The organism is Maridesulfovibrio bastinii DSM 16055, from assembly GCF_000429985.1.
Lineage (GTDB): Bacteria > Desulfobacterota > Desulfovibrionia > Desulfovibrionales > Desulfovibrionaceae > Maridesulfovibrio > Maridesulfovibrio bastinii.
The window spans coordinates 115,344-173,014 of sequence record NZ_AUCX01000009.1 but is presented as its reverse complement, the minus strand read 5'-3'; the positions used below and the strand labels follow the sequence as shown (position 1 = coordinate 173,014).

At 44.1% G+C, this 57,671-nt stretch carries 55 protein-coding genes, 1 tRNA gene and 1 pseudogene (2 of these 57 cut by a window edge); 16 read left to right on the top strand and 41 right to left on the bottom strand.

All coding sequences use genetic code 11. The annotated features are described in order from the left end of the window. On the top strand, positions 1-4,382 hold the 3' portion of the coding sequence (locus G496_RS0105265) for an AAA family ATPase (RefSeq protein WP_027178363.1). It extends 2,029 nt beyond the left edge of the window; 4,382 of the gene's 6,411 nt are visible here — the last part of the coding sequence; the start codon falls outside the window, past its left edge; its stop codon occupies positions 4,380-4,382. Positions 4,383-4,385: 3 nt separating this feature from the next. Here G496_RS0105265 and G496_RS0105260 read toward each other — a convergent pair whose 3' ends face one another. Then, on the bottom strand, positions 4,386-4,853 hold the full coding sequence (locus G496_RS0105260) for an ATP-binding protein (protein WP_169725734.1): 468 nt from the start codon (positions 4,851-4,853) through the stop codon (positions 4,386-4,388). Positions 4,854-4,858: 5 nt separating this feature from the next. Next, entirely contained in the window at positions 4,859-5,839 is a 981-nt protein-coding gene (locus G496_RS0105255; RefSeq protein WP_245577866.1) for an SAM-dependent methyltransferase, read from the bottom strand. 350 nt (positions 5,840-6,189) lie between these two features. Between G496_RS0105255 and G496_RS0105250 the strand changes: the two genes are divergently transcribed. The 3 genes from G496_RS0105250 to G496_RS0105240 all read left to right on the top strand — a co-directional run bounded on the left by G496_RS0105250 (position 6,190) and on the right by G496_RS0105240 (position 9,806). After that, positions 6,190-7,779 carry a peptide chain release factor 3 gene (locus tag G496_RS0105250; protein WP_027178360.1) on the top strand — a complete coding sequence of 530 codons (1,590 nt, stop codon included), beginning with the start codon at positions 6,190-6,192 and terminating at the stop codon, positions 7,777-7,779. Between the two features lie 280 nt (positions 7,780-8,059). Further along, positions 8,060-8,596 carry a 3'-5' exonuclease gene (locus G496_RS0105245; RefSeq protein WP_342665374.1) on the top strand — a complete coding sequence of 179 codons (537 nt, stop codon included), beginning with the start codon at positions 8,060-8,062 and terminating at the stop codon, positions 8,594-8,596. Positions 8,597-8,633: 37 nt separating this feature from the next. Then, entirely contained in the window at positions 8,634-9,806 is a 1,173-nt protein-coding gene (locus tag G496_RS0105240) for a hypothetical protein (RefSeq protein WP_027178358.1), read from the top strand. Here G496_RS0105240 and G496_RS0105235 read toward each other — a convergent pair. The 5 genes from G496_RS0105235 to G496_RS0105215 all read right to left on the bottom strand — a co-directional run bounded on the left by G496_RS0105235 (position 9,803) and on the right by G496_RS0105215 (position 14,879). After that, on the bottom strand, positions 9,803-10,774 hold the full coding sequence (locus G496_RS0105235; protein ID WP_027178357.1) for a membrane protein: 972 nt from the start codon (positions 10,772-10,774) through the stop codon (positions 9,803-9,805). The genes G496_RS0105240 and G496_RS0105235 overlap by 4 nt on opposite strands. Continuing rightward, the gene (locus tag G496_RS0105230) at positions 10,775-10,990 is read right to left on the bottom strand and encodes a hypothetical protein (protein WP_027178356.1); all 216 of its coding nucleotides are present in this window, start codon (positions 10,988-10,990) and stop codon (positions 10,775-10,777) included. Positions 10,991-11,069: 79 nt separating this feature from the next. After that, a complete protein-coding gene (gene panB / locus G496_RS0105225) occupies positions 11,070-11,912 on the bottom strand; it encodes a 3-methyl-2-oxobutanoate hydroxymethyltransferase (RefSeq protein ID WP_027178355.1) in 843 nt (280 codons plus the stop codon). Between the two features lie 253 nt (positions 11,913-12,165). Further along, positions 12,166-12,852 (bottom strand): LexA family transcriptional regulator, encoded by a 687-nt coding sequence (locus G496_RS0105220; RefSeq protein WP_027178354.1) that lies wholly within the window; start codon positions 12,850-12,852, stop codon positions 12,166-12,168. 626 nt (positions 12,853-13,478) lie between these two features. Beyond that, a complete protein-coding gene (locus G496_RS0105215) occupies positions 13,479-14,879 on the bottom strand; it encodes a sensor histidine kinase (protein WP_027178353.1) in 1,401 nt (466 codons plus the stop codon). A 157-nt stretch (positions 14,880-15,036) separates the two neighbouring features. On the opposite strand from G496_RS0105215, the gene serB reads away from it, so the two are divergent. Continuing rightward, positions 15,037-16,248 carry a phosphoserine phosphatase SerB gene (serB, locus tag G496_RS0105210; protein ID WP_027178352.1) on the top strand — a complete coding sequence of 404 codons (1,212 nt, stop codon included), beginning with the start codon at positions 15,037-15,039 and terminating at the stop codon, positions 16,246-16,248. Positions 16,249-16,317: 69 nt separating this feature from the next. Here serB and fliN (G496_RS18895) read toward each other — a convergent pair. From fliN (G496_RS18895) to G496_RS0105160, 10 genes and pseudogenes are all read right to left on the bottom strand, one after another. Then, positions 16,318-16,563 (bottom strand): annotated as a pseudogene (gene fliN, locus G496_RS18895) (flagellar motor switch protein FliN); the annotation flags it as partial. 105 nt (positions 16,564-16,668) lie between these two features. Next, positions 16,669-17,313, bottom strand: a complete 645-nt coding sequence (locus G496_RS0105200; protein ID WP_027178351.1) for an AAA family ATPase — start codon at positions 17,311-17,313, stop codon at positions 16,669-16,671. Positions 17,314-17,315: 2 nt separating this feature from the next. Further along, entirely contained in the window at positions 17,316-17,618 is a 303-nt protein-coding gene (locus G496_RS0105195) for a hypothetical protein (protein ID WP_027178350.1), read from the bottom strand. Then, positions 17,608-18,561 (bottom strand): metallophosphoesterase, encoded by a 954-nt coding sequence (locus G496_RS0105190; protein ID WP_027178349.1) that lies wholly within the window; start codon positions 18,559-18,561, stop codon positions 17,608-17,610. Before G496_RS0105190 ends, G496_RS0105195 begins: the two co-directional genes overlap by 11 nt. Then, entirely contained in the window at positions 18,561-19,895 is a 1,335-nt protein-coding gene (locus G496_RS0105185; protein ID WP_027178348.1) for an AAA family ATPase, read from the bottom strand. The genes G496_RS0105190 and G496_RS0105185 overlap by 1 nt, the downstream gene beginning before the upstream one ends. A gap of 52 nt (positions 19,896-19,947) precedes the next feature. After that, positions 19,948-20,706: a tRNA1(Val) (adenine(37)-N6)-methyltransferase gene (locus G496_RS0105180; RefSeq protein ID WP_027178347.1), complete on the bottom strand. Its 759-nt coding sequence runs from the start codon at positions 20,704-20,706 to the stop codon at positions 19,948-19,950. Further along, on the bottom strand, positions 20,706-22,235 hold the full coding sequence (gene murJ / locus G496_RS0105175) for a murein biosynthesis integral membrane protein MurJ (RefSeq protein WP_027178346.1): 1,530 nt from the start codon (positions 22,233-22,235) through the stop codon (positions 20,706-20,708). Before murJ ends, G496_RS0105180 begins: the two co-directional genes overlap by 1 nt. Before the next feature lie 153 nt (positions 22,236-22,388). After that, positions 22,389-23,213 (bottom strand): bifunctional DNA-formamidopyrimidine glycosylase/DNA-(apurinic or apyrimidinic site) lyase, encoded by an 825-nt coding sequence (gene mutM / locus G496_RS0105170; protein WP_027178345.1) that lies wholly within the window; start codon positions 23,211-23,213, stop codon positions 22,389-22,391. A gap of 11 nt (positions 23,214-23,224) precedes the next feature. After that, a complete protein-coding gene (locus G496_RS18890) occupies positions 23,225-24,412 on the bottom strand; it encodes a ChaN family lipoprotein (protein WP_051294840.1) in 1,188 nt (395 codons plus the stop codon). 13 nt (positions 24,413-24,425) lie between these two features. Beyond that, positions 24,426-25,691, bottom strand: coding sequence for a phenylacetate--CoA ligase family protein (locus tag G496_RS0105160; RefSeq protein ID WP_027178344.1), 1,266 nt, complete (start codon positions 25,689-25,691; stop codon positions 24,426-24,428). 288 nt (positions 25,692-25,979) lie between these two features. Between G496_RS0105160 and G496_RS0105155 the strand changes: the two genes are divergently transcribed. Then, positions 25,980-26,055, top strand: a tRNA-Lys gene (locus G496_RS0105155). A 130-nt stretch (positions 26,056-26,185) separates the two neighbouring features. Here the strand turns inward: G496_RS0105155 and G496_RS0105150 are convergent. Continuing rightward, complete coding sequence (locus G496_RS0105150; protein WP_027178343.1) at positions 26,186-28,132, bottom strand: methyl-accepting chemotaxis protein; 1,947 nt, start codon at positions 28,130-28,132, stop codon at positions 26,186-26,188. A gap of 203 nt (positions 28,133-28,335) precedes the next feature. Further along, entirely contained in the window at positions 28,336-28,470 is a 135-nt protein-coding gene (locus G496_RS21550) for a hypothetical protein (protein ID WP_281171254.1), read from the bottom strand. 73 nt (positions 28,471-28,543) lie between these two features. Between G496_RS21550 and G496_RS0105140 the strand changes: the two genes are divergently transcribed. Together G496_RS0105140 and G496_RS0105135 are read left to right on the top strand one after the other, a co-directional pair. Beyond that, a complete protein-coding gene (locus tag G496_RS0105140; protein WP_027178342.1) occupies positions 28,544-29,239 on the top strand; it encodes a FadR/GntR family transcriptional regulator in 696 nt (231 codons plus the stop codon). A gap of 70 nt (positions 29,240-29,309) precedes the next feature. Further along, positions 29,310-30,680 (top strand): glycerate kinase type-2 family protein, encoded by a 1,371-nt coding sequence (locus tag G496_RS0105135; RefSeq protein ID WP_027178341.1) that lies wholly within the window; start codon positions 29,310-29,312, stop codon positions 30,678-30,680. 305 nt (positions 30,681-30,985) lie between these two features. Here the strand turns inward: G496_RS0105135 and G496_RS0105130 are convergent, their stop codons facing one another. The 5 genes from G496_RS0105130 to G496_RS0105110 form a co-directional block, all read right to left on the bottom strand. Further along, positions 30,986-32,311 (bottom strand): ATP-dependent 6-phosphofructokinase, encoded by a 1,326-nt coding sequence (locus G496_RS0105130; RefSeq protein ID WP_034632472.1) that lies wholly within the window; start codon positions 32,309-32,311, stop codon positions 30,986-30,988. A 56-nt stretch (positions 32,312-32,367) separates the two neighbouring features. Next, positions 32,368-33,726: a hypothetical protein gene (locus G496_RS0105125; protein ID WP_027178339.1), complete on the bottom strand. Its 1,359-nt coding sequence runs from the start codon at positions 33,724-33,726 to the stop codon at positions 32,368-32,370. Positions 33,727-33,742: 16 nt separating this feature from the next. Further along, a complete protein-coding gene (locus G496_RS0105120; RefSeq protein WP_027178338.1) occupies positions 33,743-34,129 on the bottom strand; it encodes a DnaJ family domain-containing protein in 387 nt (128 codons plus the stop codon). 68 nt (positions 34,130-34,197) lie between these two features. After that, on the bottom strand, positions 34,198-35,214 hold the full coding sequence (gene rfaE1, locus G496_RS0105115; protein WP_027178337.1) for a D-glycero-beta-D-manno-heptose-7-phosphate kinase: 1,017 nt from the start codon (positions 35,212-35,214) through the stop codon (positions 34,198-34,200). Positions 35,215-35,317: 103 nt separating this feature from the next. Beyond that, on the bottom strand, positions 35,318-36,238 hold the full coding sequence (locus G496_RS0105110; protein WP_027178336.1) for a ParB/RepB/Spo0J family partition protein: 921 nt from the start codon (positions 36,236-36,238) through the stop codon (positions 35,318-35,320). 115 nt (positions 36,239-36,353) lie between these two features. Here G496_RS0105110 and G496_RS0105105 point away from each other — a divergent pair, with 115 nt between their 5' ends. Further along, on the top strand, positions 36,354-36,779 hold the full coding sequence (locus G496_RS0105105; protein WP_027178335.1) for a hypothetical protein: 426 nt from the start codon (positions 36,354-36,356) through the stop codon (positions 36,777-36,779). Positions 36,780-36,829: 50 nt separating this feature from the next. On the opposite strand, the gene G496_RS0105100 is transcribed toward G496_RS0105105, so the two are convergent. From G496_RS0105100 to G496_RS0105065, 8 genes are all read right to left on the bottom strand, one after another. After that, a complete protein-coding gene (locus G496_RS0105100) occupies positions 36,830-37,603 on the bottom strand; it encodes a ParA family protein (protein ID WP_027178334.1) in 774 nt (257 codons plus the stop codon). Positions 37,604-37,890: 287 nt separating this feature from the next. After that, on the bottom strand, positions 37,891-38,904 hold the full coding sequence (locus tag G496_RS0105095) for an NAD-dependent epimerase (RefSeq protein ID WP_027178333.1): 1,014 nt from the start codon (positions 38,902-38,904) through the stop codon (positions 37,891-37,893). Next, complete coding sequence (locus G496_RS18885) at positions 38,901-39,689, bottom strand: slipin family protein (protein ID WP_034632430.1); 789 nt, start codon at positions 39,687-39,689, stop codon at positions 38,901-38,903. Before G496_RS18885 ends, G496_RS0105095 begins: the two co-directional genes overlap by 4 nt. Positions 39,690-39,705: 16 nt before the next feature. Continuing rightward, positions 39,706-41,022, bottom strand: a complete 1,317-nt coding sequence (locus G496_RS18880; protein WP_051294839.1) for an NfeD family protein — start codon at positions 41,020-41,022, stop codon at positions 39,706-39,708. Between the two features lie 132 nt (positions 41,023-41,154). After that, positions 41,155-42,072, bottom strand: a complete 918-nt coding sequence (locus tag G496_RS0105080) for a hypothetical protein (RefSeq protein WP_027178332.1) — start codon at positions 42,070-42,072, stop codon at positions 41,155-41,157. Beyond that, the gene (gene coaBC / locus G496_RS0105075) at positions 42,048-43,259 is read right to left on the bottom strand and encodes a bifunctional phosphopantothenoylcysteine decarboxylase/phosphopantothenate--cysteine ligase CoaBC (protein ID WP_027178331.1); all 1,212 of its coding nucleotides are present in this window, start codon (positions 43,257-43,259) and stop codon (positions 42,048-42,050) included. Before coaBC ends, G496_RS0105080 begins: the two co-directional genes overlap by 25 nt. Continuing rightward, on the bottom strand, positions 43,260-43,769 hold the full coding sequence (locus tag G496_RS0105070) for a lipoprotein (RefSeq protein ID WP_027178330.1): 510 nt from the start codon (positions 43,767-43,769) through the stop codon (positions 43,260-43,262). Between the two features lie 174 nt (positions 43,770-43,943). Next, on the bottom strand, positions 43,944-44,621 hold the full coding sequence (locus G496_RS0105065; protein WP_027178329.1) for a MerR family transcriptional regulator: 678 nt from the start codon (positions 44,619-44,621) through the stop codon (positions 43,944-43,946). 145 nt (positions 44,622-44,766) lie between these two features. Here G496_RS0105065 and queA point away from each other — a divergent pair, with 145 nt between their 5' ends. From queA to aroE, 6 genes are all read left to right on the top strand, one after another. After that, complete coding sequence (gene queA, locus G496_RS0105060) at positions 44,767-45,852, top strand: tRNA preQ1(34) S-adenosylmethionine ribosyltransferase-isomerase QueA (protein WP_027178328.1); 1,086 nt, start codon at positions 44,767-44,769, stop codon at positions 45,850-45,852. Between the two features lie 179 nt (positions 45,853-46,031). Then, positions 46,032-46,274 carry a ferredoxin family protein gene (locus G496_RS0105055; protein WP_027178327.1) on the top strand — a complete coding sequence of 81 codons (243 nt, stop codon included), beginning with the start codon at positions 46,032-46,034 and terminating at the stop codon, positions 46,272-46,274. Next, on the top strand, positions 46,267-47,331 hold the full coding sequence (locus G496_RS0105050) for a 3-methyl-2-oxobutanoate dehydrogenase subunit VorB (RefSeq protein ID WP_027178326.1): 1,065 nt from the start codon (positions 46,267-46,269) through the stop codon (positions 47,329-47,331). Before G496_RS0105055 ends, G496_RS0105050 begins: the two co-directional genes overlap by 8 nt. A gap of 1 nt (position 47,332) precedes the next feature. Next, the gene (locus tag G496_RS0105045; protein ID WP_027178325.1) at positions 47,333-48,100 is read left to right on the top strand and encodes a thiamine pyrophosphate-dependent enzyme; all 768 of its coding nucleotides are present in this window, start codon (positions 47,333-47,335) and stop codon (positions 48,098-48,100) included. Position 48,101: 1 nt separating this feature from the next. Next, on the top strand, positions 48,102-48,644 hold the full coding sequence (locus tag G496_RS0105040; protein ID WP_027178324.1) for a 2-oxoacid:ferredoxin oxidoreductase subunit gamma family protein: 543 nt from the start codon (positions 48,102-48,104) through the stop codon (positions 48,642-48,644). A 457-nt stretch (positions 48,645-49,101) separates the two neighbouring features. Beyond that, on the top strand, positions 49,102-49,923 hold the full coding sequence (gene aroE / locus G496_RS0105035; protein ID WP_027178323.1) for a shikimate dehydrogenase: 822 nt from the start codon (positions 49,102-49,104) through the stop codon (positions 49,921-49,923). Between the two features lie 122 nt (positions 49,924-50,045). Here the strand turns inward: aroE and G496_RS18875 are convergent, their stop codons facing one another. Then, positions 50,046-51,710, bottom strand: coding sequence for a LysM peptidoglycan-binding domain-containing protein (locus G496_RS18875; protein WP_084407492.1), 1,665 nt, complete (start codon positions 51,708-51,710; stop codon positions 50,046-50,048). Between the two features lie 285 nt (positions 51,711-51,995). Between G496_RS18875 and rlmB the strand changes: the two genes are divergently transcribed. Then, entirely contained in the window at positions 51,996-52,757 is a 762-nt protein-coding gene (gene rlmB, locus G496_RS0105020) for a 23S rRNA (guanosine(2251)-2'-O)-methyltransferase RlmB (RefSeq protein WP_027178322.1), read from the top strand. A gap of 90 nt (positions 52,758-52,847) precedes the next feature. Here rlmB and fliQ read toward each other — a convergent pair whose 3' ends face one another. From fliQ to G496_RS0104980, 8 genes are all read right to left on the bottom strand, one after another. Then, positions 52,848-53,117: a flagellar biosynthesis protein FliQ gene (gene fliQ / locus G496_RS0105015; protein WP_027178321.1), complete on the bottom strand. Its 270-nt coding sequence runs from the start codon at positions 53,115-53,117 to the stop codon at positions 52,848-52,850. Positions 53,118-53,204: 87 nt separating this feature from the next. Then, positions 53,205-53,990, bottom strand: coding sequence for a flagellar type III secretion system pore protein FliP (fliP, locus tag G496_RS0105010; RefSeq protein ID WP_211233828.1), 786 nt, complete (start codon positions 53,988-53,990; stop codon positions 53,205-53,207). Next, positions 53,935-54,291, bottom strand: coding sequence for a flagellar biosynthetic protein FliO (fliO, locus tag G496_RS0105005; protein WP_027178319.1), 357 nt, complete (start codon positions 54,289-54,291; stop codon positions 53,935-53,937). The genes fliP and fliO overlap by 56 nt, the downstream gene beginning before the upstream one ends. Further along, the gene (gene fliN, locus G496_RS0105000) at positions 54,284-54,946 is read right to left on the bottom strand and encodes a flagellar motor switch protein FliN (protein WP_027178318.1); all 663 of its coding nucleotides are present in this window, start codon (positions 54,944-54,946) and stop codon (positions 54,284-54,286) included. Before fliN (G496_RS0105000) ends, fliO begins: the two co-directional genes overlap by 8 nt. A 208-nt stretch (positions 54,947-55,154) precedes the next feature. Next, entirely contained in the window at positions 55,155-55,667 is a 513-nt protein-coding gene (locus tag G496_RS0104995; RefSeq protein ID WP_027178317.1) for a flagellar basal body-associated FliL family protein, read from the bottom strand. Positions 55,668-55,694: 27 nt separating this feature from the next. Continuing rightward, positions 55,695-56,423: an OmpA/MotB family protein gene (locus G496_RS0104990; protein ID WP_027178316.1), complete on the bottom strand. Its 729-nt coding sequence runs from the start codon at positions 56,421-56,423 to the stop codon at positions 55,695-55,697. A 2-nt stretch (positions 56,424-56,425) separates the two neighbouring features. Beyond that, entirely contained in the window at positions 56,426-57,271 is an 846-nt protein-coding gene (locus tag G496_RS0104985) for an OmpA/MotB family protein (RefSeq protein ID WP_027178315.1), read from the bottom strand. A gap of 59 nt (positions 57,272-57,330) precedes the next feature. Next, positions 57,331-57,671: the final stretch of a motility protein A gene (locus G496_RS0104980; RefSeq protein WP_027178314.1), read on the bottom strand. The gene runs 421 nt beyond the window's last position; 341 of the gene's 762 nt are visible here — the last part of the coding sequence; its start codon lies beyond the right edge, outside the window — the gene reads right to left on this strand; the stop codon is at positions 57,331-57,333.

Genomic DNA, 57,671 nt, shown 5'->3' with positions numbered 1-57,671 from the left:
TGGAACTGTCATTTGCCAGCGATAGAATTCAGCACGCTGCGTACACTATGCTCGAAAGCAATAAAAGGAGTTCCCTGCACCTCAGGATAGGCAGAATCCTGCTCAGTTCTTTGAACAGCGAAAATGAAGACGAACAAATTTTTGAAATAATCTCGCAGTACTCTGCCACCGGTCAAATTCTTGAAAACCCGGAGGAAAACAAGAGAGTGGCAGAACTCTTTCTTGAAGCCGGGTGCAGAGCTAAAAGAAGCACAGCTTATGACATGGCGGCTGAACATTTTTCAGCTGCGGCATCAAGACTGCCTGAGCACTCCTGGAAGAGTGAATACGCGCTGAACTTCAAGCTTCATCTTGAATGGAGCCAGAGTGAATATATGCGCGGCAATACAAAGCAGTCCGAACGGATATTCAAAATTCTGAAGGACAATGCAAAAAACAGACTTGATATTGCCAAAATCAATACAGCCAAAATTCTTCTTTATACCGGAAACAGCAAGCACTCTTCAGCAGTGGAGCTTTCTCTTGAAACACTTGCTCTCTTCGGCGTAAAAATACGCCAGAATCCGGGCAGATTATCCATTTTCAAAGAACTGACAATAATCAAAGCAAGAACACTCAAAAAAAATATAGAAGATTTATATAATCTACCGCTAATGCAGGATAAGGACATGCTTATGGTTATGTCTCTGCTTATGAATCTTTCTGCACCAGCTTATATACTCAACAAAAGACTATTGACTATGACCGTGCTTAAAATGCTGAACCTGTCATTAGTCTATGGAAACGCACCATCTTCGCCCTTCTGCTATATGTTTTACGCGCTTATTCTGGCGGCTGAAAACCGTTTTGAACAATCTGTGGAGTTTTCAGATTTATCCCTGCGCCTGTTCAAAAGAATCGGCATGCCTGAGACAGAAAGCAAACTGATGATGCTGCGCGGCGGTATTCTGGAACACTGGAGTCTGCCGCTATCAAAAGGCATTGAAACTCTTGAAAAAGCTTTCAGCTCAGCACAGATACACGGCGATGCCAACTATGCCCGCTACGCCGGTTATTTCTCTATTTACTACCGTTTTTTCATGGGACAGCCACTCCATGATGTCAGAGCTTCAGCCAAGAGACATCTGGATTACTGCATTAAAACCAATAATGAACTCTCAGCCGGGACATTAAAGCTTGTAGAACACATGATTCTTGCCCTTAACGGGAAAACCTTTTTCCACGGAAGCCTTGAGGGCAACTCTTTCAAAGTAGATGATCTGATCAAAGCAGCCGAGGAAGCTTCCAATAACGTTGTCGTTACTTTATGCCGGTTGTCACAAATTATTATCATGACCTTTTTCGGCCGTTACAGAGAAGCACTCAACATTGCGGAGGAAATTGAATCAGAGATAGAAAGCTCCCTGTTCGGAATGTACACCAACCCCGTTTTTCACTTTCTGATGGCTCTTAATATGAGTCTCTGCCATCATGAAGAGCCTGGCTACCGCAGAAGAATTTTTAAAAAGAAAATTAAGCGGATAATCAGAAAACTTGAAACGTGGAGTAAAAACTGCCCAGAGAATTTCAAACACTTTCATCTGCTTGTCAGTGCTGAATATTGCAGGATAACCGGCAGACCGGATAAATCATTGAGCCTCTATGAGTCAGCCATTACAGCCTGCCGCAAAAACGGAGCAATGAACTTTGAAGCTCTTGCTTATGAACTGTCAGCCAGATTTCATCTTTCATTAAACGGTAAAAGATCAGGCTCCTCCCTGATGGCTGATGCCTGCCGTAAATATGACGAATGGGGGGCAACATTCAAATCCAGACAACTTTTAAAGGAAAACATCTTTCTATTTTCAGATGAAACTATTTTCAGTCTTGGCGGAGAAGAGAACAAGGACCTCAGCAGGCAGGAAAAATCTCTAGAACTAGCGGCGGTAATCAAAGCTTCGCAGGCAATTTCAGGAGAAATAGAGCTGGACCGTCTGCTCCATAAACTGATGTCGAGCGTCATTGAAAGTGCGGGAGCTCAAAAGGCATATCTGCTGATGGTTGCTGAAAAGGAGCTGGTACCTGCGGTATCCGCCAAGGTCACTTCGGAAAAACTTGATGTAAACATGAATCCCGAGAAATCAGGCAATGACTATTGTGAAAACATGGTCAGCTATGTTTACAGAACAGGTGAAAGTATTGTCCTTAAGGACGCAAGTTCTCACGGCCCGTTCACCATAGACAGTTATATTGTCCGCAACAGGCCTAAATCAGTACTCGCCATGCCGATTGTAAATCAGCAGACTACAAACGGCGTACTTTATCTGGAAAACAATCTTAATACCGGAGTTTTCACTGAAGACCGCATGGAGATACTTAATCTCCTGTGTTCACAATCCGCAATTTCCATACAAAACGCTAAACTCTATGAGGATCTTATTGATTCTGAAAACCAGAACAGAGCCTTGCTCGAAAGCATTAATGCCGGAGTCTACCGCGCAGAAACAGGAGAATTCGGCAGGCTGATAAAAGGCAACAGAGCTCTGGCAAGAATATTCGGTTATCCATCGTGGAAGGATATGCAGATGACCCCGATGCTTAATCTGCATAAAAATCCCGCGGGAAGAAAAAAAATATTAGAAGAAATACTTGAAAAAGGTTCGATACGAAACCGCGAACTCCAGATGCAGAAGCTCGATGGTACTCCTATCTGGATTAACGCCACCACCTCGGTAATGTACGATGAGAATGGGAATCCGCTATGGTATGACGGCATCATAGAAGACATTACTGAAAAGAAAAAAACCCATGAGCTTGAGAAAGCTAAAATCGCAGCAGATGCCGCAAATCAGGCTAAAAGCCGTTTCCTCGCCAATATGAGCCATGAGATAAGAACCCCCATGAATGCAATCATAGGAATGGCTGATCTGCTGTGGGATTCACGGCTGACCAAGGTTCAAAGGGAATGTGTGCAGGTTTTCAGAAAGGCAGGCCAGAACCTGCTCGCGCTTATTGACGATATTCTGGATCTTTCCAAAATAGAAGCCGGACAGATAAATCTTGAAAGCATAACTTTTGATATTGAAACTATTTTTGAAGAAGCAGGCTCAATTTTCGCTATGAGAGCTCAAAGCAATGACGTGGACTTCCATTGGAGGCTGGCTCCGGCAGTACCGAGAATGCTTGAGGGGGACCCGAACCGCTTCAGACAGATAGTGTTGAACCTTGTCGGCAATGCCATGAAATTTACTAGCAGCGGTTCAATACTTATCAACTGCGACATCACATCCAAAGGATTCATCCGGGTCGAAGTCAAGGACACCGGACCGGGGATTCCTCTGGAACAGCAGAACAATATTTTCGGAAGCTTCTCTCAGGCGGACTCTTCCACCACCCGCACTCATGGCGGCACGGGACTGGGATTATCCATCTCAGCCAAAATGGCAGAGCTCATGGGCGGAGGAATTTTTGTCACCAGCGTTGAGCGTCAGGGATCGACATTTGTATTCACTTCAAAAATGAAAGCAGCTCCGGAAAAAGAAAAAAGCCCTGATCTCAGTAAGCACACCATTGTTATTGTTGATCGTGACGGCCTTGCCAGAGAAAACTTTGCAGAGGGTATATCCCGGCTTGGAGCAAAGGTTTTCTGCGCATCAAAACCGGAGGCTGCTGCCCCGCATATAGCAGAAGCAAACCTGAACAACGGCAAAAACAATGTGCTGATTGTGGGAGACCCGGAAGGTAATGTTGATAATTTTGAAGTGTTGAAAATTCTCCGCAAAGACCTTTGCGAGGAATGGATGCTGATCATGATTATGAAAAATGTCCCTGAACCCAGATCAGTTTCAAGAGCCAGACAGCTTGGAGCAGCGGTAATAAAACGCCCGCTCGCACCAAGAATGGCCGGCTATGAAATACTCGGGGAATCACCCGAAAATGACCCGGATGCGGTTTTCGGAAGAGAAGTCATATCATTTCACCTTGATGAGCAGCATACCATTGAAAATGATGACGGCCATCAGAAAAAAATTCTGCTTGTTGAAGACTCTGAAGACAACCGCATTGTCATTGATATGTATCTTAAAAAAACAGAGTACTCCCTTGAAATGGCCAGAAACGGTAAAGAAGGACTGCAGAAATATATTAATGGAGATTTCGATCTGGTTCTTATGGATATTCAAATGCCTGTCATGGACGGCCATGAAGCAACCAGAGCCATAAGAAAATACGAAAAGGAGAACGAACTTCCCGGAGTTCCTGTTCTGGCTCTCACGGCAAATGCTTTTCAGGAAGATGCCCAGATGTCCTTTGAAAGCGGCTGCAACGCCCATGTTTCAAAACCGATAAAGAAAAAAGCCCTGCTGGCAGCCATAGAGGAGCATATTGGTAAAAAAATAATGTAAAACCTAATCGCTCCCCAAACGGCGGATAAGAACCATACTGCGGCCGTCATCACTTATCTTTTTTTCGTGAGCATAACTGTCGATAATGAAAAGCCCGCGCCCGCAGACGGAATCAGGGTCAGGAAGATCCCAGTCTTCAGACTGCCAGTCCCAGGCCGCCCCGTTATGTTTGACATGGACCTCAACAGTGCTTCCGTTGCTGCACACAGTCACTTTTACTTCATGGTCGGTACAGTTGCTGCACCCGTGCAGAACGGCATTGTTGACGGCTTCCTGAAGAAGCAGCGAAATTTCAAACCAGTCACCCGCAGCAGGTGACATGCTTATTGAATCCATGAGTTTTTCGCAGGCCTGAGCAGAGCATTCAATATTGCCCTTGAATGATGCTTCAAGGCAGAAGAATCCCTCCAGCTCATGTTCAGCTTCATCAAGTGAGAAATCGCAGGCACCATGTTTACAGTTATCGCTCATCCCCATTACCATCTCCTCCCCAGCACTGACAGCCAGGAGTCGGGAATATATTGCCTCTGTTCAATTCCGACAGCATCCAGAGCAACTGGAACGCCATCCATAATTAAAGCATAAGGCTTCATCAGCCTCAACGGGTACTCACCTGCATAGCTGAATTTATTTTCTCTGCTTAAAATATGCATTTCCTCTTGAGGTGAGCGCCCGACAACAACTCCCTCCGGGAAAAAACCGGTCTCGGACAACTGACCGGGTATCGTCTCAAACATGGTTTTGCAGATAAAAACAAAATCTTCTTTCCATAAACTTTTATTCATACTCGGCAGAGTCTCGTTGGCAACAAAATCAAGCTTGTGTCCCCCAAGCATACCGTAAGCTTCCGGTCTCTTGGCATCTGTTACAATCACTCTCCCGGCAGCAAGGCCTGCAAGAACTTCATTTGTTCTCTCGCACACGGCCCGGTTACGCTCTATTCCTGCAAGTGAAATATTTTTGAATCCATTTCTTCCGGCCCGGACAAACATCGCAAGCATGAGGATTCCAGTACCGGAGCCGATATCAAGCCCTCTGAAAACATCCCCCGGCTCTGTTCGTCCTCCGGCTATGGCACTGAATATGTGAGCTGTTCTGGGGATATCACCAAGCATGCAGAGAGCAAATCCGTACGAGAGCAGAATTTTTCTCAGCTCAACCTTTTCATCAAGAACTTCACTGCCGAGCCTTCTGTGTGCGAACTGATCAAAAAGAAGGGTAACGTCTTCCAAGGACAGCTCTTTTTGTACTGAATCCGGATAAATGTAGGCGTAAAAAAACTTTACCAGAATATTAAGAACCAGAGCATCTGATAAGGGAGTACTGCCGTCTCCGGCCTCTTCAAGATCATCATCCAGTGAAGAGCGTCTGAAAATACCGTCTTTTAAAAGAAGATCTTTCATCGGGGGACGGTGCAAAAGCCTTAAACTGGCCTTTTTCACTATCTCGCCTGACATAACTTCCTCCATAATATTCTTACATCCGCACACAAAACAAATTCAGAGCCTGATATTACCCTTATTTGCCCTGTAAAGCCAACCTTAATTCAAACTATTGTCTAACATGCCATATTTAATTAGGATGCTCTCCGTCCGACTATCATTATACTGCTGATAGTTCACTACCCTAAGTTATGCAACTTCCTGTCTGAAACTATTCCATAAAAGTTTTATGACACAAAGAAGACTTGACCTTTGCGGAATTACTGATACCCCCTTCCGGGACGGGCCGCACTTGGTCGGCACAGCATAATACTTCATAATAATCATTATCCGAAAGGATTCAGGAATATAATATGCAAAACGAACTGGAACGCCAGATACAAAAAGAAGTTGAACGCAGAAGGACGTTCGGCATAATCAGCCACCCTGACGCCGGTAAAACAACACTGACTGAAAAACTGCTTCTCTTTGGAGGGGCTATTCAGATGGCCGGAACGGTAAAATCAAGAAAAGCCAACCGCCATGCAACATCCGACTGGATGAAAATGGAGCAGGAACGCGGAATTTCGGTAACAACTTCGGTTATGAAATTTCATTACAAGGACTATGAGGTAAACCTGCTTGATACTCCCGGTCACCAGGACTTTTCCGAAGATACCTACAGGGTTCTCACTGCTGTTGACTCGGCTCTTATGGTTATAGACAGCGCCAAAGGTGTTGAAAACCAGACCCGCAAGCTGATGGAAGTCTGCCGCATGCGTGATACTCCGATCATGACTTTCATAAACAAGCTCGACCGTGAAGGACTCGATCCTTTCGAACTGATGTCGGATATCGAAGAAACCCTTAATATTGAATGCGCTCCCCTGAGCTGGCCCATAGGTATGGGAAAAGACTTCAAGGGAACATATAATATCCACAAAAAGAAACTGCATCTTTTTTCAGCCACCCACAACGGAGGCATACAAAAAGGTGAAGTAATTGATGACATAAACAGTGAACACCTTGATGAGCTTATCGGCAGTGATAACGCTGAACAGCTGCGTGAGGAACTGGAACTGCTTGACGGAGCCGGTTATCCTTTTGACCGCCAACGCTATCTTGACGGAAAACAGACTCCGGTATTTTTCGGTAGTGCCATCAACAACTTCGGGGTTCAGGAAATGCTGGATTCATTTGTGGAACTTGCCCCGGCCCCGAGGCCGAGAGCGACCACAACCAGAGAAGTCTCCCCTCTTGAACCTGAATTTTCAGCAGTGGCTTTTAAAATTCAGGCCAATATGGACCCGGCCCACAGGGACCGTATTGCTTTTATGCGTATCTGCTCAGGGAAATTCACCCGCGGAATGAAAGTGCGCCACCATCGCATTAATAAAGAAATTCAGATTGCAAACGCCACCATATTCATGGCTCAGGACCGTACCGGAGTCGAAGAAGCCTGGCCCGGCGATATTATCGGTGTTCACAACCACGGAACCATAAAAATAGGTGATACCTTCAGCCAGAAGGAAGAGCTTAAATTTACCGGCATACCGAACTTTGCACCTGAACATTTCCGCAGAGTAATTCTGCGTGATCCCTTGAAAAGCAAACAGCTTACCAAGGGATTGCATCAGCTGGCCGAAGAAGGTGCCGTACAGTTGTTTAAGCCTCTCGGTAACAATGACAACATTCTCGGAGCTGTAGGAGTTCTGCAGTTTGACGTGATTATGTCCCGTCTTAAAAACGAGTATGGAGTCGAGGCCCTTTACGAACCGGTTGAATACTACACAGCACGCTGGATTTACTCAAAGGACAAAAAACAACTTGAGGGTATTAAAAAAAGATACCCCAGATTTGTGGCTCTGGACGGGGACGACAATCTTACTTTTCTCGCTCCCAGCCAGTGGAGACTCCAGCAGGCTGAAGAAGAATGGCCTGAAATATCTTTCAACAAGACAAGGGAACATCAATAACGAACATTTCCGGGGAAATGACGTTATTTTTTATTGCTGATGTGTAACGCTTCCGCAGATGGAGCAGTTATGTTACTCCTTAATAACGACTTCGGGGGCGGACACATATAATTCCCGGACAACATTTTATCCACCAGCCGCGAAGAAGGCCGCTCCAACTCGCGGTCTTCATTAATTGACTGTCTCGTTAATACAAATGGAAATACCTGAAAAATATAAAAGAAAGTTTAGCAAAGAGGAAATAAACGAACTCCCCCTACAGCAGTACGAGGGGGAAATTGTGCTTATAGATAAAGAAGAAGATGTCGCTGCAGCTATGCACGAAATCGGCAAAGAACCCATTCTCGGTTTTGATACTGAAACAAGACCGGCTTTCAGGAAGGGGGTATCCTACAACCCTTCTCTTATCCAGCTGGCAACAGCTCAGAGGGTCTTTCTACTTCATTTAAGCCATATCTCTTTTTCCGATGAAATTAAGGAAATCCTCTCTTCAGCCGATATCATAAAAACCGGAGTAGCCGTTGGCAACGATGTCAAAGAGCTTATTGCACTATCCCGTTTTTCTCCGGGAGGATTTCATGATCTCGGAGACCTTGCCCGTGGTCTGGGGATGCATACCTGCGGACTGAGGAACCTTGCCGCGAATCTGCTCGGTTTCAGAATTTCAAAAGGGGTACAATGCTCCAACTGGGGCCGCAAGGTGCTTACTTCACAGCAGATTATCTATGCTGCCACAGACGCCTGGATAAGCCGTAAAATTTATATGGAATTTTTAAAACTCGGGGTGATAAAAGAAGCCCCGGTTGAACCGGCCTGAATCAACCAGCAAATTTGAATCAAGGAACAGACAAACCATGAGATCCAGCAAATTCATACTCTCTGCCATCATTATTCTTACTCTGATCATACCATCCACTTCTTTTGCTCAGGTATGCTCCAATGCATTTGTCTCGGCGGCATCATCAATCTCTGCCGTCAGCAATTTTTCAGGTGAAAAAGGACTTTTTCTTGCTGTTCTTGATTCAAATAAAAAAACTGATGCAGTGAAATGCAAAACTGCGATAAAAAAAATTATGCAGAAGAAATCCGGTACCTGCGATTTTTCAGACTACCGGGTTGTAATTATCTACCAGAACTTTAATCGCGCCGGAGAAGGATTTCCAAAACCGGTTAAAGACAGTGACTTTGAAAAACTGCTTTATGCTTATGTCTACAGCCTCAATCCGGCTGATGTTCAGTCCAATCTCAAGGGTTATAGAGCTTTGCTGAAACTCAATCCCTCCAGCTCCTACTACAAGGCCCGGCTGGCCCACTATGAAGGCCGCAAAGAACTGCATCAGGCCCGCAAGGAATTCATCAGCAAGGCCATGAAGATGGCTGTTGTAGACAATACAATTATTGACATAAGGATGAACCGGGAATTCTGTTTTATAGTCACCGCCTCCGGTGATCCCATGAAAACCGCTGCGGCTTTTATAAATAAAGTTAAGGCTGAAGTCCCAGACATGAGTAAAGATCCCTGCATCTTTGTGTATGACAGCGATCTCAAAAAAGCTGGTGAAGCATGCCCTCAATGGACTGATTCGGAAAAAGCGGATCAGGAAGAAATGATTCTGCTTCTTTCTTATGTTAAAAGTCTTCCCGGTTTTGAACTGGAAAAAAATATGAACGGATACAAAGCATTATCAAAAATGCAGCCGAATTCATCATTCTTTAAAAATAAAATTAAATTTTACAGTAAGAAACTGCATGACCTTGAATCCTTTTCTCAAATTAAATCAGCTGCCGGAAACCCGGTATTTATAAAGCATGCCCGAAAAGGAGCTATCTACACTGTTGAAATTGACGACAATGCAGTCAAAGGTCTTGACGGCAAAGCTCTTGAAGCTTTCTACAATTCCATCAGTTCCTTTTATGAATTCAACGGGGCGGCTCTTAACAGATGTCTGGTTTCAGCCCATGGTCAGGTTGCCGGAACCATCACCTGCAATAAGAAAGGTCACTGCACATTTACGAAGCAGCGTTAGGAAGTCAGCACAACATAGACAGAGCCTACAACTATCAGGCTTAAAGCTCTGAGTATCTGATTGCAGCCCATAAGCTTCAGAGCCAGACGGCCATTGAATATGCCCGCATAATAAGGCAGCTGATGTCTAACGGCCCTCATGGGCGTTGAAAGTATATTACCCACTAGTAGGGCAATGACTATACCTCTTGGTGATAATGAACCGGCATGAAGAAGAGAACCTGCGGCCGCAAGACCGGCTGTGAATTCAGAAGCGATACTGAAAGCGATAATTCCCAGAGTCTGCGGATTGAACCATGTAAAAGAAGATAATCCTCCACTCAGATATCGCTCGAACCACTCAAAAAATCCGTAATGCTTTAAAAAGAAGAAGGCCGTATAAATGGGCACTGTAATGTAGACTATCTTAGGGAGTCTGCGTTTAAAACGCTTCCAGGCTTTCTGCAATACACTCTTTATGCTTGGTTTCTCAGTCTTATTCAGAATAGCATCAAGATCTCCGCTACTACCCTCACCTTCAAGGGAAAATCTACCCCAGAGGACCACGGCAACAGTTCTGAGACATGCCGCAGCAAAAGTAATTCCGACATATATAAAAGCGACATTACCGATAAAAGGAGCGGCAATGAAAAAGACCGTAGGCATGTGCAGAAAATATGTTGGGAGACTGTTAAAAAGATTGGAGACTATAAGCTCACGGTCATTTATGCGTCCGTTTTCATAAGCTTCGGAAAGCATTGAATTCGCGGCAATACCTGAAAAAAAAGCCAAAGCAAAACTTGCTCCGCTGATATCCTTGAGTCTCCCGGCCTTCACCAGAGGCTTTGCAAGTCTGCCCATGGCACGGGTCCACCTGAGACCTTCAACTATATTACCTACAAGCAATCCAAGGCTGATGAAAAAGATAAGCCTGACAAGAGGATATCCCAGCCCATGCCAGATCAGGGCCGGAGTTATAGCAGTTTCCATCTAATTAGTTCTCCAGCTGTCCGGGGAGACAAGCTTGAGCCCTTCCCCTTTTTTTTCGATGATATTCAGCAACAATAATTCCTCGCGGCCTTTATCATAATCTTCATCAGCGGCGTTCCAGCGTATTCTGCATTCATCTTCAAGCAGCACTGCCTGCTTCGCTCCCAATCCTTCAAGCAGGAGATAAAGGGAAGTCGCTTCCATTGAAAGATTCAAATCAAATATCCGTGTATCCACATGATCACCGTTTTTTAGTCGTTAAAATTCCATAAATAAAAATCAGGCTGATTTCTGTTTACTTATTGAGCATATCTTTAAATATGCGCAATTCATCAGCATTCATGTGATTTGTCTGCTCTGCTCCGGGAAAATCACCAACACTTACTTCTCTGCGATATTCAGAGATCGCTTCAATCGCATCTTCCCTGATATGGGCATATTTTTTAACAAATTTAGGCACAAACTTATCAAAAAGACCTAGAATATCATGAAAAACAAGAACCTGACCTGATGTTGACGGACCGGCTCCGATACCTATTGTCGGAATATCGAGCTTCTCGGTAATGACTTCCGCAACTTCAGCGGGAACGGCCTCAAGTACAATGCTGAAACAGCCTGCATCCTGAAGGGCCAGAGCATCTTCAAGGAGTCCGGCTGCGGCTTCAGCGGTTTTACCCTGAGCTTTAAATCCTCCAAAATTAGCCACATGCTGAGGGGTAAGCCCCAGATGACCCTGCACAGGTATACCGGCATTGACGATAGCTCTCACGTGTTCGCAGTAAGGCCTGCCGCCCTCAAGCTTCACAGCACGCACCCCGGTTTTCTGCAAAAACCTTCCGGCATTGCTGACAGCCTGAGAGACACTTTCGTGGTATGACATGAATGGCAGATCAGCCACAATCAAAGCTTTTGAAGCTCCTCTTGAAACAGCAGCGCAATGATGCAGCATATCTTCCATGGTAACGGCAAGGGTATCATCATAACCAAGCACAACCATGCCTAAAGAATCGCCGACAAGAATCATATCCACCTCAGCAGCATCCGCTATAAGGGCCGAGGGATAATCATAAGCCGTAATCATTGTTATTTTGCGCTGTCCTTTTAGGGCAGTGATGTCTGGAGCCGTAATTTTTTTCATTCTACCTCCGAAAATATAACGATAGCACCGGGGATGGATTTATCTATCAACTGGGAAAGGTCTGGCTTAGCAGGGAGCAACAGTTCCTGCAATGTCCGCACAAAGCACAAAAAGCCGCGCCCGAAAATCTCGGAACGCGGCTTTTTATATCCAAAACATACGGGATATTCAAAACAATGCACTATATGAAGACATTCAACATGGGGATAATAACTAGATAAAAAGAAGGGGTCTTCAATAAAAGTATAGGTAGCTAAAGCTCCTGCATAACCCAGACAACTCTTCCTATGACAACTTTGGACTGCTCTTCGACAGAAACAAAAAGTTCAGGATGCTGGTCATTCTCCGGGCGCAGTATAAAGCGGGACTTTTCAGGATCAAAAAAGACTCTGCGGATGACGACACCCTGATGGGGAACATGCACAGCATAGACATCGCCTGCCATGAGTCTCTTCTGGGTTTCATCAATGCCGACAAAAGCATTTCTTTTAACTATCGGCTCCATTGCAGAGCCCTCAGCTTTAACAACGATAAGGGACGTCCTGTAGAAAGTCTCAGGTATATTAAGCTCTCCAACCTGATAAGGCTCCCATACGTCTGAATCAGCATTTTCGCCGACCATGGATGAGACCATCACCACACGGCCTCTGGATTGAACCTGACCATAATGGGCTGTTGTTTCGCTTAAAATATTATCTGCGGCGACTTTACCTTTTTCAGGCTTGAGATAAACCGGCTCGATGCCTTCAGCCAGCCAGTCCGGGTTGAGACCATGAGTTTTGTATAATTTTATATACCACTCCGCGGGAATAGAACTGCGCCTTTTTGCATCTGAAATACTTGACTGTCTGATATCAAGAATTTCAGCCAGCTGAACCTGGGTTCTTGTCCCGGTAGCTTTTTTGATTCTTTCCAATGCCTCGTCAAACCATTTAGACATGTTAGACTACCTCCTGATAACCGTACTATATTTTATGTTTTACGGTCTGTCCTAACTGGTTCCCCAAAGCCTTGAAAACCCACGTCTAATGCGGGACGGCTCCATTCCCCTGTACCGGACCGGATATGACCTTCAATTTAGTTTAAAAAAATCTGAAGCTTCACAAAAATGCTGCCACTGACATCATGCTGCAAAGGAGCAGATTTACTTTAAACATTCTCTTAATTCTACGACAAACTATCTTTCTGCAACAGGTTGTAAATTATTAAATTGATCACGCAGTATCACTATGACATTAATGTCTTAATACCTCTTATAGATAAAATATCAGCCTGTTTAATATATAATCATTATTTGATAACGTTAAAAATAAATAAAAAAATAATATTATAGATTAAAATAAAGAGTTATTAGTGCATTTATCTACAATCAATAACATTTATTTGAACACAAATGATCAACTAGACATTTCTTAACAAACTATTTTTATTAAAGAAAGAGGATGATTGTGGTTAAATAAGCACAATTACCATTTTATTGAACACCTTTTAAAGTATAAGCGTATAATATATTGCAATACTGCTTATTAGATAGACACATTTATATAACATTATACATTGTTAATTTTAAACAATGCTGCCTAGATCATAAGGAAGAATAAAATAAAAATTATTCCCCCCTTCCTGCGCTTCATAACCGATGATCCCGCCATGAAGTTCAACCACCTGTCTTACAAAGAACAGTCCATGTCCTGAACCGTACTCCATGCTGGAATTATCTCCCCTGAATCCTGCCTTAAACAGACGTCCGCGATCATCAGCTGACAGATGCGGACCGGTTGTAAAGACATTCATCTTCAACCCGCACTTACCATCGCTGAAACAGCTTTCAAGATACTGCCAGCCGTAAGCAACAAACTTATCTATGCTGCCGTCATTGAAATATGCTTCTCTGGTATACTTTACTGCATTGGAAAACAGATTCGCGTAAACCTGTGAAAGCAATCCGACGTCTGCAACAATTCTGATTTCCTTATCAGGTACTCCACCCATACTAAGATCGATTCTGATACCGCGTTCCTGAAGTCTGCTGCGGTACCTTTCAACCTGCGGGGCAATTATCTGCTTAAAAAGATTACAGGGTCTTTTTTCAACAATATAACGCCCCTCTTCAAAATGCCGCCGCCTTAAAAGGGTTTCGAGAAAAAGGCTGGTCTGTTCATAGTGACTGTGTATTTCATTAAACTGCTCCACAAGGCTGGTATACATTTCATCAAGATCCTTTTTCAAAACATCAGGTTCAAGATCCTGAACCTTTTCACCGAGTTTCTTGATGTTTTCTATTTTATCCCGCAAGCGGTTATAAAACAGCTTAAAATACATATTAGGAACAATCACATTATGCCCCACATCCTTAACCAGATTGCGGACAAATTCTAAATGTTCCTGACCTTTTCTCCTAAGAAGCTTGCTGTGGAGCTGAAAACCCACCCTGTTGACATATTTTTCGAAAAAAAACATCTGATGTTCGCTCAAATCATCAACCGGATAGACTTCAAAACAGCCGATTATATCTCCCTCAGGCTTGAACGGGAGCTGGTCTATTATTTCGTGGTTTCCCCTAATAGGTACAAATAGATGTCCCCCTGTACATTCCATCTCAAGGGGGACTCTTATGCATACCGGGGAATCGTTTTCAGTGCTGCTTACCGGCTGATACTCATCTTTGCTCTGAGCCAGATACATTCTGCTGTCGATATTGAATAAAAGCTTGGGGACCATTGTGCTGACGCAAAAAAATTCTTCAAGAGAATCAAATTCCTGCGCGAGATCAAAAAAGATCATGAGGACTCTCTTCTCTGTAGCAGAGAAGCTGTACTCCCGATAATCATCCATCTTTTCATGCACTCTCTTCTGGATGAACTTTATCTGTTCTTCACCCGGAGCACTGGAAACCCTGAATCCGTCACTTAAATATGAATCGCTTTCAGTCGCTTTAACTTCAACACTGCTTTTGGAGTTGCTCATCTCATCACCCATCGGTAAAAAAGTATATATACACCGTTAACCATACTAAGAGTATAGAAAAGGAGCAAGCCGGAACTTATATTTCTGGCAAACTATCAGCATTTACGGATGCATCGTTTTATGAGAAAGTCCGCGCATAAAATCAAAGGTGAAAAAAATGGCCGAAATAATACTTATACAGATTTCCGGAGATGATCGTCCGGGTGTGACTTCCGCCCTGACCGGAGTACTCGCTTCCTATGGAGTCGATATACTGGATATAGGACAGTCCGTTATTCACAACCAGCTTATTCTTGGAATTCTGATCCGCATTCCTAAAGAATCAGAATCTGCTCCGGTAATTAAAGATGTAATGTTTAAAGGCTATGAACTGGGCGTTAATGTCAAATTCCGCCCTATTAAAGAAGATACATACGGCCTGTGGGTTTCAGAACAGGGCAAGCCGAGACACATTGTGACCCTTGTGGCCGACAGAATAACCGGAAAGCAGATTTCTAAAATAACCGGCATCATTGCTGAAAACGGCTTGAATATTGATATTATCAACCGCTTGTCAGGGAGAATTCCTCAGGACGGAGGACCCGCTCCACGTTATGCATGTGTAGAATTTTCAGTTCGCGGTATCCCCCATGAACTGGATAAAATCCGCTCGGCATTTCTTCAGATGGCCAGTGAAGATCAAGTGGATATTGCTCTTCAGGAAGACAATGCTTTCCGCCGCAACAGACGTATAGTCGCCTTTGATATGGATTCAACCCTGATCCAGACTGAAGTTATAGACGAGCTTGCAAAAGCCGCAGGGTCCGGCGAAGAAGTGAGCAGGATTACTGAATCAGCAATGCGTGGCGAAATTGATTTTCAGGAAAGTCTGAGACGCAGACTAAGGACATTAAAGGGTCTTGACGCCTCCATAATGGATAAAATAGCAGCCCAGCTTCCTATGACCGAAGGAGCTGAAAGACTCATCTCAAATCTGAGGAAGTTCGGATACAAAACAGCTATTATTTCTGGTGGATTTACATACTTCGGTGAGAATCTTAAGAAGAAGCTGGGTGTTGATTATGTCCATGCCAACAAGCTTATTGTCAGAGACGGCAAGCTTACCGGGGAAGTCGAAGGAGCTATTGTTGACGGTCCGCGCAAGGCCCAGCTTTTAAGAGAAATTGCGGATAAAGAGAATATAAGTCTACAGCAGGTTATAGCTGTCGGCGACGGAGCAAATGATCTGCCCATGCTCTCAATTGCCGGACTGGGGATAGCTTTCCATGCAAAACCCAAAGTAAAAAAAGGTGCCGGGCAGGCTATCTCGCACTATGGTCTTGATTCAATACTGTACCTGATCGGACTAAGGGATAGGGAAACAGATTAACCCTGCAAAAAAATACAATGTCACCGGCGGTTCATATGTAACCGGCCAAATACCGACCATGCAGAAGTATTACAGTCCCAGATTTTTAATACGATCTTCAGGGGTTATGATTTCGGTAACACGGAAACCGAAATTCTCGTTGATGACAACCAGTTCACCACGGGCGATCAGGCGATCTTCAACATACATATCAAGCGGCTCACCCGCCAGTTTATGAAGCTCAATAACAGTTCCCTGACCGAACTGAATAATTTCATTCACCAGTAGTTTGGTTCTGCCCATTTCGACTTTTACATCAAGTGGGATATCTAAAATTCTTTTCAGCCCATCATCTGCTGCCACTTTATAATGCTCCGCTTAATTTAATTGATTTGTCTGTCAGCCTACTACATTCCAGTAAAAACAGCCAGTAAAACCGCTTTACTTGACCAAAGACAGTCTCACGCCTTTTTCTCTATCCTGCTCAAGTGCAACTATCTTATCGGCACTTCCCGCAAAAAGATCGAGGGGGTGATGGCTTATTACCAAAACCTGAAAACCGAGCCGCCCGGCAATAAGGCTGATCAGATTCATAAATCTGGGTACAAGATCAGGTCTGAGCCAGCAGTCCTGCTCATCAAGAACCAGAAAAGGCCTGTGCTGCTCCGGGTCCAGCCTTGAAAGGGCTATAAGCCGCAATCCCACAGAAAGGATATTGCACACGGACCCGCCCTGACCGACCATAATATCCTCCGGCCCTCCGTCATTCATAATCTGAAAATCAACCTGAATTTTGCGGTCGCGGATTGAAGGCTCGGCTTTTACCTCACGTTCCTGTCCCAAAATCTCTCTAATGGCGTGGGTTAGATTTGTCTGCAATTCTTCAAGCAGTTCACCGAACAACGACTTAGAGAGTTCTTCAAGCTTTTCTCCGGCAACAGGAGCAAGGCTTAGAAAAGCACTATTTTCCTCAAGCTCAAGCAGGTTGCGCTTATACTCATCAACTCTGGCTGCGGCTGAGGCACTCAACCTGTCCGCTCTGCGTTCCAAAGCTTCAAGGTCAGGAAGTTCGTGTAAAGAATCCACCTCTACTGTCCGCCCTTTTCCAGCTCACTCAGTCCGGTATTTATAGAAATAATGTGCTCTCTGTATTCAGCGACAAGACGCTCATTTTCAGCCCTCTTGTCATTAAGGAGTTTAGTCAACTCCTCAGGATCGGAAGTCCCGTATTCAGTTCTGGCCTGTTCCTCCAGCTCGCCAAGCTGCCTGTTGAGATTGTCCAGATTCTGCTCGGTTCTCACTTTATCTTCACGTAATTTTTCATACTGCTTTTTAAGCTCTGCCAGTTCTCTTTCAAGGGCAAGATCATGCTGATGATCATTATTCTGCATTTGTAACCTCTTTATATAGTTTCCAGATTAAATCGGATTCAGGATCTTCAGGATTCAAATTTTCTGTTAAAAACTGTTTCAGCCCGGCCCCCTCACTTGTCCTTTTCCAGGCCAGTCTTTCGAGGCCGCGCAAAAAACCGGATTCGCTCAAAGGCACCTGAGCCTCTTCCGGAGGAAAATCCTGATCAGGAAAAACATCGTAAAAATCCTTATGCGGAACGGTCCATTTTTCAAGATCATCAATTCCCGGTTTCCAGATTGAGGCTTGCGGGATCTTTTCCAAAGCTCCCCGGCAAAAAACCATTCTGGTTATATTTCCGGGGTTGGCCCATGTGGTGGAACCTTTTTTTACAGTATCCTTGGGTCTATGAATGTGACCGTTGATAACCCAGTCGATTCCCGGAATATCTTTGATGGAATAATGCGGCTTTTCGTAATCGGGAAAAGCGATATTATGATGGGTAAGCCAGAGCACACTCACCAGCCCTTCTTCACGCTCATAAGACTTAGGAATTGGAAAACCGTCCGGAGCTGCCCCGATCAGAGCATTGCCTTGATCAGTCTGCAAAATAAACTGCTCACCGGGTTCATTCATGAGTCTTATGACTCCTGCAACCTCCAGCACGGCAAGGGAAACATCGCTGGTAAAACGGGCCTGATATTTATCATGGTTCCCGACAAGAATGAACGGCCGGTAATCTCTGAACAGCTCAATAAGATCCACAAGCAGTTTATTGGGGTTTTCTCTGGGCCAGTGAAAAAGATCTCCCAGAAAAACAGGCACAAGACCGCGCTTTGCGGATTCTTTCAGACAGGCTTCAATCTTATCAAGAATATCCGCACAATAGCTGTTAAGCCTCTGCCCCGGAGGGTTTGCTGCAACATGAGGGTCCGCAACGAGGAAAAGTCCGTTGCCTTTAACAGAACCATATCTGGGTTTCATTACTTGGAATCCTCCATGAACCTGTCAGCATCAAACTCAGCTCCGCACAACGGGCATTGTCCTTCGACACTAAGACGCTCCCTGATTACAGACTCAAGTTCAGCTCTATTTTTTTCCAGACCTTCAAGTCTGGTTCTCTCCTTAGACATAGCAGATTTAACTTTATTAATTCTGCTAGTTATATTTGAGAGACCGGAAACATCGAACAATTCAGGTGGAACCGGAATGTCTTTCAACATTTCAGCCCTGCGCCCGACACGATCCCTGAAAAGTTTCGCTTCTAAAACTTTGCGGATCATTGTTGAAATATTATGCGTATTAAATATTTCCGGAGGCATAAAAAGGTTATCAAGCCTTTTTTTACGCAGATTAAAAACATTAAGCGATTTTGAAATGCGTGTGCTGTTGTCAATTGTAGAAGCAAGTTTATAAGAATCAAAAAGTTCCGGAGGACTTCCAATCTCCTGCAACACAGCTGCTCTGGATTTAGACTTTTTCAATTGTGCGGATAGTGAAACCAGACTGGATGAAACCTGTTTCAAATTCGCAATCTGAAACAACTGCGGAGCCGGTGAAGCCTTATCAAGCAATTCAATTCTTCCGGCAGACTTAAGTGAAGCACTTTTCAACAGTTCGAACCGGGATAATATTTTTTCAATTACCGGAAGACTTCTTTTATGAGCATCCAGCTGTACTTTGATTTCACGGGCGGTTTCCAGTTCAAGTTCAACATCCGGCAGGGTCTGCATGGCATCGAGTTCGGAGCATATTTCCTGCATCCGAACTTCAATTTTCCTGTTATCCCTCTTGGCATCCTTGATTTTAGCTTTCAGCTCTGTCTGCATTGCCAGCAAATGCGCAGCCTCGGATGAAGCCGCAAAGAACTGGGCCGCAACTCCGGAAGACTGATCGAGAAGAAATACCGGACTACGCTGATTACCAATATGGACATCAAGTGAATTCCCCGCCTCAAGCGGAACAGGGTTCAGGCGGATAAGCTCAAGTATATCCTCAGGTGGTTTACGTCCGAATTTAGCATAAACTTCCGGTTCTTCCTGATCTTTGGAGCGATAGACTTCATAGCGGGCATGACCTTTTTCACGAATCCAGATAACTCTGACATCATTTTCAAGCTCAAGCTCAACTTTGGCTTTTTTAGCCCCGTGGCGGATAAAATTTTTAGGAGCGGGATTCGTGGCAATACAGCGCAAGGCCTCAACAATAGAAGATTTACCACTGTTATTAGGTCCGGTAAGAACAGTTACGCCCTCATCAAACTCCAACTCGGTGGAACCGTGGGCAAGAAAATTTTCCAGACGAATTTTTTTAATCATCTACATAAAATCCCGTATTCAATTTTAACAAGCCTGCTTTATATATACCCTGTTAAGGATTGCAGCTGCTCTTTTTTTCAAGGAATGGACAAAAATCCAGAGAATGAGGATTAGGACTGGAACTCATATCATCATCTCTGTAGAGGATAAGCGGTGATTCAATTACAAGCCCGTTTTTACCGTTTTTAACAGCTTCTACCAGAACAATTTTAGAATGGTCGCCAGACCTTCCGTGACAAAATCTGATCCTTTTAGGTTCAAGCCGGTATTTTCTAAAAAACTCCACAAGTTCAAGCACCCTCTCAGCCAGAAAAACAAAACAAACCCGTCCGCGCCCTTTTGCCGCGTAAGCGGCCGTTCTCACGAAATCTTCAAGAGAGGCTTTCTCCTCGAATCTGGCACATTGTTTTCCTTTATCAACACATTCACGCCCCCGTCCTTTTTCCCTGAACGGAGGGTTCGAGACAACAAGGTCAAAACTTTCAGGTTCAAGCAGAGTCTTTTCCCTCACATCCCCCTCAATGACCCTGAAAACATCTTCAAATCCGAGATTTTTAATATTGGTACGAACTGCTTCCAGCATCTCAGGATTACTTTCAAGCCCGCACAAATGAATGTTCTTATCCTGATTATGCAAAAAAAGACCTATTGGGATAACCCCGCACCCAGTGCCAAGGTCTAAAATTCTGGCCTTATTACCCGGCACTGCAAAACAACTTAAGAGAAGTGAATCCACAGAAAATCTGAAACCGTTTTCAGGCTGCACCAGACCTTTGGGGTAGTGTTTCCGGTTCTCACTGCAATCCGGCATTACCCTCTCCTAAGCTTTCTGCGAAAAGCTGAAACAAGCATAACAGCTTCTTCACTTTTTAAAAGATACGAGCCAAAGCCATACACAGCCATCCATAAGGGTATGAGAGCAAACCACAACCAGTGAGACTGTGGACCGTAATACGCTCCAGCACCTATCAGAGCGCTAAGTAAAAGGCTTTTAAAGGCACCGGACCAGCATATCGGGATATGCTTTATTTTGCGGTTTATAAAAAATGAAAGCAGAAGGCAGTTAACAGCCGATGAGATGGAAACAGCCATTGCCAGTCCGACATGAGCAAAGCTCTGCATAAGAACATATCCTGCCCCGACATTTATCAACAGGCAGACTATGGCTATTTTTACAGGTGTTTTGGTATCTTCAAGAGCGTAGAATGCCGAGACAAGGGGTCTGCTCATCGCAATAAAAGGAAGTCCTGCGGAATATGCAACAAGGGCCATTGCCGTGGCCCTTACAGCCTCAACCGTAAATTCTCCTCGCTGAAACAATAAAGCTATAAGCGGATGGGCCAACGCAATGAGACCGGCCATAGCCGGAAGGCTGATAAAAAGTGTCAGGCCGATGGTCATTTTTAGTGTTGAAGCGAATTCATCACTCCTGCCCTTGGCTGCAAGGACGGAAAGACTGGGAAGAGCGGCTGTCCCCACAGCAATACCGAACACTCCGAGCGGAAACTGGACAAGCCGGTCGGCATAATACAGATACGAAACACTGCCGACCTTCAAAAAAGAAGCAAGCAATGTCCCTAAAACAATGTTTATCTGATAGACGGCAGCTCCGAGAACAGTGGGCAGCATCAGGCGGCCCATTCTGCGAACACCGGAGTTTTTGAAACTCCAGGTGCCGAACCACGAAAGCCCCATTCTTTTTAAAAAAGGTTGTTGCAGACTCCATTGCAGAAAACCGCCGATGAGCACTCCCCATGACATGCTCACAGCAACGCTGTAACCGCAGTAATACCCTGCCAGTGAAGCTCCTATCAAAGAGAGGTTTAAAACGCATGGAGCAAGTGCAGGAGCCAAAAAATGCCCCCTGCTGTTAAGGATGCCCATACACAGGGCAACACCGCAGATGAAAATAACGTATGGAAAGCAGATACGGACCAGATGAACAGTAAGCGTCATCAGTTCAGGATTACGCTCAAAACCGGGAGCAATTAATCTGGTCAAAGGGCTTGCACCAAAATAAACAGCAATTGAAATCAGACCAAGTATTGCAACCAGCCAGCGCAGGGCCGACCGGGCCATATCTCCGGCAGCCTGATCACCTTTTTCCGCTCTGACTCTGCTGAAAACAGGCACAAACGCCATTGTCAGCGAACCTTCCCCGAAAAGACGACGCATCAGATTAGGAATCCTGAATGCCACAAAAAAGGCGTCAGCCGGGAGTCCTGCCCCAAGGGTATAGGCCACAATAAGATCGCGAACAAATCCAAGTATGCGTGAAAGAAGTGTAGCTCCGGCAACAATCGAAGCATTGCGCACTATTTTACGCGATTCAGTATTCATTTCCCGCAGCCTCCGGCGGCCTGAATTTTCCATTAAAGCAAAATCAGAAGGTCAAATTATTAAAACATGCGCAAAGCCTAAGCCTTAACGAATCAGCAGCAAATTTCAATCAACTGCAAAGTCCGGTGCATATCCGGTTTTCAACAGCGGCTGTTAATCGTGCAGCTTCTGACACTTGTTGCAGTAAGTTGAAGTCCTACCGGCAACAGTGGAACAATCAAAGTGCTCACCGCAACAGGGGCAGAGTTCGCCCTTTTTGCCGTAGACTTGAAAACTGTTCTGAAAACTTCCGGCATCACCGCCGGAATCAACATAATCCCTGATGGAACTGCCGTTTTCACGGATGGACTGCTTCAAAACCTTCTGTAACTCTACAAAGAGTTTGACCAGACTCTCTTTTGAAAGATCACAGGGTTTGGCTGTCGGATGTATTCCAGAACGGAAAAGGCTCTCATCAGCATAAATGTTGCCTATCCCGGCAACAACGGACTGGTTGAGCAGTAAGGATTTAATACGTGCCTTTTTGCCCGCAACAATCGCGGCAAGCTCTTCCGGATCTGTTTCAAGCGGTTCGGGGCCGAGGTTGCGGTAAAAATCCCAATCCTCAAGCTCTTCATCCATAAGGACTCTAACTTCTCCGAACTTGCGGGTGTCGTGAAATTCGATGCATCCGCCGTCTGTAAGACCGAAGATAAGCCTTGTATGCTTTTGCGGATCAACCATGGTTTCATGGGTGATGACTCTTCCGGTCATTTTGAGGTGGAAAATCAGATGCAGATCATCGCCAAGGTCCATAATCAGCAACTTTGCCCTGCGTCTGACTCTTTTAATAGGTTTGCCGGCTACGCGGGAAGCAAAAACATGCCACGGCATTTTAATTGAGCCATGGTTGTAGATTTTAACAGATTCAATGGTTTTATTTTCCAGAAATTTTGCAAGACCTCTGGAAATAACTTCAACTTCAGGTAATTCTGGCATTTTATAAATCTCTATTTGTCAGCGGATGAACCCGGATGACCTAATTTTCCGACATTAATATCAAATGTATCATCACCGCGTTCAACTTTAAAAACAAGCGGCTTGTTTTCCTTATGGGCCTTCATGCCTCCAAGGTGCATGGAACGCATGGAAACCATGGGTACAGACTGAACTTCACAAATAACATCTCCCGGTCTCATCCCGGCAAGATCAGCTCTGGAACCTCTATCTACTTTGGTGACAACGGCTTTGCCGAAACGCATCTCAACCTTCATACCGAGTCGGCTTTTGTAGGCAGGAGGACAATAAAAGAAAGCGTCACCGGCTTTAGAATAAAATTTGTCACCGCGCCACGGCACCAGAAGCATAATTCTGGCTTGCGGATCAAATGTTTTGATCCGTTTTGAGATTCCCCAGCCGTTTTCAACATGCCCGTCACCGGCAAGAATAATTACCGGGGTTCCGGCCTGACGGCGAAGCTCAACCGCCTTCTCAGCCATGGCAGTATCCCATAATGACTGAATCAGAATAAACTGGTGAACCTGCTCAAGGTTATCCGCATCACGATTTTCGTGCATGGCGATAATACCAAGCAAAGCCTGCTGCTGTTCTTTGGAGGACATTTGAACTTTTTCCGGCAGCATGGCCCTTTCTTCAGGACTCAGACCATCCAGCCCTTTCTCGCGAATTTTACGAACAAAGGAAAAGGGAAAATTCAATGCTCCAAGTGTCAGGTGCCTTTCTTCAGCCAGTCTGAAAACAGGTTCAAACAGGGAAAAATCATATCCCCAGTTTTTATCCCACTTCAATGCAGCGGCTATTTTATCAAGCGGAATCTGGCCCAGATTATAGCGGTTCAAAGTATCCTGAAAGGTTGTATCCACCATTTCAAGTCCTATTGAAACCCGGCGCCCGTTTCGTGAAAGACGGTCTACCATCTCTGCTTGAATTTTATGATCACAGGACATTTTATGCCCTTCGCCGATCAGCAGATAATCTGCCTTTTCAGCCAGAGCTACAACCTGATCCGGACTTAATCTGTCGCCCGAAGAGCTTACAAAATCCCCTGAACACGGCAAAAATGAAACATCCATTGCCGGTACAGGCTTTTTTGCACATCCGGCGGCCAGAACCAGAAAAAAAATCGCGCAGAGAGCTGCAAAGCTCCCCGCACGATTTAGATTTTTTTTATGATGCATCAGTGATCCCGGATTAATCCCAGGTTCTCTTGTCCTCAATAGGTCTGATCTGCGGGGGAAGTGATCCTGGAGTCAGAACCTTGAGCATGGGACGAAGTTTGATTTTTTCACGGAATGTATGCAGCAGCTCTTCTTCTCTGGAGAAATCTGAAACCTCAATATTGAGGGTCATTTCATCAATTCCGCCGGGGTTGGTAACTTCAATCTGCCAGCGTTTGACTTCTTCAAAGTGAGCCATAACCTGCTCAACCTGATGGGGGTAAACGAACATTCCCTTGATGCGTGCAGTTGTATCAACACGGCCGACAATATTTCCAAGTCTTGGGGTTGTACGTCCGCAGGCACACGGAGTGCGGTCTATATATCCGAGATCGCCTGTAGCAAGCCTGATAAGCGGATATGTTTTATTGAAGGCGGTGATTACAATTTCACCGACTTCACCGTCTTTCAACGGAATTCCGGTATCGGGATGGCAGATCTCAACATATGCGCGGTTGGTGATGTGCAGGCCTGTTTTATGGAAACATTCGTAACCGATGCAGCCTACATCAGCAGTGCCGTAGCCCTGACGCATAATAAGATCAAATTTCTTTTCAAGGCTGGAACGCAGCTTTTCAGAAAATTTTTCCCCGGTAACAAAAGCTACTTCAAGGAAAAGATCTTTACGCAGGTTAAGGCCGCTCTCTTCAGCTTTCTGAGCCAGATGGCTGAGATAGCTTGGAGTTCCAACATATCCTGTAACCCTGAGTTTCTGCATGATCTCAATCTGGCTGTTGGTGCTTCCGGGTCCGGCAGGAATAACAGCACAGTTCAGATTTCTCAGCGGCTCTTCAAACATAAGGCCGGCAGGTGCAAGATGGTAGTTAAAAGTGATCTGTGAAACATCACCGGAGCGGAAACCGGCAGCATAAAAGCCTTCAGTCCATCCCCAGTAATCTTCACTGCGGTCTTCAGGATCAAAAATAGGTCCGGGAGAGAGAAAAATACGACGAAGCTCGCCAAGGTCTTTGGTAAGGAGACCACCAAGTCTCGGTCCCATGGACTGCAAAAAGATAAGCTCTTTCTTCTTAAGAATGGGTATATGTTTCAGATCGGAAAGATCTTTAAATTTGTCGACCTGAAATTGCGCCCGGTCAAAACGCTTTTTCACATCTTCGGAGTAGCGGTAGGCATAGGAAAGAAGTTCTTTCAGCTGCAAAGTGCAGTATTGACGCCTTTCACCTTCATCCAAAACCTCGCGCCGGCTATATATGCCTTCTGTGCGGTCTTTACGGGTCATTTATAAGGTTCCTCCAGAAAAATTTACTGCGTGAAATTAAAACGCTATTCACACATTCTTGCATTTATAATTAAGCAAATTGAATTTGTCAACATACAATAACAAAAATACAATTAAATCAATATATTAAATACATAAAGCACTCTTTGGCCCAAACAGGCTGGAATTATGTATTGAATAATTAAAATCACTTTTTTCCCGTTTTTTTAAAAAAAAGTAACTTTTTTTATTTTTTCGCTTGACAGTATCGGCTGTGCTCGATAAACAGTTCTCCACTTGAGCGCGGGAGGGCCGTTAACTCAGTCGGTAGAGTATCTGCCTTTTAAGCAGAGAGTCGCTGGTTCGAACCCAACACGGCCCACCATCAAGCAACCGAAAAGCACAGCCTCGATATCGAAAGATATCGAGGCTTTTTCATTTCCAGTGACTAAAAAAGCCTGCGCTGAATTTAAAATATTCAGTGCAGGCTCTAAAGACTTCACAAAATACAAGACTCAGTATCGTTCGAACTCGCAGCCCTTCTCATAGGAATCTCCTGCTGGAAGCATGTAGCTCCCCCCGGTCTCATCAAGAGTAAAAAACGACATGACCTGTTGAAGCTGCATTGCCTGCCCGGAAAGCTCCTCGGAGGTTGAGGCCATTTCTTCAGCCGCTGAAGCGTTATGCTGAATAGTTTTATCCAGATCCTGAATAGCACGGTTTATCTGACCAAGCCCTGAGTTCTGCTCCTGACCTGCTGCGGATATCTCCTGAACCAGCTCAGATGTTCTGATTATTTCAGGCAGCAATTCATTTATCATTGTTCCGGCCTGCTCCGCCACTTTAACAGATGAAGATGAAAGCTCACTTATCTCCCCTGCTGCGATGCCGCTGCGTTCAGCCAGCTTGCGTACTTCTGCCGCTACAACTGCGAACCCTTTACCGTGCTCCCCGGCCCGTGCCGCTTCAATAGCCGCATTAAGGGCAAGAAGATTTGTCTGCCGGGCAATCTCTTCGATAATAGATATTTTCTCAGCAATACTTTTCATCGCCACGACGGTTTCCGCAACCGCAGTTCCACTTTTCTGAGCGGAATTGCGACAGACCTCAGCAATTTTTTCCGTCTCCATCGCATTTTCAGCACTCTGACTGACATTGGCGACCATTTGCTCCATAGACGATGAAATCTCTTCAATTGAAGCCGCCTGTTCAGTTGCACCCTGTGAAAGCGTCTCAGAGGAAGCTGAGAGCTCCTGACTGCCTGAGGCGACATTCTCGCCCGCAGAATTTACGTCACCCACAACTCCACGGAGGCGCTCAACCATATCCTGCATTCCCCCGGCAAGGCGGCCAAGCTCATCTTTACGGTCAAGATTTACTGTGCTCGTGAGGTCTCCTCCACTCACCTTATGGACAAAATCGAGACCAATCCTCAAGGGAACAAGAATTCCCCGCGCAATAATAAAAGCCATCAAAATACCTATGACAACGGCGGCGATGCTGACATACAGAATAACCTCCCGTGTTTTTCTGGCCTGCTCAAGCATTGCTTCGTCTGTCATTATATTTTCTGAAACAGAGCGCCTGATATCAGCAAGGGCTGACTTAACCTGATTCAACGCCGGTACAGTAACGGTGGAATAAATTTTAATGGCACTGCGCAATGATTTCATTTTCAGATCATGCCAGGCTATAAGCTGATCAATCTCTTCCAGTACCTCAGCAGCATACTTCTGTGTTTCATTGCTGAAATATTTTTCGGCCAGATCTTTATTGCCGGCAGCAAGCATTGCGTTGATGGTTTTTACGGACTCATGCAGACGGCTATGCGGTTGCAGAATCCCTCGGACATGCTCTGCAAATTCAGTGTCCTTCTCCATGGTTTTTCTGGTTTCCGCAGAGTAAAGCCATTTTCCGAAACTACAGAGCTTGGGATTATCCTGCACTCTGACTGACTCATCACCGCTTAACAGCGAAGACATGATAGTCTCCATCCATTTTAGGTGATCAAGCTCTTTCTCCCGAAGAAAACTGCCAAGATCAGGGTCAACAGCTTTATATTTTCCGAGAATTTCTTTGGCCGAATTATGGAGCCTGCCATGCACGGCTTCTATTCTGGCAAGACCTGGAGCAATTTCAGGGACCAGTTCTTCGGCCTTCTTTCTATCCTCACTATATAGCCATTTTCCGAAAGCACACTTATGCGGATCAGTTTGAAGATCTATTGAATTAATATTGCTGTCTGTAAGCAGCGTATTCAATTTTTCAGACCAGTTCATGTGATCCACAATTTTCTGAGTAAATTCTGCCTTTAATTTATTACCGTCGATAACTTCTCCGGCATCCTGAACAATGCGGCTTATTCCATAAACCGCCCAGACAGAAAGCAGTACCAGCAGTAAAACAACAGAGCCAAAGCCGACTGAGAACTTACAGCCGAGATTCAAATCCTTCCAACCCATCTTTTTTCCCTCATCTTAATCAATTAGTGAACACCCAACCACTTTTTATATTACAATATATTTTTTAATTAGCCAAGCATTCTAATAACATTTTTCATTACATAACTATTAGTTATACTGGTGAATAATTTAATTACTCTGCCAAAAAACCTGCAAACAGCCGTGCCGGAGGCTCTTTCGTACTTGACTAGAGAATCAGGTAATTATACTGGTATGACCAGTCGACAGGCGGCTAACTGGTCCATAAATTCCGTTTGCCTGAAGTTTCCGGCAAGATCTTCGGGCAAACGGAGCCGCCGCGGTTCGCCTGAAGTCATCTTTTTTTTACTTGCTTCCATCCATAAATCCTGCAATCAAAGCTTCAAACTTTAGGCATTTTTCTTTCCAATTCTGATTCAGAGGCTTCAAACAATGTTGACCCCCATAAAAAAGGCCAGAATATCCGAAACAGCTGCTATCCAGCTTGAAGAGTTAATCCGTGGCGGAACTTTCAAGGAAGGAGAAAACCTCCCTTCTGAAAGAAAGCTGATGAAAGAACTTCAGGTTGGACGGGGTTCAGTCAGAGAAGCTCTCAGAATTTTGGAAATTAAAGGATATATTGAAACAAAGCCCGGTATCGGCGCCTTTGTGAAAAGCATTGAGGGAGATATTTTAAGCCCGCTCTCTCCCTGGCTCATGGATAATAAAGAAGCTATCCACCATTTTTTTGAAGTCCGCTATCTGCTTGAACCAAGCGCAGCCGGATTTGCCGCCTCACGCATCACTCCGGAAACAATTGAAGCCCTGAAAAAAAATCTTGAAGAATTCAGGACAGCGGCAGAACAGAATGATCTGACACGGGCTATTCTGAGTGACGCCGAGTTTCACCGTCTTATAGGGAAAGCCACAGGCAACAAAGTTCTCACATCCATTATGGACACCCTGCACCGCACAATGATTGAAGGCTGGAAAGCTTCTCTCAAGGTCCCCCACCGCATTGAAAAAAGCCTTCGCGAGCATACTGAGATTTTGAAAACAATTGAAAACGGTGATGAAAAGACCGCCAGTAAATTAATGCGTGAACATTTGTCACTTGCTCTTGACGATCTGGAAGAACACGGGCTTTAATCACTTTGTCCCTGAGGGATGAAGTGCCACACATTGAAGCTGTTTCTTACAAGGAGTGACAAACGTGCCTATGACAACGGAAGAAAAACATCTTTCCGCTATTTTCGCAGAAGCATTGGATCGGGTTGATCCTTATAAAATCATAACCAATTGCATGAAGCTTGAGGATAATATCCTGAGCGTTCAGGTTCCCGGTGAATTTCTGGAAATCAATCTGACGGAATTCAATAAAATTTTTGTGATCGGAGCCGGGAAAGCAACAGCCAAAATGGCAAAGGCTATTGAAGATATTCTGGGAGACAGAATAGATTGCGGACTTATCTCAGTTAAATACGGGCATACTGAACCCCTGAGCACTATAGAAACTATCGAGGCCGGACATCCTGTTCCTGATGAAAACGGCGTAGAAGCAGCACGCAGGATTGAAGATCTGGCCTGCTCTGCCGATGCCGAGACTCTGGTGATCAACCTGATTTCAGGCGGAGGATCCGCATTGCTGCCCTGCCCGGTCAGAATTGACTGCGGAGACACTAATATTGAAATATCACTTAAAGACAAACAGAAAGTTACAAAAGCCCTGCTGGCCTGCGGGGCGGATATCTCGGAAATCAACTGTATAAGAAAACATCTTTCTGAATTAAAAGGCGGGAAACTGCTGCGCTGCATAAAACCGGCAAGAAGCCTTAACCTTATTCTGTCTGATGTTGTTGGTGATAATCTTGATACTATTGCCTCAGGACTGACCAGCTTTGACCGCAGTACCTATTGCGATGCGCTTTCGATTATAAGCAACTATCAGATTCAGGAACAATTGCCGGCAAAAGTACTCAAAGTTTTAGAGCTTGGCAGCAACGGCAATATTGCCGAGACTCTTAAAGCGGAAGAGTTCAAGGCTGAACGCGCTGATAACGTGCTTATCGGCACCAACCGTATTGCCCTGCTCGGAGCAAAAGACAAGGCCGAAGAGCTGGGCTACGATGTGCGGCTCCTCACTTCCAGACTTACAGGTGAAGCCCATTTTGCGGCAGATCTGCTCTGGGCTGTTGCGCAGGATCAGCGAGACTGGGAGATGGTCGCTAAGAAACCAGCCTGTATCATCATCGGTGGAGAAACCGTTGTGCATGTGAAAGGCCACGGCAAGGGAGGCAGAAATCAGGAGATGGCTCTGAACTTCCTTAAACGCCTTGGACAGGATGAGAAAAACGGATCAGGAATTCATCTGCTTGCAGCATCTACAGACGGTAATGACGGCCCGACCGACGCCGCAGGAGCTTTTGCGGATGCGACTTTGCTGGAAAAATCACGCGCAGCAGGATTATCCATTGCCTCCTATCTAAAAAATAATGACGCCTACAATTTCTTTGCTGAAATTGACGGATTGCATAAAACAGGTCCGACCAATACCAATGTATGTGACATACAAATACTTCTAGTCAATTAGTTACAAAAAACAGGGGGATATAACTATCCCCCTGTTTTTTCATCACTTTAAATAACCCTAACGATAAGAGACGATTATTTAGGTTTAACTTTTTGAAGATTTAAACTCTTATATTATAACAAGTTAAATCAAAAAACATTTTAAAAATTTTCCCAAAACAGCTGCAAACATATCTTATTATCTTGAAAAATAACTTCTAATTTTAATAGCTAACAAGTCATAAATTCGAACAAAAAAAGACGCTCTCCAGCAATGGGAAAGCGTCTTTAGAACAGCTAATTAAGATTCTAAAATTAAGGAAGCGACTAAAGTCCTTCTTCCATATCATTACGCAGATGACCCTGCCCTGTGGATTCCAGAACGGCTCTCCAGTAATCGGAATGTATATTTAATTTTTTCCGCTTCATGGTTACCAGTTCAAGCGGAAGATGGACATATCTGGCCTGTAGCCGGCTGACAACCATACCGGTTTTACCAGCCATGGCCGCATGTACAGCGTGTTGTCCAAGAAATCCGCAATAGACTCTGTCATTGGCATTAGCCGGAACAGAACGGATCAGATAACTGGGATCAATAAATTTCAAGGTGATACTCATGTCCTTCTGCTTAAAATAATCTTTAACCTTGGTTATAAGCAGATCGCAGATATCGCATAGAACAGGATTTCCTGAAGCATCCTTGCGGCCGGTATTTTCGCAAAGCTCCTGCCCTGCTCCTTCCGCGCAGACGATGACCGCATGCTGACGATCTTTAAGCCTTTCCTCAAGGGATTTCAGCAGGCCATGTTCACCGTCAAATTCAAAATTATGTTCAGGAACCAGAACAAAGTTAACATCTTTCAAAGCAAGGGTTGCCTGAGCGGCAATAAAGCCAGATTCTCGGCCCATAAGCTTGACCAGACCAATACCGTTGAAAGCTCCCACAGACTCGACATGAGCACTCTGAATAGCGTCTGTAGCCTTATCCACAGCAGTATCAAACCCGAAAGATTTCGTAACAAAACTGATATCGTTATCAATGGTTTTTGGAACTCCGATCACCGAAATCCTTAAACCACGCTTGGCAATCTCATTAACTATACCTTTAACAGCGCGCATAGTTCCGTCACCACCGATCATAAACAGAATGCTGACATTCATTCTTTCCAGAGCATCAACAATTTCTTCAGGATCCTGAGGTCCGCGTGATGATCCGAGAATTGTTCCGCCGAACTGATGAATATCCGAAACCATTGTCGGAGTGAGTTCAATAATATCATGCCCGTATTTAGGGATGAATCCCTGCAATCCAAACCTGATTCCAAGTACGGAAGGCACTTTGTAGGTATGATAGGCCTCAAGAACTATTGACCGGATGACATCATTGAGTCCCGGACAAAGTCCTCCGCAGGTGACAACTGCACATTTTGTCTTTGAGGGATCAAAATAGGTAAAGGCACGGGGACCGGCTTTTTCAAATTCCAGATACTCTCCTCCGCCTTCCCCGGAATCCATTTCTTCTTCAGCTAAATTAACGAGGGTTTTCTCTTTATCATCAAAAAAAATACAACGTTTGAGCGGTGAAGGTATTTTAGGCTTTCCCAACTCCGGGATTTCAGTATTGATTACTGTCTTTTTTTCTTTTTTTGGCACTGCCTGACCCTCCTTGGGGTTTCCGGAATTTATAAAAATAGCTGACCTGTAAAATATTACTTTGTCAGGGGGAACCATACAGGTTGTTCGGAAGCCAGAATATTCTTTCTTAAAGGAAGTTCCATCGGATGAGGATTAATCTCATCAGAATGAACAACTTCCACCCACCATAAGATGAAGCCTGATCCGGGCACATAACGGCAATTAAGCCTATGCCCGCCTTTCTGGTAGACCCTGTCGAATAATTTAAATTTATTTCTGCCTATCTTATACACTCCGTTTCGTGGTGAGACAACTTTCCAGTCTGAAGAATCGACTTCTTTTAATTCCGCGCCACTGTGCATGTCATAATATCTGGTTTTATGATCGAGGTCACGAACACGTATCATTTTAGCTTCTTTTGAATATTCTACAATAAAAATCGGTTCCTCGTTATGAATAACATATTTCCACAGTTTTCCATTTGAAGAATAAATAAGGTCATGCCCTTTCAAAAAGACAGTCGGTGTAGATTTTACTTGATGGCTATCCGGCTGCACTTTTTCTCTTGAAATAATATTCCAGTATATTTTTCTGCCGTCTTGACGCCTGAGGCAGAGATTATAACCCGAAATTTCAGCCGAAACAAACGGTCCCCCGGAAACATTTTCTGTTTTCAGATGTAAATCATTTCTCATTGCAAGCATTGTAACCCGACCGGTTCCCTGAACTGCAATCATAATCCCCTGAGCAGGAGAATACCCTAGGAAAATAGGTGTCCCCTCCATAGCGGTAATTCTTCTCAAAGGACCTTTAACCGGACCACTATACAGAATATTGAACGCATCGATATAACTTAACCATTCTCCGGTTTCTGAAAGGGCAAGTCTGGTTACAGGGGCTTTTTCAACCTTAAACTGACCCGGAACACGGGTGCAGTTTCTTAAATCATAAACAAAAATTTTATCCGCTGCATTATTGGTAGCCACAAGAAAAGGACTGCCGGGAGCATAACCGATAAATTTAGCCCCTGACGGCGAAGGTAGATGCACTTCCGAGCAATGAAACCGGCTCCATATTTTCATTGTGCCGTCATTAAATGCTGCGGCGAGACCTTTTTCAGTTCCTGCATAAGAACAAACATCTTGCGCAACAGTCAGCGATTTTTTTTCCTTAAAAACGGAAATAAAAAATGTTTCTTCACTATCTTCAGCCGGAGCTTTATATAATTTTTCAGAAGTTAAATAATTATTCCCGGTAACCTCTGACAAATAATTTACTAAAGAATCAACCGTACCATTTTCAGAATATTCCGATATGTTTGCAATATAAGACTCACCAACCGGTGGCCCGGAAAAGAAGTCAGCCCTTGCGACAACAAAAGCTGAAGGGATATATAATGCAATAGCCAGAGCTATAGTCAGAAAACGCGGCATCCTTTTCAAACCCCGGCTACTCTTTCTTTTTACGGTTGACACTTAGCCTTTCAACCACGGACTGGTAATATTCATCTTCGACATCCAGTGACAGTCCTTTACTTCTCATGCCCTTCATTTTGAAAATGAGATAATCCAATTTCTGCATCTGCTGATAACGTTCTTTCTCATCTTCCATCTGTTCAAGAAGATCCAGAGCATTGCTTATATCCTTTCTTATCTGTGCTTCAGGCGGAAGGTAGCCGGCATTTTTCAAGGCTTTGTAGGCCATTCTCAATTCCTGCGGGATAAAAGAATCGTCTTCAAGTTTTAAAGGATTTCCTTTACCTTCAAGGTCATCAAACTCCCCTTTTTCCTGAGACTTTTTAATCCGTTCTTCAGCTACCAGTTCAAAATAAAGCATTTTCTCCTCCGTACCCGTCAGGGTCCAGATCGGTTATAAGCAACAAAATGGAGGCATGACCAAGTACATCAGCTTTTCCAGGTATTAATTTCCGGCTTTGGCCAATCCTTAACAGCCTGAGCAATATCAGCAACAGACGCGGTTGCCGCACCAACCTGACCGACAACAATACCCGCCGCATAATTGGCAAGGACTGTTGAAGTGAGCAGATCATTTCCAGCGGCAATACCCAAGCCAAGAGAAGCGATTACAGTATCACCTGCTCCGGTTACATCAAAGACATTACGCGCAAATGACGGGATATGTCTGACAACTCCCGGAGACTCGAAGAGGGCCATCCCATCAGCCCCAAGGGTAATCAGCAGATGCTCGGAATCAAGTCTTTCAAAAAGCCTTCTGCCAGCCTCAAGAACTTCATCCTGAGACTCAACAGTCATGGATGCGCCCTCACCGGCTTCTTTTGTATTGGGAGTAAGCAGATCAACGCCTTTGTAGAGATCGTAGTTGATAGTTTTAGGATCAACCAGAACCATAGGCGTATGACTGCATTTTTTGAGCAGATTCCAGAACCTTTCAAAAAACTTTTCACTCAAAAGACCTTTCCCGTAATCAGAAAGGATAACGACTCTATAGTCGCATATAGAGCCTTCAAGAAAATCAAAAAGGCTGTCCAGATCATGATCTGGCATCGTTGTGCTGTTTTCATGATCAACTCTCACAATCTGCTGATTATGAGCCATAATTCTGGTTTTCTTTGTAGTTGGACGATCCGAACAATTATAAAGACTGCATGGGATACTGCTCTGCTCACAAAGATCTTTAAAGACTTTACCTTCGGGATCGTCACCCACAAAACCAGTCAGGTGGGGTTCGCCACCTAAGGCGACAATATTTCTGGCAACATTACCGGCACCACCCAGAAGAAAATTTTCCCTGCTCACCCTAACCACGGGGACAGGAGCTTCAGGAGAAATTCTGTTCACCGATCCAATCACATAATGATCGAGCATAACATCACCAATGATCAGGACCTTGTTCCCCTTAAGTGAATTCAGAACATTTAATATTTTTTCAGTAATATCCATAAAATCTACTCTGGTATTTCTTTATATTAATTAAAACTAAACCGGAAATTTTTCCGAATCATCTCAAAACTTCTATCAGAATCAGATCATCATTATCAGATAATCAGGAGCGCAATTCCAAAATAGCAACCAGCCGTTCCAGCTCAACTGAATCTGAATAAGAAATAGTCAGTTTACCTTTTTCTTTGGTGCCTGATATTTTGATTTTTGTTTCAAGATTTTTCTCAAGCCTGTCTCTTAAGGTTTCAAGCTCTTCATCCTTTTCTTTTTTTACCGGCTTCTTTTTTGCTGCTTTTTTCTTATTAGTAGAATTGTCTACAGGGGGAAGTTCTCCATTTTCTTTCCAGAAGGAAGCTTCCTTTTCTGTCTGACGAACGGAATATCCATAAGTCACAATTCTCTCAAAAAGCTCTGCTCTGGCTTCGTCATCGGTTACTGACATCAACGATCTGCCATGTCCGGCGGAAATTTCATTTTTACCAATAGCACTTTGAATATCATCCGGAAGGGATAAAAGACGCATTGAGTTAGCCAGAGCTGAACGGCTTTTACCAACCTGACGCCCTAATTCTTCCTGACTCAAACCAAATTTGCTGGTTAATTCCTGATACCCTTTAGCTTCTTCAATTGGATTTAAATCTTCACGCTGGAGGTTTTCAATCAAAGCTACGGCCATACTTTCAAGGTCGGTCATATCTTTGACCATAGCGGGTATTTCAGTAAGCCCCGCAAGCTTGGAAGCTCTTAAACGTCTTTCACCGGCAACCAGCTCATATTTATTTCTGTCACCGGGAAATGGCCTGACCAGAACAGGCTGCAAAACCCCTTTTGCTTTTATTGATTCGGTGAGCTCCTCCAGAGCTTCAGGAGAGAAATCTTTTCTAGGCTGATTGGGATTTGCGATGACCAGATCAATATCAAGATAACGAACATCCATGGATTTCTCTTTGCCACGGTTCTCTGATGTGCCTCCGCCTAAAAGAGCATCAAGCCCTCTTCCGAGTCCTCTTGTTGCACCTGCCATTTATATCTCCTTAAACTGATCCGTCAAAATCGGATTTTATATTTCATATTTTCTTTGACTTGAACTCCACCGTGGTTAATGTACTTTTGAAAACGTAATTACCTGTGGAGGTTTTATGCCCGATAAAGATAACAACATTACAGAGCTTTTTGATCAAAAGGGAAACCTGATCGGAGCACTGATTACTGCTGAACTGTGGACTAAAATCAAGCCGTCCCTTAAAGAGTATCTTCCAAATCAGGAGCCACCTGAAAAGCCGGAACCCATGGCCGACTGGGAAATACTTAGAGACTACTGGGATTTCCCATACCCGGTAGACATGGATGTCAAATGTGATCATTGTGGAAACCAGACTGATAACTGGCAGGAAGACGAACCCAGAAAGTTCAAACTGACTGTCGCAAATATCGGTGGACTGGTTTCTTACAAATGCTGCAAATGCAAATCCAGAATCAGCAAACGGCATTTCAAAGATGAAATTACTACCGAAACTACTCCCTATCAGGAGAGCAAGGATGCTAATAAAGAAGCATGCTACTGATTCACTTTGTCTCTATTATTTAAAGACCGGCTTTTAGCCGGTCTTTTTTTTCATTTTTTCTCAGTATGTCTTCTAACAACTTCCTGAGCCAGCGAAATATACGCCAAAGCACCATTTGACTTGGCATCATATAAAATTACCGGTTTTCCAAAGCTAGGAGCTTCGGACAATCTCACATTTCTAGGAATTATTGTTTCAAACAAACTATCAGGAAAAGCTTTACGGACTTCGTTTTTAACCTGTCTGGCCAGACGGTTTCTACGGTCGTACATGGTAAGAACGACACCAAGAACTTCAAGATCATTATTAAGGCGTTTTTTGACCAGCTCATAAGTCATCAGAAGCTGAGCAACACCTTCAAGAGCATAATATTCAGTTTGAAGCGGTACCATCAATTCTTTTGCAGCGCAGAGGGCGTTGACTGTTAACAGTCCCAGTGAGGGCGGACAATCAAATATAATATAGTCATACTTCTCATCTATCTTATCTACGAGATCTTTGAGATAATATTCACGCCCCATTTTATCAATCAACTCAATTTCCGCGCCAACAAGATCCTGACTGGCGGGCATAATATCCAGATAAGGCACATCCGTTTTATATATGGCTTCCTCGACGCGATCCGGAGAAAACAAAGCTGTATAAATATTTTCTCTGGAATCACCCGGATAAAAGCCTAGTCCACTGGAAGCGTTACCCTGAGGGTCGCAATCTATCAGGAGAACCTTTTTCTCCATGACAGCCAGCGAAGAAGAAAGATTTATGGATGTTGTTGTTTTTCCGACACCGCCCTTCTGATTTGCAACTACTATTCTTTTGGCCACTTGGAACCATCCTATTCTTTTTTAGCTGGTAAATTGTTTCACGTGAAACACTCAATCTCAGCACACGTCGAATTACAAGATGATAATTAAGATGAAAAAAAATTTAAATCAAGAAATTGCATAAAATATTTGAGAAGTAACTAATAATATTAAATCAACAAGTTAAAAGGAATTAGCACCTAACTTATGGAAAAAATGAAGAAAATAATTATAAGATCATCTGATCATCAAAAAAGGCTGCCACCTGAAAAGTGACAGCCTTTCTAAAAACAATTTCTTATAAAAAACTATAAGTTAACATCATAGTAATTTTTGTACCAGTCAACGAACTTGGCAATACCCTCTTCAACTGTTGTCTCAGGCTTAAAGCCTACATCAGCAACAAGGTCATCAACATTTGCATAGGTAGCAGGGACATCACCGGGCTGGAGGGGCATGAAATTCTTTTCAGCTTTTTTACCGAGCATTTCTTCAAGAACTTCAATGTAACGCATAAGCTTGGTCGGCTGATTGTTACCAATATTATAAATGCGGAACGGAGCACAACTTGTACCGGGGTCAGGATTGGCTCCTGTCCAGTCAGGATTAGGTGTAGCTGTGTTGTTTATTACTCTGCAGACTCCTTCAACAATATCATCAATGAAGGTAAAATCGCGGAGCATATCCCCATTATTAAATACATTGATGGGCTTACCTTCAACAATGGCTTTGGTGAAAAGGAAAAGAGCCATGTCAGGTCTGCCCCAAGGTCCGTAAACGGTGAAGAAACGAAGACCGGTTGTAGGCAGATTATAAAGATGGCTATAGGTATGAGCCATCAGCTCATTAGCTTTTTTTGAGGCTGCGTATAAACTGATAGGATGGTCAACATTGTCATGGACACTAAAAGGCATGGAAGTATTGAGTCCGTAAACGGAGCTGGATGAAGCATAGACAAAATGCTTAACCCCATTATGACGGCAGCCTTCAAGAAGGTTTACAAATCCCACAATATTGGAATCCACATAAGCGTGAGGATTGACAAGTGAGTAACGTACTCCGGCCTGTGCTGCGAGATTCATTACATGAGTGAATTTATGCTCGGCAAAAAGATCGGCAATGGCTTCACGATCAGCCATATCAAGATAAGCAAAAGTAAAATTATCATGATCTTCAATCTGCTTAAGTCTATCTTTTTTAACCTGAACATCATAATAATCATTAAGAATATCCAGACCCACTACTTCATGACCTTCAGCCAAAAGCCGTCTGGAAAGATGAAAGCCGATAAAACCGGCTGCTCCTGTTACAAGAATTTTCATTCGTCTATACTCTCTTGAGGTGTTTTATTTTCAACGTTCCTCTCTCCCATAAGCGGTGCCACCACTTTCAAAAGATCAATCGGAAGAGGAATAACTGTGTTAGCCTTACCATCTGAAGTCATCTCTTTTAATGTCTGCAGATAACGCAATTGGAGAGCTTCAGGATGGCGCGAAATTATTTCAGCCGCATCAGCAAGCTTGGACGCTGCCTGATATTCACCAGTCGCACTGATAACTTTAGCACGGCGTTCACGTTCGGCTTCAGCCTGCTGAGCCATGGCACGCTGCATTTCCTGTGGAAGATCAATATATTTCAACTCTACAGTTGTAACTTTGATTCCCCAGGGATCGGTATGAATATCAAGAATCTCCTGAATTTCGTTATTAAGTTTTTCACGCTTAGAAAGGAGATCGTCAAGCTCGACGCTACCACATACGCTACGCAAGGTGGTTTGGGCAAGCTGAGAAGTGGCGAATAAATAATCCTCCACCTCAATTATGGACTTGATAGGCTCGACAACTCTGAAATAAATAACCGCATTAACCTTGATGCTGACGTTGTCTTTGGTGATAACATCCTGATTAGGAACATCCAGAGTAAGAATTCTAAGAGAGACTTTAACCATTTTATCAATTATCGGAATCAGGATTATCAGTCCGGGACCTTTAGCTTTTATTACTCTTCCAAGCCTGAAGATAACACCACGCTCATATTCATTGAGCACCTTGAGCGAGGTGAACAGAAACAATAAAACAAAAATAGAAATCGGGATTAGAAAGTTCATATTAAACTCCTCATGTTTAAGAATTGCTCATAACTTTTTTATGGACAATAAGTTTAAGCCCGTCAGCCTTATCAACAACTACAGGATCACCTGTTTTAAAAGTTAAAATCTCAGGACCTGAAGCTTCCCATATTTCTCCCCGAACCATAACTTTTACTTTTTTACCATCAGAAAAACTAACACGACCTTCGAGCCCGGACATGGATTCAAGACCTGAAACCGGCTTGCGCAACTGGGATTTTGTTACAAGGTAAATCAATAATCCCGCAAAAGCTGAAAAGGAAAACACAGTGGAAACAATAGATAATATCGGAATGTCATACACCTGACCTCCTTCATAAAGTATCAGAGAACCAACAAAAAGACTGATGACAGCCGCAATGCTCAAAAGACCGTAACTGGCAATATAGATTTCTAAAATAAAAAGGACAGCTCCGAAAATAATCAGCAGCAATCCGGCTGCATTTGTAGGAAGAATAGACATTGCATAGAGCGAAGTGAACAGACAGAATCCACCTATAACTCCGGGAAAAACCGCTCCGGGATGTGAAAGTTCGAAAAACAATCCGATAATCCCGCCCATCAAAAGGAAATATGCTATCTGCGGGTCAAGAAGCCATGAAAGAATACCATATCTGAACCCCGGACTATAATGATCTACAACAACTTTATCCACATCAAAGAAGATTATCTTACCTCTGGACGGCAAGCCCATTTTCCCTATTTTATCTAAAAAATCATGGGTGTTAGAGGCTATCATATCAACCACATTCAATTTAAGGGCGTCATTTGCATCTATACTTACGCCTTTATTCACAGCAGCGGAATACCAGTCTGAATTACGGCCTCTCTTTTTAGCTATGCTTGAAATAAAACTTGAAAAATCATTTCTAACTTTAATTTTCATGCTTTCCTTCAGATCTTCACCATTACCGGAAACAGGAATAGCCGCACCTATATTAGTTCCCGGAGCCATGGCAGCTAACTCAGCGGATGCAACAATAAATGCTCCGGCGGATGCGGCATGAGCTCCTGAAGGTCCTACCCAGATACAAACAGGAACAGGAGATGAAAAAATACGTTTAACAATTCTGCGCATAGAGTCACCAAGACCACCCGGTGTATCCAATCTAATCAGGATAATATCATAATCATTTGAAACAGCTCTATCGACAAGATCATCCACTAAAGAAACCTGAGCAGGACTTATGGAACCTTGAATTTCAGCGGATAATACCCTCGCAGATTCAGCAGAAAAGCACATTGAAGAAAAGGTGATGATTGATAATATGATAATTATCAGAATGAGCATAGATTTTTTCAGGTAAATCATAAAATCACCTCTGGAATTTTAATATTTGAAATATCAAATTCCACTATGCCAAATAGAAATGAATTTTGAAAGCTATGAACGTGGATATATAAAAGAAGAAAGTGACTATAAAAATTAGTTCACCGATAAAACTTAAAACAAAGGAAGTCTTAAAAGAGGGGTTGCCAGCAGGAGATGTTCATCACCGCCAAGCTTCTTCATAAAATCAGGATCGCTTAAAGTGACAATCTGAACTTCTTCATAAAACAGGGTTGATACATTTTTATCAGCTTGAGGAAGAATAATATCCTGAGTTTTTTCTCCAAAACAGGCTACAAACTTGACTCCGAAATGATGCACCCCTTTCCAGAAAAGTTCTGGCTCAGGCTTATTTTCATTATTCACAATACGTGAGCAGGGCCAAAAAGAAATACTGCCCTTGGGAAGCCCCATGTGAACAATAAGAGACTGAAAAAGTTTCCTTCTCTCAGGGTCTGCCTGCCCGGAAAGATCATGTGCAAGGTCAAAGTAAGTCCAAAGTATCTGGACATTTGAAGCTACTCTGGGAGCAAGTTTGCTGAAAGGTTCAGGCCAGTCAATCAGATTGGAGCAGGCTGCTCCGGCTTGAGGTTTATTATCTGACAAAGGCTTGCGGCTAACAGGTTTACGCATCCCGCCATTGAGATTGCGGTTTTCAGTTCCTGCCTGCCCCCCATGTGGCGAGTACTTCCCTGAATTTAACTGATCATGGTGGCCTTTGAATGATGAGGAGTCTCCCCCACCAAGTGATTCAGTTTTATTTATATGATGATCGACCTGAGAATTATTAGGTCTTGTGGACCCGGCACCTTGAGCTTTTGCCTGTCCAGCCTGAGAATTATCATGAGCTGAAGGAACAGGGGGGACACTTTTTTCAGCACGAGCGTTAGGCTTAGATGCTGGCGCAGAAGTGGACGCAGGAGCAGAAAAAACCTGTTCCGGAAGATTATCACGGAACAGGAGTTGTAAGCCGCTTTGGTACCACGGTCTCATAAATTCAGGTATATTCAGACCTGCTGAAGGAGATCCCATATTCGCCACGCTATTTCTGTCTTTGGCAGATCAGGCCATTCCTCACTTCTGCCGTTTTTATCATATACATAAACCGAATTGGTAACGGACTTGAAGCCCGCTCCGGGTTTATTTACAGGGTTGGCGACAATGAGGTCAAGGTTTTTAGCATGCAGCTTTTTTTGAGCTGACTGCTCAATATTCTGGGTCTCGGCCGCAAAGCCTATCAGCTGCTGTGATTCCTTTTTCATGGAACCGAGTGTTTTTAAAATATCCCGGTTTGGTGAAAAAGATACAGTCAGATTATCAGCACCCTCTTTTTTAAACTTATGCTCACCATGCGGAACAGGCTTAAAATCGGCAACAGCTGCGCTCAGGCATCCGATATCCATATCAGGCCAGCGTGAAGTGGCTGCCTCGAACATCTGATCAGCACTATCAACTTTGACAACTTTAATATCAGCCGGAAACCACCAGTCAACCGGGCCGCTGACAACAGTAACATCAGCTCCCCTCAGCCAGGCAGCCATTGCGATGGAAGCACCCATCAGACCGGAAGAAGGATTGCTCCAGAAACGGACTGCATCCCATTTCTCCCTTGTAGGTCCTAAAGTGATCAGAACTTTTTTGCCGCTAAGATCATCAGGGGCAACAGTTCTAAGTGTCTCGCAAAAGATAGCTTCAAGCGGAGCAAGTCTGCCACTGCCGTGATCACCACAGGCGACATCACCACAGTCGGGACCGATAAATTTAACCCCTCTCCTGCGCAGAACGTCACAATTCTCCACAGTGGCGGCAGCATTCCACATCCTTGGATTCATAGCCGGAGCTACGAGCATAGGACCGTCAAAAGCCAGCGCCTGACAGCTTAAAATTTCATTTGCAAGCCCATAAGTGATATTTGCAAGGGTTGAAGCCGAAGCCGGAGCAATGAGCATAGCATCGGCAGCCTGACCCGGCTCCAGATGTCCGAAGACATCATCACCCACAGGAAACATTTTTTCCCAGACCTTATAGGCACCAAGGGCCTCAAAACTGAGGCCCCTGATAAATTCCTGTGCTCCGGATGTGAGAGTGACACTGACCTCCAAGCCACACTTTTTGAACATTCTAAGAAGTTCAAGCGACTTAAAGGCGGCGATACTTCCGGTCACACCAAGGTGGACCCTCTTACCGGAAAAAGTATTAAAATAAAGATGATTATTCATTTACTGGATGGATTGTTCGTTAAAGGAACCTGTTCCGGCAGAACCTGAGCCTGCGCGTGCTTCAGCTTTAAGCTCAACAGCATAAATCTCTACTTCGGTATTATAGGTACCGTCGTTAACCCTGATCATGCAACTCTTATAAGGTTTTTTAAATACAAGAGTAGAAACTGAAGAAATAATAGAATTTTCTTTTACCCAATTATCTTTGGCCATCTGATTTACAAAAAAATCGATAAGGCTGGAAACCTCAACACGACCTTTCATAACAATCATTCCGGTTTTGAATTCAGCATTTTCATAAATAAATGTTTTGTCAGGCACTCTGCTAAGCTCATTAGGAACAGCAATATCATCAAACTCTGTATAAGGAACAAACTCCTCATACTGCTCTGAGGCTCCCGGAGAAGAAACCGTAGCGGGATCACCGGAAGAAGAAGTACCTGTAGTCATGCAGCCGAAAAGACCTGAAATAAGCATAACTACGAGAAATGCTTTGAATAAATAACGCATAAGTCCTCCTGAAAAAATATTTCAAAAAATTTGGGTACTCTAGTTTAGACTTTTTCTACAACAGCAAAAATAAAACATCAATAAAAGATAAAGAGTTCATGATCGGGAGACGAAAATTTGATTCCGGCGGAGCTGCTAAGATCATAAAAAGTAGAAAAAATCAAAAAAAGAAAATCAGGATTGAATTTTCTTGATTTTATCAAGGAAATACTTTTCCATCTCCCGCCTGTCGCGGCGAAGCCGGATAAGCTCTGTTTCCATAACTTCAAGCTTACGGCGCAGAGTTGAATTCTCCTGTGCAAGATCTGATGTAGCCTCTTCAAGTTCTGAATCTTTCTGCCTCAAGGCTTCAGTTCTTCCCTCGAATTCTTCGGTCATGGCTTTATAATCAAGCTGTGGGAGTTCCTTCATCTTTTTCTGACTTCTGGCAAGAAGGATGAACGCACGTTTCAGTTTTGCAATATCACAGCGCTGATCTTCAATAATTTCTTTCTGATCAGCAATAACTTCAAGACTTTTACTCATGCGTTCCATAAGGCCGGAAAAAGCCTCGCCCAGTTCAAGTTGACCGGCAACCGCCGGCTGCACGGAAACACTGCGCTCATTAGGGCTGACCTCTATGGTGCGGGGATATTCGCTTTTCAGCTTTTCCTCAATTTCAGTCGTAACAAGCCCATCATTATAAAGGGTTACGATACGCTGAAAAATGGCAATGACAGAGTCAGGGTACTTGGTTACTCTACCCATCTTCCTGCTTGGTAGGAAATCTTTAAAAAGAGAAGCATACCGTCGCGCTGTCGGAGCAGGAATACCAGTTATTTTTGAAATTTCGGCTACTGAAATCCAGTTCATGGCATTAGTCCCGGGCTGTGATCAATGTGAAAATTAAACTTTTGCCACTATGGAATTATTACGCTCCACAACTGGCAAAAAAAGACTTTTTCCCGATAAGATGAATGATCCTTACCAGATTATCATCAATAAAGAAAATCTAAAAATGAACAATATACCAACTGATTTTGATTTAGAAAGTTACAATTTCCCTCTTCCAGAAGAACTAATAGCACAGACTCCGGCATCCAGCAGAGATCATTCCAAACTCATGGTTCTGGATAAAGAATCAGGAGAAACAAGCATAAAATCATTTTATGACTTTCCAGACCTGATTCCCGAAGGCTCACTTCTGGTAGCCAATAACTCCAAAGTTATACCTGCAAGAATTTTCGGCAGGAAGCATACTGGAGGCAAAGTTGAATTTCTTCTGCTGACACCTATCCCGCTCATAAGTGTATCAGCCATTGCTGACGGATATGAGGCCGAGGCCAAAGGACTTCTGAGGGCGTCCAAAGGTCCGCGCAAAGGAGAAATCATTACCTTTGATCACGGTCTCTCACTGGAAGTTATGGAAAAAGGAGAATTCGGTCTCTCAAAAGTCCGGCTCAACTGGAAGGGAGATCTTAAAACTATTTTTGAAGAATGTGGAAAAATCCCCCTCCCGCCATATATCCGCAGGGATGCCGATAAGACTGATACCGAGCGCTATCAGACCCTGTATGCAAACGACAGCAAGGCCGGTTCTGTAGCCGCACCCACTGCCGGGTTGCATTTTTCACAGGATGTTGACAGACGGCTTGCTGAAAAAGGTATTAAAAGAGTCGAAGTGACCCTGTATGTCGGCTATGGAACCTTCAGCCCGGTCAGGGTTAAGGATATTCGTGAACACGGGATGCATAAAGAGTATATTGAAATCTCTGAGAATACAGCTGAAAGCATAGTAAAAGCCAAAGAAGAAGGACGTCAGGTCATAGCTGTCGGTACAACTTCGGCACGAACTCTTGAAGGTGCATTCAGAGAGACCGGTAAAATATCCGCTTTCAAAGGTGAAACGGACATCTTCATCTACCCCGGATATAAATTCAATGTAGTTGAAAGGATGCTGACAAACTTTCATCTTCCGGAATCATCACTGATCATGATGATCTCAGCTCTTGCAGGGCGTGAAAAAGTACTCGCGGCCTATGAAAAAGCAATAATGAACAGGCTGAGATTCTTTTCATACGGCGATGCTATGTTTATTCGTTGAATCATTAAAAAGCTTAAATTTTGAATGATTTGAAATTTGCAAGCTTACACTTTTGGTTATAAGATTTACAAATTATGTGATAATGGACCATAAATTACACATACAGGGTTGATTTAAAGGGATACTTATCCCCTACCGGCAGAGCCGGGTTACTAATGTACACGGAACAGGAGTAAAGGATGTCCCGCATAGAAGTTTTGGAAGAACAGTGTAAGGGCTGTCTGCTCTGCACTACTGTCTGTCCAAAAGAAATTATAAGGCAATCCGAGCGTTTCAATCATCATGGCTATAAAGTAGCCGAGGTTCCAGCTGAAGACATGGAAAAATGCATCGGCTGCTCTTCATGTGCCATGATGTGTCCGGATATCGCTATCAGGGTCTACAGGACCGTGAAGCCGAAAGGAGAAACTAAAGATGCCTAACAGTGAAAGAATCTTTATTAAAGGAAACGAAGCAATAGCACGCGGAGCAATAGCCGCAGGATTAAAATGCTATTTCGGTTATCCCATAACTCCGCAAAATGATATTCCAGAGTTTATGTCTGCTGCTCTTCCTGCCATAGGTGGAGAATTTGTGCAGGCAGAAAGCGAAGTTGCAGCATCCAACATGCTCATCGGCGCAGCAGCCACCGGAACAAGATGTATGACATCATCTTCAAGTCCGGGAATATCACTTAAACAGGAAGCCATATCATACCTCGCTGGAAGCCAGCTTCCGGCTGTCGTTGTCAATATGACCAGAGGCGGACCGGGTCTTGGAGATATCGGTCCGAGTCAGGGTGACTATTTTCAGTCTGTCAAAGGCGGAGGCCATGGTGATTACCGCATGCTGGTAATTGCTCCGAGCACCTGTCAGGAAGCATACGATACAGCCATCAAAGCATTCGACCTTGCATATAAATACCGCAATCCGGTTATGATTCTGGGTGATGCCATTCTTGGGCAGATGAAAGAGCCTGTCACAACATGGACACCTGATCATATAGATGATCACAATTCAGACAACTGGTGCCTGACAGGAGCTGACGGCAGGGATTCACATATCCTTAGATCTCTGTTCCTCGGTGAAGGTGAGCTTGCAGCCCACAACATAATGCTTGAAAAAAAATACAAAAGCATGGAAGCCGAGATTGATCAGGAAATGTTCGAGTGTGAAGACGCAGAGCTTATTGTAGTTGCTTACGGTTCCATCGGCAGAATAGTTAAAAGTACAATCCGCAATCTCAGGAAAAAAGGATACAAAGTAGGCCTGTTCCGGCCGATAACTCTTTACCCGTTCCCCTCGGAAGCAATGAAAAAACTTGCTCTGGCCGGGAAAAAATTCCTTACAATAGAACACAACCTCGGACAGATGGTTGAAGATGTCAGACTGAGCATACGCACAATTACCGACTCCGACTTCTTCGGCTTCTATCCCGGCAACCTGCCTACCCCGGATGATTTTGAAGACCCCATACTCAAAAGCATGGGAGGAAAATAAAATGACCGCACTTCAGGAAAAACTTGTTTTTGACAAATCCGACTGCATTGCGGACCGAGTCACCCATTATTGCCCGGGATGTCAGCACGGAGTGGCCCACAGACTGGCAGGCGAACTGCTGGATGAGATGGGACTGAGCCAAAAGACTCTGCTGGTGACCAGCATCGGCTGCTCGGTATTTTTATACAACTATCTCAATCTGGACAGTGTGGAAGCCCCTCATGGAAGGGCTCCGGCGGTGGCCACAGGCGTTAAACGTTCCTGCCCGGACAAGTTTGTGCTTTCTTATCAGGGAGACGGCGACCTTGCCTCTATCGGAATGGCTGAAATCATGCATTGCGCCAACAGAGGAGAAAAGGTTTCTATAATTTTTGTAAACAACACTGTTTACGGAATGACCGGCGGACAGATGGCCCCGACAACCCTTGAAGGGCAGAAGACTACAACATCACCGGCCGGAAGAAATCCTTTGAAAGAAGGCATGCCTATCAAAATGTCCGAGATAATTGCCACTCTGGGTGGAACCGCCTATTGCGCCAGAGTAGCACTCAACAACATTAAAAATATCCGTCAGGCCAAAAAGGCTTTGAAAAAAGCTTTTGAAGTTCAGGTTAACGGGCTTGGATTCGGATTCGTCGAAATTCTTTCAACATGTCCAACCAACTGGAGGATGACTCCTGTTCAGGCCAATGAAAGAATTGAAAACGAGATGATACCTTATTTCCCGCTTGGAGTTTATAAGGATATTACAGCCGGAGAGGAGGTATAAGATGAGTAGATATCTTGATACCATCATCGCCGGATTCGGCGGACAGGGTGTAATGCTTATAGGAAACCTGCTTGCATACTCCGGTATGCATGCCGGACTTAACGTTACATATATTCCTGTTTACGGTCCGGAAATGCGCGGCGGAACCGCAAACTGCACGGTTGTAATTTCTGAAGAAGAAATAGGATCTCCAATCATCCGCAGACCACTCAGCCAGATTATCATGAACCGCCCTTCTCTGGACAAGTTCCAGCCTGAACTTGTGGATGGAGGAGTACAGGTAATCAACTCGTCTCTGGTAGAACCTGAGTTTGCAGACACCACCAGAGTGAAGTCTGTTTTTGTCAATGCAAATGAAATTGCCGATGAAATAGGCAGTACCCGCATGGCCAATATGGTTGCACTGGGGGCCTATATAAAATCAACAGGTATCATTGAACTGCAATCTGTACTGGACAGCCTTCCGAATGTGATATCTGCCCATTACAGCCACATGATACCAAAGAATGCGGAAGCACTTAAAGCAGGTTTTGACGCAGTTTAACAAAATCTAAACCAGACTTTGAATCAGCAGGCCGGCCGGAACCGTAATTAAACGGACAGGTCGGCCTTTTTGTAACAGTGGTACCTTAGAACACAATCATCAACAGTATATTTACAAGTGCAGACCAACGGTATGCATCCCGGCAGGGACACTCGACTTAGTCCAGAATTTAAAGAAGCATCAGCCAAGTTGAAAATTTGACGGTTTAAAATTATGATTTCTATGATGTGTTCTGGAGTAAGACCCGGCAAACATTTTGACCAAAGCAGACTGTTATAGACTCTTGTAGAATATTATAACTGCTGATTTCTCTTAAATTCACCCGGAAATAAATTTTTCAGCCATTTTAAATTTATTAGACCTATAACAGACAGTTAAAACATCTGTTTTAAGCGTTTTAAATTTAAAAAAAGACCCATGATCTGCGAAGATCATTAAAATACAGCAGGAGACTGATATGGGCTTTTTACTACCAAAGAAACTTTTTGGAATTATAGGCTACCCTCTAGGACATAGCCTCAGCCCTTTATTGCACAACTGGGGATTTTCCAGAACAGGAATTGAAGCGGTCTATATGTCATGGCCACTGCAACCGGAGAAAATTGAAGATTTCATGAACGGCCTTAGATGCCTCCCGATTTCCGGTGCAAGCGTAACCATCCCCCACAAACTCTCAGTGCGTAAATTTATAGATATGGAAACGGAAAGGGCCACAAGCGCAGGGGCTGTTAATACACTTTACTGGGATGGAGAAAAACTTGTTGGTGACAACACGGATGTTGCCGGTTGCTACACACCGCTTATGCCCTACCGTGATAAAATAGAAAATGCTCTGATTCTAGGTGCCGGAGGAGCGGCAAGAGCAGCTGTCAGCGGATTAAAGATACTCAAAATTAAAAACATAAGCATAACCAACCGCACGGCTGAAAAAGCTGAAAAGCTGGCTGAAGAATTTAATATCACCAAAGTTGAATGGGATGACCGTGGAAAAACTAAATATGATCTAATCATAAATTCCACTCCACTCGGTATGTCAGGCGAAAGAGTAACGCTATGTCCGATGTTGATGGAAAACATTGATGAGAACACGATTGTCTATGATCTGGTTTACAATCCCCTTAAGACAGTACTTTTGCACGAAGCTGAAAAAAGAGGGGCCACGACAATAAGCGGTCTGGAAATGTTTCTGCATCAGGGATTGGAACAATTCAGAATCTGGACCGGAAAAGAACTGGACCCGGCAGAAGCAAGAAAACTTCTTCTGGAACAGTTAAAATAAATCCGAACGGCAAATAATCCTGCAACAAACCCCAGACCAGATCACACAACAAAAATTGAGATTAAAAAAGCCGGTCCGTTATATAACGGACCGGCTTTTGAATTTATATCTTAAAAACTCTGCTAACGCACATAAACCTTGATCTTGTCACCGGGTCTCAAAATACTCTTTGAGCTGAGACTGTTCCACTTCATAAGTGCGCTCACCTTTACACCGAATCTTCTGGCGATTGCCCAGAGATTGTCACCGCGTCTTACACGGTAGTTTACAACCTGTGTTTTAGCCTCGGCGGCCTGACTTCTGGTCAGCTTGGTCTCACTTGCCGAGGAATCAGGTATATACAGTTTCTGACCAATTTTAAGGCTTGAGGAACGCAGTCCGTTAGCCCTCTTAAGGGTATTAACACTTACCTGATAGCCTCTTGAAATACTCCAGAGGGTATCACCGCGTCTTACTCTGTAATTAGCCCTTTTCTGAGCATAACGGCGAGTTGTTGTTCTGCTTGCAAAAGTTCTTTTAGAACCTCTGCCTGGTATCATCACATAATGTCCGGGTCTAAGCAGATTAGAACGGGTATTGTTGACACTTTTGAGAACTCTTACAGGAATACCGCTCCTGCGGGCAATTCTGTACCATGAATCACCACGACGGATTTTATAACGGCTGTATCCTGCAAAAGGACGTGATCCCGGACTAGAAATATATTCTGAGGCATCAGCCTGCAAAGCAACGGGAAGATGCACATTACTCTTTGAATCCGGCGGGCTGACCTGACGGCGGAAATGGGGGTTGTATTTCAAGAACTCTTTCCATTTCAAACCACAGGCATTTGCAAGAGCCAGTAAATCCGTTCCACCCGGAACCTTGAGATGCACCATTTTAGGAGCAGCGTCCCAGTCAATCTTCTGAAAATCAAGTTCGGTAAGGTTCTTAAATATCTTAGAAATAGCTATGAATTTAGGAACATAGTTTTTCGTTTCCTTACGCAGACGGTGGCGATAGCTCAGTTTGTGATTCATGCGGGTCAGTTCAAAGAAATTTTCACAACCTGTTTTTTTCAAGGCTCTGGAAATTTTACCCTCACCGGCATTATAAGCAGCAAAAGCCAGATACCAGTCTCCGAACATTTCATGAAGATCGGTAAGATATTTTATCGCAGCTTTAGTTGATTCATAAGGGTCACGACGCTCATCAACCCACCAGTCAACACGCAGACCGTACTTGCGCCCGGTATATGGCATGAACTGCCACATTCCAGCAGCGCCTACACGGGAATAGGCCCATGCATTGTATCCGCTTTCAGCAAAAGGAAGCATGGCAACATCCTGCGGCAGACCGTTTTCTGAAAGCTGCTCACGCACATAGGGCAGAAAGTTTTCAGCCCTGTCCAGCCAGCGGGCAAAAGTTTTGCGCGCTTTATGGGTGAAGAATGTAAAATACTGCTGAACCTCTTTGGTATCATGCTCATTGAGGTTGAATTCTATGCCCGAGTCTGAAAGAAGGACCTTGTGTTCCTGAGGAGTCAGATTTTCACTCTGCTCTTTTACGTCGGAAGGAGAAGGATCAACCTCCGGTTCAAGGACCTCGGCTCCGGAATCAGGAAGATCTGTTTCAGATACTTCTGTGGCATTTGTGCAGACATTAAGAGAGGGATCAACCGGAGCAGTTTTTTTAGGAGCACAACCTGAAAAAATAAGTAGAAAAATAAAAATAGGCAGCATGAACGCCGAAAAACGGTGTTTATAACTGGTGCCTGGCTCATGGCAGAATGTTTTGACTTTTTTCATAAATTATCTGGAAAATGTTTAGATTAAGGGCTGTTACAGGTTAAAAAGTGGACGCAACCCCTTTAAAAACAAGGTTATTAATATAAAAATCCATAGTCTGGATTTATGTAGAGCTACCTGAAAGAAGGACAGTTTGCAATAGAAAAACAAAAGGCTTAGGTTGCCGAAACTCTTGTGCAACAAGGGTTTTCGAGTATTATTTGCACAAACGATGTGAGTGGTGCATAAAATGCAAACGGCCGAAAGGCAAGAGTTGAAACATTAACTTCATACCCACACAAAAGAATGAAAAACAACCAGCACAAAGACGATGGTTCCATAATAGCAGGACGTAAACCGGTACAGGAGATGCTTTTGAATTCTCCCGAAAGGATAGATACGCTCTATCTCCAAAAAGGACGTCAGGATAAAAATTTTGAGCGTACAGTACAACGCTGTAAAAAAAATAAAATTCGCTACAAAATTTCAACAAGAGACGAAATGAACCGCCTTTTCGAAGGAAATCATCAGGGAGTGCTGGCAAGAATAGCAGCCCTGCCCTTTGCCGACCTTGATGACCTTCTGGACAATCTGGCAGATGCGCCCCTGCCGCTGCTGGTCTTTTTAGACAGAGTGCAGGACCCCGGTAACATAGGAGTCTTCTGCAGAACTCTGTATGCCCTTGGCGGCGCGGGAATAGTTGTCGGCAAACATGGTGGAGGCTTTCTCGGAGCTGCAGCCATGAAGGCCAGTTCCGGGGCTTTAAGCAGACTCCCGGTGGCCAGAGCTGTTAATCTGGCTCAGGCTCTGGATAAAGTTGAAGAACGCGGAATTGATATCTACGGAGCCGCGCTAACTGAAGGTTCGGAGTCTGTATATGAGACCGAGCTGCACGGACCGGCTGTACTGGTGCTTGGGAATGAGGAAAGCGGAATAAGACAGGGCATCATGAAAAGATGTCAGAAAAAAATTCATATTCCTTTCAGACGGGAATTCGACTCTTTGAATGTAGCTCAGGCTGGTGCAATCATCGTGAGCGAATTTGCCAGAAAAATTACCCCTGAATAAAAAATTTCAGCACACAGCAAAAAATAAAAAACGGATTGCTTAGAAAACAATCCGTTTTTTTATTTAATTTATGTCTGGATTCATAAAATATCAGCGAATGTAGTTAGGCAGATTTATAAAAACATCTCTCGTAAAAGAAATAAGTTTTTCCATTATCCAAGGAAAAGCAAACAGAAGAGCCAGAAACATGGATACAATTTTAGGAACAAAAGTAAGTGTTGTTTCCTGTATCTGGGTGGCTGCCTGAAGAATACTGACAAGAATACCCACAACCAGACCAACAAGCAGCATCGGAAGTGCCAGAGTCAAGGCAAGTTCTATGGATTGTTTTGCAAACCCTATGACAAATTCTGGGGACATAGCATAATCTCCGTTTTTTCCGAATGCTGAAGTAAAACACTCCGATCAGGCACTAATCCTAAAGATAAGGACCTTGCGGCCCGAAATTCATTGAAAAGTATTAACAAGAGAACCCGTTATCAGGTTCCAGCCGTCAACCATGACAAAAAGCAGAATTTTAAAGGGCAGTGAAACCATTGCCGGAGGCAGCATCATCATACCCATGGCCAACAGGATACTTGCAATAACCATATCAAGAATGAGGAACGGAATATAAATCAGAAAACCTATGGTAAAACCTGTTTTAAGCTCACTTATAGTGAAAGCGGCAACAAGCATAATTGTTGGAACATCTTCCTTGACCTTGGGACGGTTTTCTTTGGTTATGGAGTAAAAAATTGAAAGGTCTTTTTCTCTGGTATGTTTAAAAAGAAATTTTCGAATGGGAACCTGTGCTTTGGTTATGGCCTCGTTAAAACCTATCTCCTCATTAAGATATGGTTGTAATGCAGTGTCATTTATGGCCTTGCCCGTAGGCATCATAATTACAACGGTCATAAAAATAGCAATACTGGCCAGAATCTGGTTCGGCGGCATCTGCTGGGTTCCCATAGCCTGCCGTAAAAAATGAAAGACAATGATAATGCGGGTGAAGGAGGTCATTGTCAGCATGATTGAAGGAGCCATAGCCAGAACAGTCAGCAGGAAAAGAATTTCCAGAGCCTTGGAAACTTCCTCAGGTTCGGTCTGACCGGCAGAAAGCTGCAGAGTCAGATTAGGAATAGTCTGATCCTGCGCAAAAGCGGCTATGGGTATAAGAAGCAGAAGAACCAGTATGCTAAGAAATGGTCCTCTTGTCTTCAAGAACCCCGGCAAAGTCCTCAGTATCTTCATCATCAGCCTTGTCTTTATTTACATCAAGAAGATTAATCCTGTCCTGAGTCACTCCCAGAACAAGTTCACGATCCTTGTACCTGACAACAGCAATATGCTGGCGCGGCCCAAGTGGAAGCCGTTCAACAATTTCGAGATTTCCTTTACGCGATCCGGAAATCATGGAGGCCACATTAAACTTGCGCATGAGGTAATACAAAAGAAGCAGAAGAGCTAAAACCAGACAGAAAGCGGCAGCAACCTTTAAAGAAGCTCCAACCCCGGCATCCGGCAGCATCAATGGTTCTGTTGCGTTAGGCAAGATGTTTCACCCTTTCAATCGGGCTGATGATATCTGTCAGCCTGATACCGAATTTCTCGTTGATGACAACGGCCTCGCCTCTGGCGACAAGCTTACCGTTAACATAAATTTCAAGAGGTTCACCGGCAAGTTTGGTAAGTTCAACAACGGAGCCTGTTCCTATCTGCAAAAGCTCGTTGATGAGCATTTTGGTCCTGCCGAGTTCAGCCGAGACATCAAGCGGAATATCAAGAATAAAATCAAGATCGCGGCGCGATCCGTCATGACGGGGATTCTTGGCTTCGTTAGTGAAATCAGTGAAATCAGCTTCTCTGGTCTGAGTTCTGAGAAATTCCTGTTCTTTTTCTTTTTTTATGCTGTCGCCTTCTTCATTGGCTAAAGCGGCAGCCCACTCATCAGCAAGATTCTGATCTGATGAGCCCCCACCGGAATCTGCTTCAGGTTCATCCTGTTCATTGAGCGCGGCAGCCCATTCGTCAGCTAAATTCTGATCGCTGGAACCTTCATCGTCATCCTGTTCGGCGAGCGCAGCAGCCCATTCATCAGCAAGAGCTTCATCGTCACCACCTCCGGCCTCTCCACCGGTATCATCATCAGAGAGAGCATCCGCCCACTCCTGCGCCAGTTTATCCTGATCCAGATCATCGGCCGCCATTGCTGTTCACCTCTGGCTTTATAAACGGTTAATAAATGCATCAGCCAAGTGTTTTTCAAGAAAATGACACTTCAAGCTGCATGTATTTAAAAGCAAAAAAAAGGTTAACACCTTCAATTTACTAATCATTACCAACAATAACAATCCTTTTTAAAAATCAGAAAAAGGACCGCCCTAAAACAATGCATTAAGTTAAGCAATAATCGTGCTACTGAATAACCATATCAGTAAAATAGACCTGCAAAACTTTTGAACCACCCATGATCTGATTCAACCTGTCAACAATTTCCTTCTTTAGAAGAATCTTGTTCTCCATTGTGGAAAGGTCCTGATATGTCTTGCTTGAAAGCAGCAGAATGAGGGCATCCTTAACCATCGGCTGCTTTTTATTAAGCTCGGCTGTAGCTTCCTCGCTTACAACTTCAACATCAATTCCCAGCTTCAGATATCTGCGTCCGAGAGGATCGGCAAGATTGACTACAAATGTCGGAAGACTGACTGTGAATCCCGAGCCGGGTATTGCGGCCTGATTCTGAGCTCCTTCCTCAGCCTGTTCTTCCTGCTGCTGTTCTGCAGCGGGTTTATCTTCAGGAGTCCCAGCAAAAAACTTCAGGTAGGCAAAATATCCGCCACCACCAAGGGCTAGCAAAAGGATCAGAAGAATAATCCATTTCAAAAGTCCACTTTTCTTCTTAGGCTCCTGACCGTTTTCTTCAGCCATACCGACAGCTCCTCATTTTTTGGGAAATTATGAATATCCACCCATCATGGGTGTAGTTTTAATTAATATCTCAACGCGCCTGTTCTGCGCTCTTCCCTCAGGTGTCCTGTTACTTACCATAGGATAAGTCGGACCGTAAGCAGAAACACTGAACCTCTGATTCCGCAATCCTCTGCTCACAAAATATGTCAAAACCGAAATTGCACGCTTTCCTGACAATTCAAAGTTGTCAGGGCTCATTCCGCCGACATCATCAGTATATCCGGAAATATTAACATCGGCATTTCCAAGATACTCCAGAATGGGAACAATCTGCTCCAGAAGCATTTCCGCGCTTTTATCAAGTGTAAACGAACCAAGAGGATACAGCAGCTTATCGGTAAGCACCAGAGCCACACCCTCAGGCCGGGCAAGGACTTTAAGATTTTCATTTAGAGTCGATTTAGAAATATCAGGGGGTATCTTATCATCAGGAAACAGCAGATCTTTTATTCTCTGCTGCTTTTCCAGAACTTCCCACGGACGTTCAATCATCTCAGCAATTATCTTGGCCTTCACCGAAAGTCTTCCTGAACCTCGCTTTTCAAGAAACCCAAGTTCCGCCGGATTGATGGTTACACGGGTAATAAAGCTCTGATCCATTGAGGACATACTTAGCAACAGCACAAAAAAAGTCAAAAGCAGGGTCACAAGGTCCGAAAAGGTAACCAGCCAACCGCCCCCGGCTTCTTCTGCTTTTTTTTCTTTACGGGCCATGGTCAATTCCCCGGATTAGCTGGAGGCTGTTCAGATTCTTCTACAGGAAAAACAAAACCTTTATAGTCGAATTCATCAGACTTCTGTTTCCCCTTAACATCCGGGACGATCTTCTTGAGCTCCTTCTCCACTTTTACGCTGCGTTTATCCAGCACTATATCAACCCTGCGGTTGGACCTGCGCCCTTTCGGGGTTGAATTTGGATAATGGGGCCTGAATTTCCCAAAAGCCTCTATTTTGAGCATTTCAGGCTTTATACCACCTGCCACAAGAAACCTGTAAACGGATAAAACCCTGCCCAGAGAAATTCTCCATGAAACATCCGGATTGAGGTCCTTATCAGCCACGCGGTAATCTTCACCCAGTTCATCACGAAGAGTGGAAGTATGACCTGCCAGCAGCAGCGGAGAGGTGACATTTTTTAAAACAGGAATAACTGTCCGTAGAATATGTCTGCCATCAGCGGAAATGGTCAGACTGTCAGGCTCAAATAAAACATCAGCTCCGATAGAGAGAACCTGAACGAAACGGCTGGATTCAAATTTCAGATCTTCTTCGGCATATTCCCAGAGAAGTGGTTTTATAGGCTCCAGATTCTCTTCAAGTTCAAAAGCTCCAGAGGAGACGGTACGCCGTGTATCTTTTGTTGAAAGGACATCATATCCATGATGTCCGAAGCCGAAAGTACCGAAAATTGAGCCGAGGACAACAAGCTTGCGACGCTCATCGACCTTGGCCATACTCACAAGCAGAACGAAAAAGGTGAGCATAAGCGTCATAAGGTCTGTAAAAGTGATGAGCCACAAAGGGACTCCGCCACTCTCTTCCTTTTTCTTTTTTCTGCCCATGCTCCTCCTCGGGTGCCGTTAGCGTATCGGCAGCTAAGACCGATTGCGGCTCAATAGAATTATGAGACTTCTTTACGGCTTTTGGGAGGAAGAAAGCTGTTCAGCTTTTCCTCAATAATTTTAGGATTTTCACCTTTTGAAATTGAAATTATACCTTCCATGACCATTTCCCTTAGCAGAACTTCTTCCTTGCTCCTTGTTTTCAGCTTTCCAGACATTGGAGTAAAAACAAGGTTGGCAAGAATAGCACCATACAAAGTGGTGAGAAGGGCAACAGCCATAGCAGGACCGATGGTGCTTGGATCACTCATTGTCTGGAGCATCTGCACAAGTCCGATAACAGTACCGATCATGCCCATTGCAGGAGCGAACTCAGCAAAAATTTTAAGAATTTCGGCAC

Excerpts from the sequence above, each read along its gene's own strand:
- G496_RS0105260 (WP_169725734.1), bottom strand. The coding sequence starts at position 4,853 with ATGAGCGATAACTGTAAACATGGTGCCTGCGATTTCTCACTTGATGAA.
- G496_RS0105255 (WP_245577866.1), bottom strand. The coding sequence starts at position 5,839 with ATGTCAGGCGAGATAGTGAAAAAGGCCAGTTTAAGGCTTTTGCACCGT.
- G496_RS0105240 (WP_027178358.1), top strand. The coding sequence starts at position 8,634 with ATGAGATCCAGCAAATTCATACTCTCTGCCATCATTATTCTTACTCTG.
- G496_RS0105235 (WP_027178357.1), bottom strand. The coding sequence starts at position 10,774 with ATGGAAACTGCTATAACTCCGGCCCTGATCTGGCATGGGCTGGGATAT.
- panB (WP_027178355.1), bottom strand. The coding sequence starts at position 11,912 with ATGAAAAAAATTACGGCTCCAGACATCACTGCCCTAAAAGGACAGCGC.
- G496_RS0105220 (WP_027178354.1), bottom strand. The coding sequence starts at position 12,852 with ATGTCTAAATGGTTTGACGAGGCATTGGAAAGAATCAAAAAAGCTACC.
- G496_RS0105215 (WP_027178353.1), bottom strand. The coding sequence starts at position 14,879 with ATGAGCAACTCCAAAAGCAGTGTTGAAGTTAAAGCGACTGAAAGCGAT.
- serB (WP_027178352.1), top strand. The coding sequence starts at position 15,037 with ATGGCCGAAATAATACTTATACAGATTTCCGGAGATGATCGTCCGGGT.
- G496_RS0105195 (WP_027178350.1), bottom strand. The coding sequence starts at position 17,618 with ATGCAGAATAATGATCATCAGCATGATCTTGCCCTTGAAAGAGAACTG.
- G496_RS0105190 (WP_027178349.1), bottom strand. The coding sequence starts at position 18,561 with ATGAAACCCAGATATGGTTCTGTTAAAGGCAACGGACTTTTCCTCGTT.
- G496_RS0105185 (WP_027178348.1), bottom strand. The coding sequence starts at position 19,895 with ATGATTAAAAAAATTCGTCTGGAAAATTTTCTTGCCCACGGTTCCACC.
- G496_RS0105180 (WP_027178347.1), bottom strand. The coding sequence starts at position 20,706 with ATGCCGGATTGCAGTGAGAACCGGAAACACTACCCCAAAGGTCTGGTG.
- murJ (WP_027178346.1), bottom strand. The coding sequence starts at position 22,235 with ATGAATACTGAATCGCGTAAAATAGTGCGCAATGCTTCGATTGTTGCC.
- mutM (WP_027178345.1), bottom strand. The coding sequence starts at position 23,213 with ATGCCAGAATTACCTGAAGTTGAAGTTATTTCCAGAGGTCTTGCAAAA.
- G496_RS18890 (WP_051294840.1), bottom strand. The coding sequence starts at position 24,412 with ATGCATCATAAAAAAAATCTAAATCGTGCGGGGAGCTTTGCAGCTCTC.
- G496_RS0105160 (WP_027178344.1), bottom strand. The coding sequence starts at position 25,691 with ATGACCCGTAAAGACCGCACAGAAGGCATATATAGCCGGCGCGAGGTT.
- G496_RS0105150 (WP_027178343.1), bottom strand. The coding sequence starts at position 28,132 with ATGGGTTGGAAGGATTTGAATCTCGGCTGTAAGTTCTCAGTCGGCTTT.
- G496_RS21550 (WP_281171254.1), bottom strand. The coding sequence starts at position 28,470 with ATGGAAGCAAGTAAAAAAAAGATGACTTCAGGCGAACCGCGGCGGCTC.
- G496_RS0105140 (WP_027178342.1), top strand. The coding sequence starts at position 28,544 with ATGTTGACCCCCATAAAAAAGGCCAGAATATCCGAAACAGCTGCTATC.
- G496_RS0105135 (WP_027178341.1), top strand. The coding sequence starts at position 29,310 with ATGACAACGGAAGAAAAACATCTTTCCGCTATTTTCGCAGAAGCATTG.
- G496_RS0105125 (WP_027178339.1), bottom strand. The coding sequence starts at position 33,726 with ATGCCGCGTTTTCTGACTATAGCTCTGGCTATTGCATTATATATCCCT.
- G496_RS0105120 (WP_027178338.1), bottom strand. The coding sequence starts at position 34,129 with ATGCTTTATTTTGAACTGGTAGCTGAAGAACGGATTAAAAAGTCTCAG.
- rfaE1 (WP_027178337.1), bottom strand. The coding sequence starts at position 35,214 with ATGGATATTACTGAAAAAATATTAAATGTTCTGAATTCACTTAAGGGG.
- G496_RS0105110 (WP_027178336.1), bottom strand. The coding sequence starts at position 36,238 with ATGGCAGGTGCAACAAGAGGACTCGGAAGAGGGCTTGATGCTCTTTTA.
- G496_RS0105105 (WP_027178335.1), top strand. The coding sequence starts at position 36,354 with ATGCCCGATAAAGATAACAACATTACAGAGCTTTTTGATCAAAAGGGA.
- G496_RS0105095 (WP_027178333.1), bottom strand. The coding sequence starts at position 38,904 with ATGAAAATTCTTGTAACAGGAGCAGCCGGTTTTATCGGCTTTCATCTT.
- G496_RS18885 (WP_034632430.1), bottom strand. The coding sequence starts at position 39,689 with ATGAACTTTCTAATCCCGATTTCTATTTTTGTTTTATTGTTTCTGTTC.
- G496_RS18880 (WP_051294839.1), bottom strand. The coding sequence starts at position 41,022 with ATGATTTACCTGAAAAAATCTATGCTCATTCTGATAATTATCATATTA.
- G496_RS0105080 (WP_027178332.1), bottom strand. The coding sequence starts at position 42,072 with ATGGGATCTCCTTCAGCAGGTCTGAATATACCTGAATTTATGAGACCG.
- coaBC (WP_027178331.1), bottom strand. The coding sequence starts at position 43,259 with ATGAATAATCATCTTTATTTTAATACTTTTTCCGGTAAGAGGGTCCAC.
- G496_RS0105070 (WP_027178330.1), bottom strand. The coding sequence starts at position 43,769 with ATGCGTTATTTATTCAAAGCATTTCTCGTAGTTATGCTTATTTCAGGT.
- G496_RS0105065 (WP_027178329.1), bottom strand. The coding sequence starts at position 44,621 with ATGAACTGGATTTCAGTAGCCGAAATTTCAAAAATAACTGGTATTCCT.
- queA (WP_027178328.1), top strand. The coding sequence starts at position 44,767 with ATGAACAATATACCAACTGATTTTGATTTAGAAAGTTACAATTTCCCT.
- G496_RS0105055 (WP_027178327.1), top strand. The coding sequence starts at position 46,032 with ATGTCCCGCATAGAAGTTTTGGAAGAACAGTGTAAGGGCTGTCTGCTC.
- G496_RS0105050 (WP_027178326.1), top strand. The coding sequence starts at position 46,267 with ATGCCTAACAGTGAAAGAATCTTTATTAAAGGAAACGAAGCAATAGCA.
- G496_RS0105045 (WP_027178325.1), top strand. The coding sequence starts at position 47,333 with ATGACCGCACTTCAGGAAAAACTTGTTTTTGACAAATCCGACTGCATT.
- G496_RS0105040 (WP_027178324.1), top strand. The coding sequence starts at position 48,102 with ATGAGTAGATATCTTGATACCATCATCGCCGGATTCGGCGGACAGGGT.
- aroE (WP_027178323.1), top strand. The coding sequence starts at position 49,102 with ATGGGCTTTTTACTACCAAAGAAACTTTTTGGAATTATAGGCTACCCT.
- G496_RS18875 (WP_084407492.1), bottom strand. The coding sequence starts at position 51,710 with ATGAAAAAAGTCAAAACATTCTGCCATGAGCCAGGCACCAGTTATAAA.
- rlmB (WP_027178322.1), top strand. The coding sequence starts at position 51,996 with ATGAAAAACAACCAGCACAAAGACGATGGTTCCATAATAGCAGGACGT.
- fliQ (WP_027178321.1), bottom strand. The coding sequence starts at position 53,117 with ATGTCCCCAGAATTTGTCATAGGGTTTGCAAAACAATCCATAGAACTT.
- fliP (WP_211233828.1), bottom strand. The coding sequence starts at position 53,990 with ATGAAGATACTGAGGACTTTGCCGGGGTTCTTGAAGACAAGAGGACCA.
- fliN (WP_027178318.1), bottom strand. The coding sequence starts at position 54,946 with ATGGCGGCCGATGATCTGGATCAGGATAAACTGGCGCAGGAGTGGGCG.
- G496_RS0104995 (WP_027178317.1), bottom strand. The coding sequence starts at position 55,667 with ATGGCTGAAGAAAACGGTCAGGAGCCTAAGAAGAAAAGTGGACTTTTG.
- G496_RS0104990 (WP_027178316.1), bottom strand. The coding sequence starts at position 56,423 with ATGGCCCGTAAAGAAAAAAAAGCAGAAGAAGCCGGGGGCGGTTGGCTG.
- G496_RS0104985 (WP_027178315.1), bottom strand. The coding sequence starts at position 57,271 with ATGGGCAGAAAAAAGAAAAAGGAAGAGAGTGGCGGAGTCCCTTTGTGG.